The 57,671-nt window shown below is 39.2% G+C and carries 43 protein-coding genes, 1 other RNA gene and 1 pseudogene (1 of these 45 running past the window's edge); 17 read left to right on the top strand and 28 right to left on the bottom strand.

Annotated elements, in window-relative coordinates; all coding sequences use genetic code 11:
* Positions 1-100 precede the first annotated feature (100 nt).
* The gene (locus tag NE848_RS10945; RefSeq protein WP_252113473.1) at positions 101-6,958 is read right to left on the bottom strand and encodes an HYR-like domain-containing protein; all 6,858 of its coding nucleotides are present in this window, start codon (positions 6,956-6,958) and stop codon (positions 101-103) included.
* A 649-nt stretch (positions 6,959-7,607) separates the two neighbouring features.
* Here NE848_RS10945 and pdxH point away from each other — a divergent pair.
* The 4 genes from pdxH to NE848_RS10965 are packed head-to-tail and all read left to right on the top strand — an operon-like array spanning position 7,608 to position 11,753.
* Complete coding sequence (gene pdxH, locus NE848_RS10950; RefSeq protein WP_252113475.1) at positions 7,608-8,252, top strand: pyridoxamine 5'-phosphate oxidase; 645 nt, start codon at positions 7,608-7,610, stop codon at positions 8,250-8,252.
* Positions 8,253-8,256: 4 nt separating this feature from the next.
* The gene (locus tag NE848_RS10955) at positions 8,257-8,742 is read left to right on the top strand and encodes a SixA phosphatase family protein (RefSeq protein ID WP_252113477.1); all 486 of its coding nucleotides are present in this window, start codon (positions 8,257-8,259) and stop codon (positions 8,740-8,742) included.
* 6 nt (positions 8,743-8,748) lie between these two features.
* Entirely contained in the window at positions 8,749-10,851 is a 2,103-nt protein-coding gene (gene ppk1 / locus NE848_RS10960) for a polyphosphate kinase 1 (RefSeq protein ID WP_252113479.1), read from the top strand.
* Complete coding sequence (locus NE848_RS10965) at positions 10,851-11,753, top strand: Ppx/GppA phosphatase family protein (RefSeq protein ID WP_252113481.1); 903 nt, start codon at positions 10,851-10,853, stop codon at positions 11,751-11,753. Before ppk1 ends, NE848_RS10965 begins: the two co-directional genes overlap by 1 nt.
* Here the strand turns inward: NE848_RS10965 and NE848_RS10970 are convergent.
* Together NE848_RS10970 and NE848_RS10975 are read right to left on the bottom strand one after the other, a co-directional pair.
* Complete coding sequence (locus tag NE848_RS10970; protein WP_252113483.1) at positions 11,750-12,331, bottom strand: MiaE family protein; 582 nt, start codon at positions 12,329-12,331, stop codon at positions 11,750-11,752. The genes NE848_RS10965 and NE848_RS10970 overlap by 4 nt on opposite strands.
* Before the next feature lie 2 nt (positions 12,332-12,333).
* The gene (locus tag NE848_RS10975; protein ID WP_252113485.1) at positions 12,334-14,235 is read right to left on the bottom strand and encodes a DNA polymerase III subunit gamma/tau; all 1,902 of its coding nucleotides are present in this window, start codon (positions 14,233-14,235) and stop codon (positions 12,334-12,336) included.
* A gap of 113 nt (positions 14,236-14,348) precedes the next feature.
* Between NE848_RS10975 and rnpB the strand changes: the two genes are divergently transcribed.
* Positions 14,349-14,677, top strand: an RNA gene (rnpB, locus tag NE848_RS10980) — RNase P RNA component class A.
* A gap of 80 nt (positions 14,678-14,757) precedes the next feature.
* Here the strand turns inward: rnpB and NE848_RS10985 are convergent.
* From NE848_RS10985 to NE848_RS11005, 5 genes and pseudogenes are all read right to left on the bottom strand, one after another.
* A pseudogene (locus NE848_RS10985) lies at positions 14,758-15,453 on the bottom strand (glycoside hydrolase family 16 protein); the annotation flags it as partial.
* A gap of 57 nt (positions 15,454-15,510) precedes the next feature.
* A complete protein-coding gene (locus NE848_RS10990) occupies positions 15,511-15,891 on the bottom strand; it encodes a hypothetical protein (protein ID WP_252113487.1) in 381 nt (126 codons plus the stop codon).
* A gap of 12 nt (positions 15,892-15,903) precedes the next feature.
* Positions 15,904-16,437 (bottom strand): RsmD family RNA methyltransferase, encoded by a 534-nt coding sequence (locus tag NE848_RS10995; protein WP_252113489.1) that lies wholly within the window; start codon positions 16,435-16,437, stop codon positions 15,904-15,906.
* Positions 16,437-17,255, bottom strand: a complete 819-nt coding sequence (locus NE848_RS11000) for a DUF3822 family protein (RefSeq protein WP_252113491.1) — start codon at positions 17,253-17,255, stop codon at positions 16,437-16,439. The genes NE848_RS10995 and NE848_RS11000 overlap by 1 nt, the downstream gene beginning before the upstream one ends.
* The gene (locus NE848_RS11005; protein ID WP_252113493.1) at positions 17,239-17,892 is read right to left on the bottom strand and encodes a hypothetical protein; all 654 of its coding nucleotides are present in this window, start codon (positions 17,890-17,892) and stop codon (positions 17,239-17,241) included. Before NE848_RS11005 ends, NE848_RS11000 begins: the two co-directional genes overlap by 17 nt.
* 124 nt (positions 17,893-18,016) lie before the next feature.
* On the opposite strand from NE848_RS11005, the gene NE848_RS11010 reads away from it, so the two are divergent.
* Both NE848_RS11010 and kdsB read left to right on the top strand, forming a co-directional pair.
* Positions 18,017-19,453 carry an ATP-dependent DNA helicase gene (locus tag NE848_RS11010; protein WP_252114461.1) on the top strand — a complete coding sequence of 479 codons (1,437 nt, stop codon included), beginning with the start codon at positions 18,017-18,019 and terminating at the stop codon, positions 19,451-19,453.
* Positions 19,454-19,477: 24 nt separating this feature from the next.
* On the top strand, positions 19,478-20,224 hold the full coding sequence (gene kdsB / locus NE848_RS11015) for a 3-deoxy-manno-octulosonate cytidylyltransferase (protein WP_252113495.1): 747 nt from the start codon (positions 19,478-19,480) through the stop codon (positions 20,222-20,224).
* Here the strand turns inward: kdsB and NE848_RS11020 are convergent.
* Genes NE848_RS11020 through NE848_RS11030 form a run of 3 tightly spaced genes read right to left on the bottom strand, consistent with a single transcriptional unit; the run spans position 20,221 to position 22,743 of the window.
* Positions 20,221-21,528, bottom strand: a complete 1,308-nt coding sequence (locus tag NE848_RS11020; RefSeq protein WP_252113497.1) for a cryptochrome/photolyase family protein — start codon at positions 21,526-21,528, stop codon at positions 20,221-20,223. The two genes, kdsB and NE848_RS11020, sit on opposite strands and share 4 nt — an antisense overlap.
* Position 21,529: 1 nt before the next feature.
* A complete protein-coding gene (locus NE848_RS11025) occupies positions 21,530-22,228 on the bottom strand; it encodes an SDR family NAD(P)-dependent oxidoreductase (RefSeq protein WP_252113499.1) in 699 nt (232 codons plus the stop codon).
* A 5-nt stretch (positions 22,229-22,233) separates the two neighbouring features.
* A complete protein-coding gene (locus tag NE848_RS11030; RefSeq protein WP_252113501.1) occupies positions 22,234-22,743 on the bottom strand; it encodes an SRPBCC family protein in 510 nt (169 codons plus the stop codon).
* A gap of 247 nt (positions 22,744-22,990) precedes the next feature.
* Between NE848_RS11030 and NE848_RS11035 the strand changes: the two genes are divergently transcribed.
* The 5 genes from NE848_RS11035 to NE848_RS11055 are packed head-to-tail and all read left to right on the top strand — an operon-like array spanning position 22,991 to position 30,286.
* Entirely contained in the window at positions 22,991-23,707 is a 717-nt protein-coding gene (locus NE848_RS11035; RefSeq protein ID WP_252113503.1) for a hypothetical protein, read from the top strand.
* Entirely contained in the window at positions 23,707-26,478 is a 2,772-nt protein-coding gene (locus NE848_RS11040; RefSeq protein WP_252113505.1) for a TonB-dependent receptor, read from the top strand. Before NE848_RS11035 ends, NE848_RS11040 begins: the two co-directional genes overlap by 1 nt.
* Positions 26,479-26,496: 18 nt before the next feature.
* A complete protein-coding gene (locus tag NE848_RS11045; RefSeq protein WP_252113507.1) occupies positions 26,497-27,717 on the top strand; it encodes a DUF4249 domain-containing protein in 1,221 nt (406 codons plus the stop codon).
* Positions 27,710-29,407, top strand: coding sequence for a hypothetical protein (locus tag NE848_RS11050; protein WP_252113509.1), 1,698 nt, complete (start codon positions 27,710-27,712; stop codon positions 29,405-29,407). The genes NE848_RS11045 and NE848_RS11050 overlap by 8 nt, the downstream gene beginning before the upstream one ends.
* Positions 29,408-29,440: 33 nt before the next feature.
* Positions 29,441-30,286, top strand: coding sequence for a DUF2911 domain-containing protein (locus tag NE848_RS11055; RefSeq protein ID WP_252113511.1), 846 nt, complete (start codon positions 29,441-29,443; stop codon positions 30,284-30,286).
* Positions 30,287-30,381: 95 nt separating this feature from the next.
* Here NE848_RS11055 and NE848_RS11060 read toward each other — a convergent pair whose 3' ends face one another.
* The 9 genes from NE848_RS11060 to NE848_RS11100 form a co-directional block, all read right to left on the bottom strand.
* Positions 30,382-31,350, bottom strand: coding sequence for a Gfo/Idh/MocA family protein (locus tag NE848_RS11060; protein ID WP_252113513.1), 969 nt, complete (start codon positions 31,348-31,350; stop codon positions 30,382-30,384).
* Positions 31,347-33,050: a sodium:solute symporter family protein gene (locus NE848_RS11065; RefSeq protein WP_252113515.1), complete on the bottom strand. Its 1,704-nt coding sequence runs from the start codon at positions 33,048-33,050 to the stop codon at positions 31,347-31,349. The genes NE848_RS11060 and NE848_RS11065 overlap by 4 nt, the downstream gene beginning before the upstream one ends.
* Positions 33,051-33,158: 108 nt before the next feature.
* Positions 33,159-35,648, bottom strand: coding sequence for a PIG-L family deacetylase (locus NE848_RS11070; protein ID WP_252113518.1), 2,490 nt, complete (start codon positions 35,646-35,648; stop codon positions 33,159-33,161).
* 73 nt (positions 35,649-35,721) lie between these two features.
* Complete coding sequence (locus NE848_RS11075; protein ID WP_252113520.1) at positions 35,722-36,261, bottom strand: mechanosensitive ion channel domain-containing protein; 540 nt, start codon at positions 36,259-36,261, stop codon at positions 35,722-35,724.
* Positions 36,261-37,148, bottom strand: a complete 888-nt coding sequence (locus tag NE848_RS11080; RefSeq protein WP_252113522.1) for a septum formation inhibitor Maf — start codon at positions 37,146-37,148, stop codon at positions 36,261-36,263. The genes NE848_RS11075 and NE848_RS11080 overlap by 1 nt, the downstream gene beginning before the upstream one ends.
* Positions 37,149-37,172: 24 nt before the next feature.
* Positions 37,173-37,763: a Maf-like protein gene (locus NE848_RS11085; protein WP_252113524.1), complete on the bottom strand. Its 591-nt coding sequence runs from the start codon at positions 37,761-37,763 to the stop codon at positions 37,173-37,175.
* 2 nt (positions 37,764-37,765) lie between these two features.
* Positions 37,766-38,680, bottom strand: coding sequence for a geranylgeranylglycerol-phosphate geranylgeranyltransferase (locus tag NE848_RS11090; protein ID WP_252113526.1), 915 nt, complete (start codon positions 38,678-38,680; stop codon positions 37,766-37,768).
* Positions 38,681-38,682: 2 nt separating this feature from the next.
* Positions 38,683-39,195 (bottom strand): KdsC family phosphatase, encoded by a 513-nt coding sequence (locus NE848_RS11095; RefSeq protein WP_252113528.1) that lies wholly within the window; start codon positions 39,193-39,195, stop codon positions 38,683-38,685.
* Positions 39,179-39,940: a Rossmann-like and DUF2520 domain-containing protein gene (locus NE848_RS11100; protein WP_252113530.1), complete on the bottom strand. Its 762-nt coding sequence runs from the start codon at positions 39,938-39,940 to the stop codon at positions 39,179-39,181. The genes NE848_RS11095 and NE848_RS11100 overlap by 17 nt, the downstream gene beginning before the upstream one ends.
* A gap of 129 nt (positions 39,941-40,069) precedes the next feature.
* Here NE848_RS11100 and NE848_RS11105 point away from each other — a divergent pair, with 129 nt between their 5' ends.
* The gene (locus tag NE848_RS11105; protein ID WP_252113532.1) at positions 40,070-43,234 is read left to right on the top strand and encodes a cytochrome c biogenesis protein; all 3,165 of its coding nucleotides are present in this window, start codon (positions 40,070-40,072) and stop codon (positions 43,232-43,234) included.
* Between the two features lie 68 nt (positions 43,235-43,302).
* Here NE848_RS11105 and fumC read toward each other — a convergent pair whose 3' ends face one another.
* Positions 43,303-44,700, bottom strand: coding sequence for a class II fumarate hydratase (fumC, locus tag NE848_RS11110; protein ID WP_252113534.1), 1,398 nt, complete (start codon positions 44,698-44,700; stop codon positions 43,303-43,305).
* A gap of 759 nt (positions 44,701-45,459) precedes the next feature.
* On the opposite strand from fumC, the gene NE848_RS11115 reads away from it, so the two are divergent.
* Positions 45,460-45,636: a hypothetical protein gene (locus tag NE848_RS11115; protein WP_252113536.1), complete on the top strand. Its 177-nt coding sequence runs from the start codon at positions 45,460-45,462 to the stop codon at positions 45,634-45,636.
* A 46-nt stretch (positions 45,637-45,682) separates the two neighbouring features.
* On the opposite strand, the gene NE848_RS11120 is transcribed toward NE848_RS11115, so the two are convergent.
* From NE848_RS11120 to prfB, 4 genes are all read right to left on the bottom strand, one after another.
* The gene (locus NE848_RS11120) at positions 45,683-48,187 is read right to left on the bottom strand and encodes a TonB-dependent receptor (protein WP_252113538.1); all 2,505 of its coding nucleotides are present in this window, start codon (positions 48,185-48,187) and stop codon (positions 45,683-45,685) included.
* A 113-nt stretch (positions 48,188-48,300) separates the two neighbouring features.
* Positions 48,301-48,669, bottom strand: coding sequence for a hypothetical protein (locus tag NE848_RS11125; RefSeq protein WP_252113540.1), 369 nt, complete (start codon positions 48,667-48,669; stop codon positions 48,301-48,303).
* Between the two features lie 14 nt (positions 48,670-48,683).
* Complete coding sequence (gene arsC, locus NE848_RS11130; protein ID WP_252113542.1) at positions 48,684-49,025, bottom strand: arsenate reductase (glutaredoxin); 342 nt, start codon at positions 49,023-49,025, stop codon at positions 48,684-48,686.
* Between the two features lie 68 nt (positions 49,026-49,093).
* A protein-coding gene (gene prfB / locus NE848_RS11135; protein ID WP_252113544.1) for a peptide chain release factor 2 occupies positions 49,094-50,192 on the bottom strand; the annotation gives its coding sequence in 2 pieces (ribosomal slippage) (positions 49,094-50,128 and positions 50,130-50,192; 1,098 coding nt in all).
* Between the two features lie 97 nt (positions 50,193-50,289).
* Here prfB and NE848_RS11140 point away from each other — a divergent pair.
* Positions 50,290-52,683 carry a zinc-dependent metalloprotease gene (locus NE848_RS11140; RefSeq protein ID WP_252113546.1) on the top strand — a complete coding sequence of 798 codons (2,394 nt, stop codon included), beginning with the start codon at positions 50,290-50,292 and terminating at the stop codon, positions 52,681-52,683.
* A 2-nt stretch (positions 52,684-52,685) separates the two neighbouring features.
* Here NE848_RS11140 and NE848_RS11145 read toward each other — a convergent pair whose 3' ends face one another.
* Genes NE848_RS11145 through NE848_RS11155 form a run of 3 tightly spaced genes read right to left on the bottom strand, consistent with a single transcriptional unit; the run spans position 52,686 to position 55,997 of the window.
* Positions 52,686-53,537: a transglutaminase-like domain-containing protein gene (locus NE848_RS11145; RefSeq protein WP_252113548.1), complete on the bottom strand. Its 852-nt coding sequence runs from the start codon at positions 53,535-53,537 to the stop codon at positions 52,686-52,688.
* Between the two features lie 42 nt (positions 53,538-53,579).
* A complete protein-coding gene (locus NE848_RS11150) occupies positions 53,580-54,524 on the bottom strand; it encodes an alpha-E domain-containing protein (protein ID WP_252113550.1) in 945 nt (314 codons plus the stop codon).
* Positions 54,525-54,527: 3 nt separating this feature from the next.
* A complete protein-coding gene (locus NE848_RS11155; protein ID WP_252113552.1) occupies positions 54,528-55,997 on the bottom strand; it encodes a circularly permuted type 2 ATP-grasp protein in 1,470 nt (489 codons plus the stop codon).
* A 200-nt stretch (positions 55,998-56,197) separates the two neighbouring features.
* Here NE848_RS11155 and NE848_RS11160 point away from each other — a divergent pair, with 200 nt between their 5' ends.
* On the top strand, positions 56,198-57,226 hold the full coding sequence (locus tag NE848_RS11160; protein WP_252113554.1) for a threonine aldolase family protein: 1,029 nt from the start codon (positions 56,198-56,200) through the stop codon (positions 57,224-57,226).
* Positions 57,227-57,313: 87 nt separating this feature from the next.
* A protein-coding gene (locus NE848_RS11165) for a redoxin domain-containing protein (protein ID WP_252113556.1) crosses the window boundary here: on the top strand, positions 57,314-57,671 show its 5' portion. 158 nt of this gene lie beyond the right edge of the window; 358 of the gene's 516 nt are visible here — the first part of the coding sequence; its start codon is at positions 57,314-57,316; its stop codon lies beyond the right edge, outside the window.

Here is a 57,671-nt window from a genome sequence, read left to right on the forward strand (position 1 = left end):
ACATATATTGCGTAAACTGAGGGAGCTGTTGCGAAAATCCTGGGGCTGCAACAAATAAAATCAATATGATTAAGTATACTTTTTTCATGGTTTCCCTTTTTTATTTTGTTCCTAGATAGATATAACCCTGTATCGGTTCAAAGTCACTATTTCGAACGGTAAGCACGTAATAGTAGGTTCCAGCAGGTAATTGATTAGAGCTTGTAAAGGAGCTTTGTGAATAACCATCCCAGTTGTTCTGGTAATTCTGAGCTTCGAATATTTTATTACCCCACCTGTTGAAGATCATCAGGTCGTAAGTAAATCCACATTCTGTATCCCGATCTACCTCAAAGAAGTCATTTTGGTTATCGCCATTAGGCGTAACAACTTTTGAGATATTACCTCTAACGTCATCTACGGTACATACTAATACTACACCTTGAAGTATAGTCACGCTTACATCGGTACTAGAAGGACAATTACCTCCCAACTCGTAAGTGAAAGTATATGTCCCGGCTTCCATGATGGATGGATCTATAAATCCATTATCCAGCGCTCCGGTATTATCGGTATCGATCCAGGTACCAGATTCATCTATGTCTCCAATCAAAAGGTCGAAAAGATTGAATGCAGGATCATTTCCATCATTATACAGGTCTGGAGCATCTGCTACCATTATTTCTTCGGCCACAGGTTCTTCAACTGTAATTGTGGCTGCAGTAGATACCTGTCCAAACTCATCCTTTGCAGTTACCTGATAAGTACCAGGAGCAAGATCAGCAAACATTCCGCTTTCCTGATAGTTCTCACCATCAATGCTATAGGTTAATCCTTCCACGGTCTCGACAGTAATAGTTGCAGTTGGTTGATCACATGTAGCAGCGGTGGTTACAGAACCTGATGGCGGTGCCGGCGGATCTGGTAATTCTTCCTCTTCAACAACCACGGTAAAGCTACACTCGGCTGAATTCCCGGCAGCATCGGTCACTCTGTAAGTTACAATAGTCTCACCAAGTGGAAATTCTTCTCCGGAGCCATAACCTTCAATAAGTTCTACTGTAGTACCTTCACAATTATCGGTGGTCACGATAGCATCATAGTTAACCACTACCGAAGTAGTTCCTATTTCCACAATTATGGTATCTACCTGAGGACATTCAATAGTTGGTGATTCAGTATCATTTACAGTCACAGTAAAGCTACTTGTACTTGTATTTCCAGAGAGATCGGTGGCTGTATAAGTTACCGTAGTGGTACCTATATCGAACACTGATCCTGATTCCGGTCCTTCGGTAAGTTCAACCGAGGCCAGTTCACAGTTATCGGTCGCTCCAATCATATTATATTCGACTACGGCTCCGCAAATTCCCGGATCGTTATTTACTACAATCGGTTCAACAGTTTCCATCACAGGTGCCTGGTCATCGATAACTGTAACCAGCTGAGTACATTCAGTAACATTCCCGGCATTATCGGTCACCGTCCAGGTTACCATTGTGTCTCCAAGTTCAAAAGTATCCGGTGCGTCATTGGTAATGGTGAGTTCTGAATTACAATTATCGGTAGCGACTGGCATTCCAAGATCTACATTAGAAGCCGTACATATTCCCATATCAGCTGGTACCGTAAGCGCTTCCGGACATGAAGTGATTTCCGGAGTACTGGTATCCTGAACCATGATCTGTTGAGTGAAGGAAGTCTCATTTCCTGCACAGTCAACTGCAGTCCAGGTTCTCATAATATTATAATTAAAGTCTGAAGCAGAATCTTTATCTGAAACAATTTCCTCAAAGCCAACTTCCACCGAACCTGAACAATTATCCATGGCTGTCAGAGACATAGCTTCGGGAACCGAATCGCATTCAACAGTCAGTTCCGTTTCAGGTAATTCTTCATTGAAGACAGGCGCTACAGTATCTTCCACCTTAATTGTTTGAGTAAAAGAAATTTCATGTCCTGCACAATCCCTTGCCATCCAATTTCTTGTAATAGTATAGTTGTTAACACATTCATCATCCATTCCGGAGAACTCTTCGGTAAATGTCACGTTGATTTCCCCTGAACAATTATCCATGGCTGTAAGAGTCATAGGTGCAGGAACCGAATCGCATTCAACAGTAAGTTCCGGCTCTGGTAATTCTTCATTGAAGACAGGTGCTGTAGTATCTACAATAGTGATTATCTGAGTATGAGAGGTTTCATTATTAGCATCATCTGTAGCTGTCCAGGTTCTTGTAACTGTGTATTCATTTGGACATTCATCATCTCTTCCATTGAACTCTTCGGTAAAGACTACAGCTAGCTCTTCTACACAATTGTCTGAAGCCGTAATTACCGGTGGTTCCGGAATCGCATCACATTCTGCAATAATATCTCCGGGTAGATTTTCATTGAATGAAGGCGCGCCGGTATTCTGAACAGTGATCTTCTGGCTTGCAGAAATCTCGTTTCCTGCACAGTCGGCAGCAGTCCAGGTTCTGGTAACGACATACTCTTTATCTTCCTCGTTCTCCTTATCTGAACTTTCACTATAGACAACTTCCACGTTTGGATCACAGTTATCAGTAGCGGTGATTACAGAAGGATCAGGGAAGTTTTCACATTCCAAAGTCATATCAGAAGGGATAGCCTCATTAAATTCAGGAGCGATACTGTCTATAACATTGACCACCTGTGTAAATGAAACTTCATTCATAGCACAATCAGTAGCTACCCATTTCCTGGTGATAGTGTATTCATTTGGACATTCATCATCCTGTCCCGTGAATACTTCAGTATAAACCACATCTATATCACCTGAACAATTATCAGTAGCCGAAAGGCTTACAGCCTCAGGAATATTATCACATTCCACAGTAAGTTCAGTTTCAGGCAATTCTTCCACAAATTCCGGTGCTACAGAATCTATAACTTCGATTGTTTGAGTAAATGAGTTTTCATTCGAAGCACAATCTGTAGTCGTCCATTTCCTTATTATAGTATAGACATTGGTACATTCATCATCATTACCCGTGATTTCTTCAGAAAAGATCACCTCACTAGTACCGGAACAATTATCTGTAGCGGTAAATTCAGGTGCATCCGGGATATTATCGCATTCCACAGTGATTTCATCCTCAGGCAGATCCTGATCGAATTCAGGCGCTGTGGTATCCTGTACATTTACAACCTGTGTATGAGAAACCGGATTTCCAGAGCAGTCTTCTGCACTCCAGGTCCTGGTTATGGTATATACATTTGCGCACTCATCATCATTTCCGCTGATCTCTTCAGTAAAGTTGACCAGTATATCTTCAGAGCAATTATCGCTGGCAGTAAGAATTGCCGCCGCCGGTACGTTATCACATTCCACCGTGATTTCTGTTTCCGGAAGTGTTTCATTGAACTCGGGAGAGGTCGTGTCGATAAGGCTTATAACAATAGAGTCTGCCGCCTGACTTCCGCAATTATCGGTAACATAGAATGTTCTTGTAATCACAGGTCTGCATCCGCTTTCCATGGAAACATCATCGGTATAGGTTATACTAACAATTTCCTGGTCATCAGAAGCAGTATAACCTGCAGCTTCGAAAATATCCTTAATATCTCCAGATCCATCTTCATCTAATGGAAAACGTGCATTTTCTGAAGTAATGTCTGTGGCATCGCAAACTTCAAGTTCCAGGAATTCGGGAACCGAAATTTGTGGGGAGTCATTATCCCGAACTTCGATCGAAACCATTAATTCCTTTGTACAGCTGGCATCAGTCTCATCATTGGATTCACTAGCTATGACCGTGTAAATTCCTGCTGGAAGTGAGCCATTGTTGGAAGTAACATCAACATTTGAACTGTTATAAATTGTTACGGTTGAATTGGCACTATTTGTTATTGTGATCTCCCCATCCTGCTCTCCGGTACAGGTTACTGTATTCGGCTCTGCTGTGAGAGTTATCTCAGGAAGAATTTCCAGCTCTACTGCAGTCCTGGAAGGACTTTTACAATTGGTAAGGTCGTTTACGGCTTCTGCATAATAAGTCTTACTTCCTACCTGGTCCAGGGTTGGAGAAACCGGACTTCCACCTGTAGCGGTTTCATACCATACTATTGAAAATCCATCCGGAACAGTTGCGGTGGCTGTAAGGGTCTGCGTTGGATCTAACGAGCAAACGGTTTGATCTCCTCCGCTTACGGGTACTGCAGGTAATTCATAATTTTCGATCAGCACCTCATCAAAATCTAAACAATCTCCATTAGTGATGGTCCATCTGAGAGTAGCACTTACACCTGCGGCAACAGTGACACCTGAAGTAGGGGAGCCTGGATCAGCAATATTAGCCGAACCACTTACCACGGTCCATTCCCCGGCACCGACCGAAGGAGTGTTCCCTGATAGCGTGAAACTTGAATTATTACACTGTGACTGGTTTTCACCGGCATCTGCGGTTACATCCTCATAATTGGTAAGGCTTACCTCATCAAAATCGGAACAATCTCCGTTAGTGATAGTCCATCTGAGAGTAGCATTTACACCTGCTGCAACGGTGACACCTGAAGTAGGGGAGCTCGGATTTGCAATAATGGCCGAACCACTTACCACGGTCCATACTCCGGAACCGGCAGAAGGAGTGTTCCCTGCCAGGGTGAAACTTGAATTATTACATTGTGACTGATCCTCACCGGCATCTGCGGTTACATCCTCATAGTTGGTAAGGCCTACCTCATCAAAATCTGAACAGTCACCATTAGTGATGGTCCACCTTAGGGTAGCACTTACCCCTGCTGCAACGGTCACACCTGAAGTAGGTGAGCTTGGATTTGCAATATTGGCCGAACCACTTACCACGGTCCATACTCCGGAACCGGCAGAAGGAGTGTTCCCTGCCAGGGTGAAACTTGAATTATTACACTGTGACTGATCCTCACCGGCATCTGCGTTTACATCCTCATAATTGGTAAGGCTTACCTCATCAAAATCTGAACAATCACCATTGGTGATGGTCCACCTTAGTGTAGCACTTACCCCTGCTGCAAGGGTCACACCCGAAGTAGGTGAGCTCGAATCAGAAATATTGGCCGAACCACTTACCACGGTCCATACTCCGGAACCGGCAGAAGGAGTGTTCCCTGCCAGGGTGAAACTTGAATTATTACACTGTGACTGGTTCTCCCCGGCATATGCGGTTACATCCTCATAATTGGTAAGGCTTACCTCATCAAAATCAGAACAATCACCATTGGTGATGGTCCACCTTAGTGTAGCACTTACCCCTGCTGCAACGGTCACACCCGAAGTAGGTGAGCTAGAATCAGCAATATTGGCCGAACCACTTATCACGGTCCATTCCCCGGAACCTGCCGAAGGAGTGTTCCCTGCTAGGGTGAAACCTGAATTATTACATTGTGATTGATTTTCCCCGGCATCTGCGGTTACATCCTCATAATTGGTAAGGCTTACCTCATCAAAATCGGAACAATCACCATTGGTGATGGTCCACCTTAGGGTAGCACTTACACCCGCTGCAACGGTCACACCTGAAGTAGGGGAGCTCGAATCAGCAATATTGGCCGAACCACTTACCACGGTCCATTCCCCGGCACCTGCCGAAGGAGCGTTCCCTGACAGCGTGAAACCTGAATTATTACATTGTGACTGATTTTCCCCGGCGTCCGCTATTACATCCTCATAATTGATAAGACTAACCTCATCAAAATTAGAACAATCCCCATTAGTGATAGTCCATCTTAGCGTGGCACTTACTCCTGCAGCTAATGTAACTTCAGACGTAGGGGAGCTTGGATTTGCAATATTCGCCGAACCGCTTACTACGGTCCATTCACCTGAACCAGCAGAAGGCGTATTCCCGGCTAGTGTGAAAGCGGACGTGTTACACTGGGATTGGTCTGAGCCTGCACTGGCCGCGCTAGGAGGTAAGACCTTATCGACATTGTAGGTTGCTGATATTACACATCCATACTCGTCAGTAACCGTGATGGAATAACTTCCTTCATTTAGTCCAGATATATCTTCAGTACCTGAAGAAAAATCGGGCCCTGTCCATTCATACGTATAATCTCCCGTACCTCCGGTGACTGTAATGTCGATAGCTCCCGTTCCCGATTCATCACAACCTATATCGGTAATTTCCTCAGAAATGTCTAATTCCGAAGGATTCTCTATAAGCTGGGTGATAGAACTTACTACATTTGGCGTGTCACTATCAGTAACCTTTAGTCTGGTTGTAAAATTTGATGTTGAAGTTGTGGTATACGAAGCAGAGCTACCTCCATCACTCCCTTCCTGAATTATAGATGTAAAATCTATAGTTCCATCATTTGTGAAGTCCCATTGAACAGTATAAGGTTTGATTCCTCCATTGGTAGTAGAAGTATATTCCACGGTGGTTGTTCCACCTTCTCTACAAACTGTGTAATCGAATTGAACCGCTAATGGAGCAGCTACTATGGTACTTACAGGGGTTTCACATTGTGATTTGCCATAATCACTGCAACTATAATTGTTTTCAAGGTCTCCAGTACCCCCTGTTCTCCATACCACAAGTATGTTTTCAAGTCTAAGTTCAGTGCCGCATACCCAGTCAAAGGTGTCCTCGGAGCTATTATCATTCGGGTATATTTGCTGACTTTGTGGTGGACTATTACCTGGAACATCTCCTAAATATTTGTTTATATAAATGATGTCCTGATCAATGACAAGATCGGCAAAAACCCTAGTACTATTTATGGTATTATTGGCATTTGATGTATAATTGAGCATGACCTTTGCCTTAATCACCTCACCGGAGTTACATAACTTAGGATTGATCGTATTTCCTAATTCATCGACCAGGCTTAGATAGACATCATCCAACGCGAAGTTGTTTGAAGGACAATTCCAGTCCTTACAATCCCGTAAGTCGGGAGTATTTTGTGCACTTACCCCAAAAGAGAAAAGGAATAATGCAATTAACAGGGAGTTAGTAATTTTCCAAATCATATCAATAATGTTTAGACTTATCAATAATTTTATTGTCGCTAGTAAGCGCAAAATGTGATTTGGGGGGTATGCCTGTTCAAATCAATATTAGGGATAGGCGAAATGATTTGAGCAATGTGTCCTTAGTATTGCTGAAACAATATGCAGTGATTTGGGGGGGCATTAAAACAGATAGGTGAATAATGCAGGTAATCAATGAATGACTACCATAAGAAGTGGGGGATGACTTTTTATTGCATTATGAAATCTAAATTATCATATTAAAACTTATAAAAGCAGTAATTCTTTTACTATTTGATATAATGCATGTATTTATCGATAAAATACATTCTAAATTAATCTTTAGTTGCTGATAATTAATATGTTATGAGTTGTGATTGTCAGATTTTTGTAAGAAAATAATAATTTCTATACGGGAAAACCCTAAAAAAATTTACTGGATTAGGTTAAATGAAGATCAATGGAGATCAAAAATTCCAATAGTGTATTTGTAGTACTAATTTCCATTAATGAAAGTTAATTCTGTAATCCCTATTACTAATTTAATTCAGGTGAATTCATGTCATGTTATATCAATTATTATTAATTAATAAAAACATTTTAGCCTTGTTCAATAAACTTGTAAATTGCATGAAACTTACCATTCAAAATGCAAAAAGACCTGACCCATTACCGCCGATCATACGAAAAAGGAAGCTTGCTGGAGACGGATATTCCTAAAGAACCTTTAGAACTTTTCCAGGCTTGGTTTAAACTGGCAGATGAATCCTCATCTGTGGAAGAGGCCAATGCGATGAGCATATCAACCACCGGAAAAAACATGATGCCTAAAACCAGAATAGTTCTGCTGAAATCTTATAATAGAGACGGATTTGTATTCTTTACCAATTATGAATCTGATAAAGGAAAGGATATAGCTGAAAACCCCAGATGCTGTTTGTCCTTTTTCTGGCCGGCACTTGAAAAACAAGTGATCATCCAGGGAGAAGTCACAAAAATATCAAAAGATGAGTCTGATGAGTACTTTCATTCAAGGCCCATAGGCAGTCAGCTTGGTGCTCATGCCTCCAACCAGAGTAGAGTAATTCCCTCTAGAGAGTTCCTGGAGGATAAGTTAATGGAAATGGAAAAAGAATATAAGAATAAGGAAATTCCATTGCCATCTTACTGGGGTGGTTACCTGGTTAAGCCTTTAAACTTTGAGTTCTGGCAGGGCCGAAGCAATCGTCTTCATGACAGGATCCTGTATTCGCTTGAAGGAGATAACTGGAAAATTGAACGTTTAGCACCTTAAGATTATGAAAAGACTGATATTAGTTAGACATGGAAAATCCTCCTGGGATAATGATCTTCCAGATCATAAACGACCACTAAAGAAGAGAGCTTATAACGATGCTGAAGTTGTGCTTAACGCATTTGAACATTTTTATGAACCCCCGGCTATGTTCTGGACTAGCCATGCTGTGAGAGCCCATGAAACGGCAAAGATGTTCAAAGAGAGGTTAAAGGTGGCCGAAAAAGATTTTAAGGTAGTAGATGATCTCTACACCTTTAATCAGAATGAACTTTTATCTGTAATAAGATCCTGTTCAGACGATGTTGATAAGCTTTTTGTTTTTGGTCATAACCCTGGTATGACCATTCTGGTGAACTCACTTGGAGATAAAAAAACTGATAACCTGCCTACCACGGGCCTTTGTGTGATAGATTTTGAGGTGGATTCCTGGAAGGATGTCAAAAAAGGAAAAACCATCTTAACTTTATTGCCTAAAAATCTCCGATAATTCTACATGCTGGAAAAACGTTATACAAACAGAGAATTAAGCTGGTTGTCTTTTAATGCCAGGGTTTTACAGGAAGCAGCAGATGAAACTGTACCCCTGATTGAACGCCTTCGATTCCTGGGGATATTTTCAAATAATCTTGATGAATTCTTCAAGGTGCGTTACGCAACTGTGAAGCGGATAGATCTTGCCGGAAAATCTGGAAAGAGCGCGCTTGGTGGAATAAAAGCAAATAAGTTGCTGGAAGAGATCACAAAGATTGTGATAGATCAGCAGGCTGAAAGCTTAAAAATTCTGGAAGATATACATACAAAGCTTCGAAAGCATAATATCAATATCATTAAGGAAGACGAGGTGACTCGTAATCAGCAGGAATTCATTAAGAACTTCTTTTTGAGTAAGGTTAGCCCTGCTCTTGTGACCATCATTCTTAATGATCTGCCCGAAATGCCTTCTTTAAAGGACAGTGCTGCTTATCTCGCTGTTAAGATGGTCATGTCTGAAGAGACAGTTCCAAATACCGGCTTATCCAAGCTAATGAATCCTACTGTCAAGGAGAAAAGGTATGTCCTTATTGAAATTCCAAGAAATATTGAACGATTTGTAGTGCTTCCGGAAGAAAACGGGAAGCAATATATCATTCTTTTAGATGACCTTATAAGATATAACCTCCACACGATCTTCAATATTTTTAAATATGAAAGCCTGTCGGCACATATGATAAAAATCACCAGGGATGCTGAGCTTGATCTGGACAGCGACCTGAGTAAAAGTTTTATTGAGAAGATCTCAGATAGTGTAAAAGACAGGATAAAAGGAGATCCTGTACGTTTTGTGTATGATAAGACCATAGATCAGGATACTCTCACCTATCTGATGGATAAAATGGGAATAGAGTCAACAGACAGTATCATTCCTGGTGGACGATATCATAATCGTCGAGATTATATGGAATTTCCCAGTCTGGGAAGAAATGACCTTCAGTATGAGGTAAGGGAGCCCCTGCCAATTCCAGGACTTATTTTACAGACCAGTGTATTAAGTGGAATAGCGAAAAAGGACTATCTGTTATATGCGCCTTATCAAAGCTTTGCATACGTGGTAAAATTCCTGAGGGAGGCAGCTCTTGATCCAAAGGTGAAGACAATTAAGATCACCATCTACAGGCTGGCAAAGATATCTCACATTGCCAGTTCATTAATCAATGCAGTTAAAAATGGAAAAAAAGTAACTGTCCAAATTGAGTTACGAGCCCGGTTTGACGAGGTTGCCAATATAAGGTATGCCGAACAGATGCAGGAAGAGGGTGTGAACCTGATCTTCGGGGTGCCGGGACTTAAAGTTCATTGCAAAACCTGTGTGATAGAAAGGGAAGAAGAAGGGAAACTCAAGCGATATGGTTTTATAAGCACGGGTAATTTTAATGAAAGTACTTCGAGGGTTTATACAGATTATACGCTTTTTACCGCAGATCCGGGAATACTTAAAGAAGTCAATAAGGTTTTTGATTTCTTTGAGATCAATTATAAAGTGAATAAATACAAACATCTTATTGTTTCTCCGCATTATACCAGAAATGCGATATATAAGCTTATCCAAAATGAGATAGATAATAAGAAGAATGGAAAACCAGCCGGTATAAAACTAAAACTCAACAGCATTTCAGATAATGGAGTCATAGACAAGCTTTACATGGCCAGTAAAGCAGGAGTGAAGGTGAAACTTCTGGTTCGTGGAATTTGTTGTCTTGTTCCCGGGATTGAAGGCTTGAGTGAGAATATTGAAGCCATTAGTATAGTGGATAAGTTTCTTGAGCATCCCCGCGTATTCATTTTTGAGAATGGTGGAGATCCGAAAGTTTATATTTCTTCAGCCGATTTCATGACCCGAAATCTGGATCAAAGAGTGGAAGTTTCCTGTCCTATTTATGATGAAGATATTAAGCAGGAACTCATAGAGACATTCGATATTAGCTGGAGTGATAATGTAAAAGCAAGAAATCACTGCAGAGGAATGGAAAATCCGTATCGCCAGAGTGATGGACCTAAGATCAGGTCTCAATTCGCACTTTACGATTATTATTTAAACAAAATTGAAATAAACGAGTAATGATAAAGCAAAAAACCTACGCAGCAATAGATATCGGTTCTAACGCCGTAAGACTTTTAGTTTCTACCATTACCGAAAAGGAAGGGATGGAGACCGATTTCAGAAAGACCTCCCTTGTAAGGGTTCCTATAAGGCTTGGTTCTGACGTGTTCCTTAAACAAAAAGTATCCGATAAAAATATCCAGAGGATGGTAGATACCATGCAGGCCTTCAATTTGTTGATGAAATCCCACGGGGTGGAGAAATATAAAGCTTGTGCAACTTCCGCCATGCGGGAAGCAAAGAATGGGGAAGAGGTTGGCAAACTTGTTAAAGAAAAAACAGGAGTTGATATAGAGATCATCGATGGAAGCCATGAGGCTGCCATAATCGCTGCTACCGATTTGCATGCGCTCATCCAGAACGATTGCAATTACCTTTATGTTGATGTAGGTGGAGGTAGTACTGAGTATACTTTATACAGTAATGGAAAGACTATTGCTTCCCGGTCGTTTAAAGTTGGTACCGTGAGAATGATGGAAGATCTTGTAGAGCACAGGACCTGGGAAGAAATGATGGAGTGGGTGAAAGAAACCACGAAAGATTATGATAATATAGATCTTATTGGATCTGGCGGGAATATTAATAACATTTTTAAGACCAGTGGTAAAAAGGAGGGAAAACCTCTTAGCCTGAAATATCTGAAGGATTATAATGAAAAGCTTAATTCTTACACTTACGAGGAAAGAATCACGGAACTCGGATTGAAGAACGACAGGGCCGATGTTATCATCCCGGCATCAAAGATCTATGTGAATTCAATGAAATGGGCAAGAGCCCATCGTATCTTCGTTCCTAAGATCGGTCTGGCCGATGGAATCATTAAATCACTGCATAATAAGTCGAAAAGGAAATCCTCTTAACCGTGAATGGTTTCCTTCTTGCCAAGCTCTTTCATCACTTCTGCTTCGTAATCCAGTAGTTCCTGCCATTTCTGATCTACCTCTTCACGATCGCCATATTTTCTGGCAAATTTCAGGAACATGGTATAATGGTTTGCCTCGCTAACCATTAGATCACGGTAGAACTTGGCAAGTTCCTGGTCTTCCAGTTCTTCCGAAAGTAAACGGAAACGCTCGCAGCTCCTGGCTTCAATGAGTCCGGCAATAAGAAGTCTGTGAACCAGTTGTGTACCACGGCTGCCACCTTTAGGAAAGAACTCCCGGAGTTTTATTACATATTCATCTTTCCGGTCCCAACCCATGGTATAGCCTCTTTCCAGGATCTTTTCATGTACCATTTTAAAGTGCCCCATCTCTTCACGTGCAAGAGCCGTCATGGCAGTCACTAATTCCGAATATTCCGGGTAAGTGACTATTAATGAAATAGCGGTAGATGCCGCTTTTTGTTCGCAATAAGCATGATCTACCAGGATATCTTCGATATTTTTCTTTGCTATATCAGCCCAACGGGGATCTGTTGGTAATTTGAGTCCTAACATAACTATACGTCTAAATCAAATGTTGCTCTTAATTTATCAATAAGAGGATTGGCCTCTTTCAGTTTCTCATACTTTTCCTGAGGGGTAAAGGCATATTTTCTTGAAGTTGCCTCGTCTACTTTGACCTTAAGACTAAGATGCGTATTTCTAAGCTTTTTCTTAAGATAGCCCATCAGTTTATTCTCTTCCCGTTCCAGGTCCAGTTTCATGGTCTCGTTAGGAAAAGTAAGATGTATCTCTTTGCCTTTTAAAACCGGGGTTTGGGATTCAAGGATGGAAGCAAGGATCTTTTCCCCTTTCTTTTTGAGCTTTTCAGTGTAGTTCTTCCATTCAGCAACCATTTCTTCTTCATTGAAGCTCTCATCCATTACTTTTTCAGCAGGCATGTTGGCCCTTTGTTTCTCTGCCATTTCCCTTTTCTTGCTGATACTCTTTAAAGAAAGACCCGAGACCTTTTCCCGTTTAATTTCCGGAAAACTATTATTTTCCGTTTTCTGAACAGGTTCTTCAGTCTTTTTTACTTCTGAAGGTTCAGGTTCTGCTGGAATGGATGGAGTTTCTTCTGAAATAGAATTACTTTCATTAGAAGCAGATTCTATCCTATTATCAGTTGTGGCATAATCATCTGTCGGAGCCGGACTTTCTTCAGAATAGTAGGTTTCTTCCTCTTCTTTGGCACAGGTTTCTGTGGCGACAGTATTTTCAGGAAGCTCGACCTCTTCTGAAGGGGAAGAAGTGTCATGTTCATTTTCCCTGACGATCTCTTTCTTTTCAGAAGGAATGCTTACTGCTTCCTTTTCAAAATTTGAAGCGGGGATTATCTTTGGTTCAGGCTTTTTTTTTTCGGAACCGTAGCCTATAGAAGCCAGCTGCATAAGGCATAGCTCTACCAAAAGTCGCTGGTTATGACTCGTTTTGTATTTAAGATCACAGGAGTTCGCGAGATCTATTGCTTCAAGCAAAAACTGATGTGAGGTTTTTTGAGCCTGTTCAAAATATTTCGCCTTGGTCTGCTCCCCAACTTCCAGAAGATTTATGGTTTTCTGATCCTTACAAACCAGAAGGTCTCTGAAGTGTGACGCAAGACCTGCGATAAAATGATGTCCATCAAATCCACTCGAAAGTATATCATTGAATTTTACAAGCAGTTGAGGAATATTATTATCCAGAATAAGATCGGTCACCTGCATATAGGTGTCATAATCCAGAACATTCAGATTTTCGGTAACTGCCTGCCTGGTGAGGTCGTTACCACTGAAACTCACAACGCGATCGTAAATTGAAAGAGCATCCCTCATGGCGCCATCGGCCTTTTGGGCGATTATATGCAGTGCATCATCTTCAGCATTTACTCCTTCCTGTTCTGCGATATAAGACAGATAATTCTTTGCATCGGTTACTGTGATCCTTTTAAAATCAAAGATCTGGCAGCGGGAAAGAATGGTAGGTATGATCTTGTGCTTTTCGGTGGTAGCAAGAATAAAGATCGCATGTTTTGGCGGTTCTTCCAATGTCTTCAGAAAAGCATTGAAGGCCGACTGAGATAACATGTGCACCTCATCAATGATATAAACCTTATAATTTCCCACCTGGGGCGGAATACGAACCTGGTCTATAAGATTACGGATGTCATCTACCGAGTTGTTGGATGCGGCATCCAGTTCAAATATATTGAACGCAAAATCCTCATCAGGATCCTGGGTTTCTTTTTGATTGATCATTTTAGCAAGTATACGGGCACAGGTAGTTTTACCCACTCCACGAGGCCCGGTAAACAATAAGGCCTGGGCAAGATGGTTGTTGTTAATGGCATTTGCCAGGGTATTGGTAATGGCCTGCTGGCCTACCACATCCCTGAAGGTCTGTGGCCTGTATTTTCTTGCTGATACTACAAAATGCTCCATCAAAAAGTATTGAACTACAAATATAAAAATCACAAACCTAAAGTCCAGTCCAGCCAGCCTTATTTATGAACAAATAGCAGAAGAAATCAACATAAATTCCATTACATTTGTGCCAAGCAGGCCGCCTTATCGCTCCGACATTCACCGATAGCTATCGGTATCGGGGAGGAAAGTCCGGACACCATAGGGTAGCATAGTGGGTAACGCCCACCGGTCGTGAGATCAGGACCAGTGCAACAGAAAGAATGTACAGGTTATGCTGTAGTGAAATCAGGTAAACTCTATGCGGTGCAATGCCATGTATACCGGCATTTAAGGGTTACCCGTCCGTTGCCGGAGGGTAGGCAGCTAAAGATTAATGGTAACGTTGATCTCAGATAAATGATAAGGACCCCGATCAGTTATCGGGATACAGAATCCGGCTTACAGGCCTGCTTTTTTTTCTTCCTGTTCGATTTTTTTATAAACCCTAATGTAGTCTATTAGGAACTTTTGGGGAAAGATTTGTGGATCAACTTCTCCTGCCCAGCTTCCCCCTAATGCAAGATTCAAAATGAGATAGAATGGTTTTCTAAATGGATTGTTTTCTCTTCCGGCTTCATCTATACTGAAACTGTGATAAACAGAATTATCAATAAGGAATTCGATCTTTTCAGGTGTCCAGTTTAGCGAATAAACATGATAGTTCTCTGAAGGTTCTTCCAGACTTTTATTTTTAGTTACGGACCTAATACCATTTTCATTATCCCATGGAAAATGTATCGTAGAATGTACTTTGTCTGGTTCCTTTCCCACATGTTCCATGATATCTATCTCACCCGCTTTGGGATATTCGATATCATCAAAATTAGCTCCAAGCATCCATATAGCCGGCCATAGACCTCTTCCGGAAGGGAGCTTTGCACGTACTTCTACACGGCCATACCTAAATTCAAATTTGTCTTTGGTGTTGATACTTCCGGAGGTATATTCAGCAAAAGGAGTATTAATTCTGTAATTCTGAATAGACGGATCAAAGCGCTTGTTTTTATAAACTTCTTTTCGTGCAATGATTTCCAGATTCCCATTCCTTATACGGACGTTCTTTTTCCTGGGGGTATATATTTGTTCTTCGAGGTTTCTTATAAATCCGCTTTCATAATTCCATTTTTCAGGATCTGGTTTACCGGAAACATCAAAATTATCAGCCCAAACAAGTTTATAATACTGGGAATTCATGGGGGTATTTATGAAAAGTATTGCAATTAAGGAAGTGAAAAAGTACCTATGCAAGACCTATTTTTTTGTTAAACTGTTTGCCCAGGCTTTGGCTTCATCCATTCCCTGGAAGAGTTCTACAGGGACCTGAGAAAAATGTCTTTCAAAATTAGCTGTCTTAAGGGCATCAGGATTGGAACTGGTCACGGCAATCCCTTCCAGGTTTTCTATCTTGAAAAGGTTTAAATAGATCAATGGGTTTACGTTATAGCTGAATTTCCTGTTAGAAATATATACAAAAGCCTCGTCGCCATAATGTTCTTTGCAAGTGTCGATCAACTCATCAACCTGTTCCTCCTCTAAAATGGTTCCTTCTTTCACAGTAGAGATCACATAGTTCTGGTAAAATTCCAAATATGTAAAATCCAGATTTAAAGTTCTGGTAGCATTCCTCGTCATAGCTATACTTTTTTATTCGAAAAAACTAAAAACACTGCTGCCATATTTACGGCATTCCCTGAATCTTTCCAGGTCAGAAAGGTCAGTGTGTTTAGAGTGCTCAATAATGAGCATGCCTTCTTCTTCCAATATAGAATTTTGAAAGACAAGTTGGGCAATTTTGGCAAAATCTTCTTTTTCCAGGTTGTAAGGAGGATCGGCGAATACAATATCTGCTTTTACCGGGGCCTTTTCGAGGTATTTGTAAACATCACTTTTAATGGTGATGATGGGAAATTCAAGCTCAGCCGAAGTCTTTTTTATGAACTTGACGCAATCGTAATTAGCATCTACAGCTGTAATATGTTCAGATCCACGTGCTGCAAACTCATAAGATATATTTCCAGTCCCCGCAAAAAGGTCTAATACCTTCAGATCGGCTATATGGTAATAGTTATTAAGAATATTGAATAATGCTTCCTTCGCCACATCGGTGGTTGGTCTTACGGGTAGTTTGGCCGGGGCGATCAATCTTCGTCCTTTATGTTTTCCGGAAATTATTCGCATTACAATGATTTTAGCAGAAGGTATTCTGAAAGCTCGTATTCTGGTATGTGGTCAGTCTCAAAGCTAAAAGAATGGAAAGGTCCAAGAAACGAAATATTCCTGATATAGTCCCACGCCATTTTATATTCTTCAGAATCTTTAGTGATATCTCCCAGTAATATCAGTTCAAAACTGTCAGGATCCAGCTTTAATTGTTCAGCAGTGAAAAGAAGATAATATAGAAAATCTTCTTTGGTTTCAAATTCAAAGCTGTTGGCAAATAGTAGCTTTCCATTTTCAATGATAACGAGTTCATATGAAGAAAGATGGGAGTGGAGATAGACCCTGGTTCCTTCACTATTATCCTGCAGTTCCAGCAGAGCTTCTATTAAAACGCTCAGGCTATGACGGTACTCGAACTCCCCATACTTGTCAAAGAAGTAATTTGTGATGTTTGTATAGGGGATATATACATTTACGATACTATCCTTAATATTATCAAATGCTATAAAATCGGTCTTTAGGATCTTGGTATTGAATTTCAGATAATTTGAGGCATTATCTTCATCAAATAACTTTTCGGGCACCAGGCTGAAAAGTGAATTGGTGTACAGAAGAAAAACTTCATCTACCGGCTGGTTAAGGGCTTCTTCCTTTTCGTAGGTGAGTTCTATTTTAGAAAGTACTTTTATTGGATCGAGCTGTTTTTCAAAGTCGATCTTCTTGAAATAGGTAATCCTGTTATCCTTTTGATCCAGGATGCAAAAAGAAAGTCCATTCAAGCTTACCTGAATGGACAGTTTCTTATTAAATTGTTTTTCTTTAGTCGTTGTCACCATAAACTTTTGGCCAGTTACCGCTGGTATTGACCTCGGTCATAGATCCTACGCTGATATATCTACCGTTTACGTCGTCAACCGACTGGATCTCATTTTCCTGTAGTACGAGAGTTCTGTCCTGATCATGAAGAACTTTAGCTTTAGCTATCTTAGCTTCAAATACAGGGATGTCAGATTCTCCTTTTTTGATGGTGCCGGCTTCCAGGTCGAATTGAGTATCCACACCTTCAATCGGTACGTTCATCATATTTTGATATCTCTCAGCATTTCCTTTGAAAAGAGAGTCTTTTACTGAAACAAATCCTAAAGTATCTACTACAACACTTTCTATGTACTGGTCTACACCATAAGTCTTTTTGTATTCTTCATCAAGATATGTAGTGTCACGACGTTGTGTAATAGCAAATTCAGCAGTATCAAGGAATTTAACCAGGCTATCCCAGTCACCTTGAAATCTACCGATCACTTCTTTATGAGCTAATTCGGCTGCTCTGATATCCTTAAGGTTCTCTATAACTTTAGCGTATCTCTTCTCTTTAATCTTATTGAACTGAATTGGTTCGTAAACCGCATTGAAGGTAAGATAAGCCAGGAAGATAATTACCGCCCAAAGAAGTATCTGTATTACAAATCTCATGTTTTTAAGTTTATGTTTTAATTTGAAGGTTATAGGTTACCCGACAAATCTACAACTTTTTTTTATTCGGAAAAGTTTCTGTCCTAAAAATCCATTCTTATCTTTGAGATTTTATGCGCTTTCTATGGAAAAACCCACCCCGGATTCTTTCTTCAAATTACTTGAAAAGGACTTAGGATTCACCCCCACAAGTAAACAGGATCTGGCGCTTCAAATGCTTTCCGAATTTGTAGTGAACGGTGGTGAAAACAGGCTTTTCCTTTTAAAAGGCTTTGCTGGTACCGGTAAAACTACCATTATTAGTACTCTTGTCAAGAATCTCTGGAAGATCAGAAAATCGGGAGTATTGCTGGCTCCTACTGGTCGTGCCGCTAAAGTGATCTCTAATTATTCGGGGAAAGAGGCTTTCACAATACATAAGAAGATCTACTTTCCAAAGAAATCCGGAGCAGGAGGGGTGCAATTTACTCTTCAGCCAAATAAACATAAGAACAGTGTTTTTATTGTGGATGAAGCGTCCATGATTTCTGACGATGGTGGAAATTCCAAATTGTTCGAGAACGGTTCCCTGCTCGATGACCTTATAGAATTTGTTTATTCAGGACATCGCTGCCAGCTTATCCTTATTGGAGATACGGCACAGCTGCCACCGGTAAAGATGGATCTGAGCCCGGCACTGGAAGAAAAAAAACTGGGTATAAACTATAATAAGGAAGTGTCTTTTATAGAGCTGGACGAGGTGGTTAGGCAAAGTGAAGAAAGTGATATTTTACACAATGCAACCTTAATACGGGAGTGCCTTCAGGAGGGATTCTATGAAAGTTTCCAGTTTGAGCTTTCTCAGAATGCCGATGTGGTTCGCCTTGTTGATGGTTACGAGATCATGGACGCGATCCAGGATTCCTATACTTCGCTTGGGCACGAGGATACCAGTATCATTGTGCGTTCTAATAAACGAGCGAATATGTATAACCAGCAGATACGCTCCCGGATTCTTTTTCAGGAAGAAGAAATTTCTGCAGGTGATTATCTAATGGTTGTGAAGAATAATTATTTCTGGATTAAACCGAGTAGTGAGGCCGGCTTTATCGCTAATGGTGATATCATTAAAGTCCTTGAGATCTTCGCATTTAAGGAACTTTATGGTTTTCGGTTTGCTGAAGTTAAGGTGCAAATGGTGGATTATCCTAAAATGAGACCTTTTGAAACAGTGATTATGCTGGATACTATTACCAGTAATGCGCCTTCCCTTACCTATGAAGAATCGAACAGGTTATATGAGGAGGTCAAGAAGGATTATGCCAGTGAAAGATCAAAATATAAACAGTTTTTGAAGATCAAGAATAACCAGTATTTCAATGCACTCCAGGTAAAATTCTCATATGCGATTACATGTCATAAATCACAGGGTGGTCAGTGGAGTACGGTTTTTATAGAGCAGCCCTATCTGCCTAATGGCGTAGGCAAGGAATATTTGAGATGGCTATATACCGCTGTGACCCGGGCAAAGGATAAACTTTACCTTATTGGTTTTCAGGATGATTTTTTCGCAACCAGTTAATTCTTATTTTTACTCAAAAAATTCATGAAAGCTCCAGCCAGAAATAGAATAATTGCAATGATTCCTGCTCGTTATGAAGCTTCAAGGTTTCCTGGTAAATTAATGAAAGACCTTAATGGTAAACCGGTTATTTTACGCACCTACGATGCTGCGGTGAACACAGGTCTTTTTGATGAAGTATATGTGGTGACCGATAGCGATAAGATATTCGATACAGTTCAAAATGATGGCGGACAGGTAATTAAAAGCCATAAAGAACATGAATGCGGAAGCGATCGTATTGCTGAGGCTGTGGAAAATATGGATGTGGATATTGTTCTGAATGTTCAGGGTGATGAGCCTTTTATTGATAAAAACAGCCTGGCGAAGTTGCTGGATGTCTTTGAACAGGATGGGGCAGAGGAGATAGACCTGGCGAGTCTTAAAACGCCATTAATGGAGAGTGAGGATATTACTAATCCTAATAATGTAAAGGTGATCACCGATCATAATGACTTTGCTCTCTATTTTTCAAGATTTCCGATTCCTTACCCCAGGGACACAACGGCCAGAGTTACTTATTATAAACATATTGGGATTTATGCCTTCAGAAAATCTGCTTTAATGGATTTCTATAAACTTCCCATGCTCCCGTTAGAAGCTGCGGAAAAGATTGAATGCATCCGGTACCTGGAATACGGGAAAAAGATCAAAATGGTAGAGACAAGTGTGAAAAGCATCGGTATTGACACGCCAGAAGATCTTGAAAAAGCACGTAAGCTTTTCAATTAATTACTAACAGCTTCTTTATAGGTTTCCAGGGCTCTTTCCCGGGCCTCCTTATGATCTACCATTTTTTCAGGATAATCATCCGTACCATATTCGGGGATCCATTTTTTGATGTATTCTTTATTTTGATCAAATTTTTCAATTTGAGTGGTTGGATTGAATATTCTGAAATAAGGAGCGGCATCAACACCGCTTCCCGCAACCCATTGCCAGTTACCAACGTTGGATGACATTTCGTAATCAAGCAATTTTTCAGCGAAATAAGCTTCTCCCCAGCGCCAGTCTATAAGGAGGTGTTTGCATAGGAATGAGCCTACTAACATTCTTACCCGGTTATGCATAAACCCTGATTCATTCAACTCTCTCATACCGGCATCAACTAAAGGATAACCCGTTTTCCCTTTTTTCCATTTTTCAAATTCATTTTCATTGTTCCGCCACTTTATCCGATCATATTTTTTCTTAAACGCTTCGGTAACGGTATGCGGATAATGATAAAGGATTTGCATGAAGAACTCTCTCCAAATAAGTTCTTCCAAAAAGGTCTTGTTTCTTTGTTTATCGGCTTCCCTTACCATTTGCCTTACACTTACCGTTCCAAATCGAAGGTGGGGACCCAGTCGGGAAGTACCTTCCTTCGCCGGAAAATTCCTGGTTTTCTCGTAATCTTTTATAAGACCGGGGGTAATTTTATAATCAGGTACTTCAATTGAAGACCTTTTGAAACCAATGTCGCTAAGGCTTAGATTAGGTAATCGGATGTTCTTTATCAAATTATCCCTGTATCGGGAAGTATAATGAAACTCAAGCTCGATATTTATGAACTTTTCTTTCCAGGTGTTCTTGTATGGTGTGTATACTATATAAGGATCACCATCCTGCTTGGTGATCTCATCTTTCTCAAAGATTACCTGATCCTTAAAATCAAGAAATTCGATCTCTTTTTCTTCAAGAAGCTTTATTACCTTTTCATCTCTTTCTTTGGCGTAAGGCTCATAATCCCTGTTCGTGAAAACCTTTTGAATATTGTAATTACTCAAAAGATCTTGAAATACTTCTTCAGGTTTACCATGAAATATTGCAATAGAACTGTCATTCTCATCCTGCAAACTTTTTCGCATGTCTTGAAGGGTGTCGTAAATGAAAGTTACCCGCGCATCATCTTCGGGAAGTTTATCGAGGATCTCCTCGTCAAAAATAAAAATTGGTAAAACAGGAAGATCATCCAGGAGAGCGGCCTTAAAACCTGCATTATCATCCAGGCGTAAATCTCTCCTGAACCAGAAGATGTTCACATCTTTAGCCATTCTAATTAATATTTAAGGTTGAAAGCCCTCCATCCATACCCAAAATTTGTCCGGTCATCCAGCTGCTTTCTTCACTTATTAAATAAGTTGCGAGCCCAGCAATATCTTTTGGTGTTCCGGTTCTTTTCAGGGGGTGCCGTGCATCCATTTTCTTTTTCTTCTCTTCATTGGCCAGAAGTTTCTCAGCCAGCGGTGTATCGGTAAGAGAAGGAGCGATCACATTTACCCGAAATGATGGAGCATATTCGGCTGCCAGTGATTTTGCAAATCCTTCGATAGCTCCTTTGGCGGCAGCTACACTGGTATGAAAAGGCATGCCTGTCTTTACAGCCACGGTGCTGAAGAATATCAAACTGGCCTGATCAGCATTCTTAAGTTTATCCATAACTCCATGTAAACTTCTTACTAGCCCAAAGAAATTCAGGTCCATTTCTTTTTCAAAATGTTCGGGTTTCAGCATTTTGAATGGCTTAAGATCAATACTTCCAGGACAATAAATGAAAGAATGTAAAGTATCGGGCAATTCCAATTTGGTGATATCATCTTCAAGAACATCGAATTTTAAATGCTGTATGTTCTCTTTATTGGTTTGGATCCCATTGCGGGATGCAATAATTATATTGTTATCACTGGCCATTCTTTCAGCGATCTCTTTGCCTATTCCTGTAGAGCCACCAATAAGTAAAATATTCTTTTTCATAATTCTCAATTTAGAATATCCTGTTTAAGGGTGTTTTTATTGGTTTTCAATTCTTTATATTCCCCAAACAGTTCAATAAGCTTTTTTCGTCGATACTGAAAAATTTCCTCCAGTTTTGGTTTTACGAGAAATGGATGAACAAGCTGGCCTATCCAGCCCAAAGGTAATTTGTAATCTATAATATCTTCCATTTCAACACCACCGGGAATTGGTTTAATAAAATGTTTATGGTGCCACAGGCTGTAAGGACCAAAGCGCTGCTCATCCACAAAATATTCACCTTCACGAACATGTGTTATCTCGGTTATCCATTTGGTCCTTATGCCGCCTACCGGGGTAACTATATACTGGATTATCTGGCCGGGGAACATGGGTCTGTCACCTCCTGACAGGATCTCAAACCCCATATAATCTGGAGTGATGGTTTTAAGGTTTTTAGGGTCAGACAAGAATTTCCAGGCTCTTTCCGGTGAAATAGGTAATTTTTGAAGACTGTTTAAGCTATATATTTTCATCAGCGGTAAAAGTACATTTCATTTTGTTTAAAATAAAGATAATATAGTTAAACAAAATATAAAAATGAGAAACTTTTAAATTATTTGTTTCCAGATTATTAGTCTTTTTAAGAGTTCAATTGAAAAAGAAATTGTGAAGATTTTTTTAAAATAGATAAAATAGATATAGATTCGCTACTGTTACATTGAATTGATCTTCATAAATATTCAAATTTTATAAATACTTCAATTAATCACCAATAATTTAATGTTTCGTAAGCAAGCTATTTTGCTGTGCTGTTCTCTTTTTATCTTTAGTATAGGAAATAGCCAGACCGCCGAAAAGGTTTATGAGGTTTTTGACAGTAGAGTAGGATTGGAAAATACCGTTTTATTTAACGGTTTTCAATATCAGGACCCTGTTAAAACAATAAATGACAATAATAAATTTTTGTTTCCTGGAAATGAATACTCTAATGGTGAAGTATCATATTCTGGCCATTATTTTTTTGATGTAAAACTGAAGTTTAATCTTGTGGACGACCGGTTGTTTATCAAAATCGCCTACGACAGCACCAGTGCTTTTTTTCAGTTAATAACAGAAAAGATCGACAGTTTCATCATTAGAGATATCCAATTTATAAGACTTGATTATTCTGAAGAAGTAAAGGGGTTTTATCAAAAACTATTTAGTTCTAAGGACTATTCTCTTTACAAGAAATACCGAAAAGACTCTAATGAGAAACATGACAAGAGTTTTTTCTATTACGAGTATAAATTCACTGATCCGCAGTATGTATTGATTTATAATGAAAAACCTTTCCAGGCAAACTCCAGAAGAGATGTAATTGATATTTTCCCTGATAAAAAGAGTGAAATCAAACAGTTTTATAAGGAACAAAAATCTTTATCTAAAAGGGATATGGATGCCTTTATGGAAAATCTTTTAAAAGGAATCATCAATCAAAATATTAAAAGTCGGTAATGCGGAAATCAATCTCCCTTGTAATCTTTTATTTCTGCGTGCAATGGCTATTCGCTCAGAAATCTGAAAATACAGTATCCATTTCCTTTAATAATAGTTCTCTGATTTCTGCTTTACAATCTGTTGAAAAGAAATCAGGATTAAAATTATTTTATGCTGAAGAATGGATTCCAGACAAACAAATTTCAAAAACCTATACAGATAAACCTGTTCAAGATATCCTTGCAGACCTGCTTTCAGACACCGTTATAAACTTTTACATTCTTGATGAGGAGCAGGTTATTCTTACAAGAAATAGTATGATTTACGATCGTTTGCCTGAAGGCTATTTTGGGAAACAGGCAGAACGAACAGTTCAGTCAGACTTTGAAGAGGGAGAATCAAATGATGCTCCTGTATTTTATAATACTGATAATAACCCTAACCGTGAAATTGAAACTGTACGCATAGGAAAGGAGAAAGTTAACAATTCCAGAAAAGTCTTTCAGCTTTCCGGTTATGCTCTTGATAAGAAAACAGCTGAACCAATTTCTAATCTGGCCATAATTTCTGAAAATAGTGGTAATGGTGTTTCAACAAATCTTGACGGTTATTACGAAATAAAACTTCGTGCAGGAGAGAATTTGATTAGTACCCGGTCTATAACAAATGAGAATATCACTAAAAGAGTTATAATATACAGTGATGGGTCTTTAAACTTTAACCTGGCAGAGAGTCTTGAAAGTTTAGGTGAGGTTCAGATTTCTTCCAATGCTACAAAAAATATTGATAATGCTAATACCGGAGAAGAAGAAATAGATATAGAAAATATTAAAAATATTCCATTAGTTCTGGGGGAGAGAGATATCATGAAAGTAGCAACGACGCTTCCCGGAATTAGTACTACAGGAGAAGGTTCAGCAGGTTTCAACGTTAGAGGGGGAAAGGCAGATCAAAATCTTATTCTTTTAGATGAAGCCGTTATGTATAATCCCGCGCATTTCTTTGGGTTGTTTTCAGCTATAAATCCATTTACTACAGGTTCAGCCACCATTTATAAAGGGAATATTCCTGCCAGATATGGAGGCAGGTTGTCCTCAGTATTTGATATCGCAACTAAAGACAGTGATACTCGGGAATTTCAAGGGGAAGCATCAATTGGTCCGGTTACCAGTAGCCTGGCAATACAGCTTCCAGTTGTAAAGGAAAAATCGGGATTGATGCTTGGAGGAAGAAGTACCTATTCCGATTGGATACTAAAAAGTCTAGATGAGCCACAACTTAAAAATAGTACTGCTTCATTTTATGACGGAATCTTAAAATATAATCACGAATTTGATAAAAATAATAAGCTATCTACTACAGCTTATGTAAGCGATGACAGGTTTAGTATAACTTCAGATTCTATATATAATTATCAGAATCGTTTGCTCACACTTCATTATACTCATCGTTTTAATGATAGAAATAGAGGCGTTTTAATTCTTACAAATAGCGATTATAAGTTTAATATCGATTACGATAATAATCTACAGGATAGTTTTGAATCTGGTTATCATATCAATGAAACAGAAGTAAAATTCGATATGAAGCATATTCTAAGCAGTAAGCACCAGTTTGATTATGGAGTATCTGGAAAACTTTATAATGTAGACCCCGGATTTATCAAACCATTAAATTCGGAATCATCCATCAGTGATATCTCTCTGAGTCGCGAACAAGGTCTCGAGGCGGCAGCATGGTTCGCTGATAATTTTAAAGTAAATGATGAGCTTTTGCTAAGTGCCGGCATACGATTTTCATCGTTTACCTCTTTGGGAGAAGACCAGGTGAGGTTATATGATTCTAACTCTCCAAAGAACGACAATTCGGTTACAGGATATGAAGAATATGAACCTAACGAACCGATAGTTACCTATGGTGGTCCCGAATTTAGATTATCGGCTAGATATTATATTCTATCAGATCTTTCTTTAAAGGCAAGTTACAATAATACTTACCAGTATATTCACACTCTCTCTAATAACGTTACGGTCTCCCCAACCGATACCTATAGGTTATCGGGTTATCATATAAAACCACAGAAAGCGAACCAGTATAGCCTGGGCTTATTTAAAAACTGGAGTACAAATGAGATTGAAACCAGTATAGAAGGCTATTATAAAACTTCCGATAATTTGCTGGATTTTAAAACGGGTGCAAATTTATTTCTGAATGAATTTGTAGAGACCGAGGTTATCCAGGGAGAAGGGAAATCCTATGGTGTAGAATTATTACTGAAGAAGAAAACCGGAGATTTCAATGGTTGGTTCAGTTATTCTTATTCCAGATCATTTCTAAAGCTAGCCGGGGAATTTGCCGAAGAAATAGTAAATAACGGAGAATTTTTTGCTTCTAATTTTGATAAACCTCATGATCTGAGTCTGGTCACAAATTATAAGCTTACTCAGCGTTTTAGCTTTTCAGCAAATTTTGTGTATCAAACCGGGAGACCCATAACTTATCCTACTGGTAAATATAATTATGGAGGTTCTGAATATGTTCTTTATAGCCAAAGAAATCAGTTTAGAATACCTGACTATTACAGGCTGGATTTAAGCTTTAATCTGGAAGGAAACCATAAACTTGAAAAATTGGGACATACTTTCTGGAATTTTTCAGTTTACAATGTTTTAGGCAGGAATAATCCTTATTCGGTGTTCTTTGTTACCAAAGATGGAGAGGTAGAAGCGAAACAGGCGTCAATTTTCTCCATTCCGGTACCTACGATCAGTTTTAATTTTCAGTTTTAATTGTGTAAAATGGGAATTTTGAAAAAAATAAACTTTAGGAGATTTTTCGGACTTGCGATTTTAACACTACTACTTGGCTGTGTAGAGCCTTATGAATTAAAAAACGAAGGTACCGAATTTGTTATAGTGATTGAAGGCTTTATAAGTGATGAGTTTAAGAATCATGAGGTTAAGGTTTCTAGTGCCAGTGACCTGGAATCATCAGGAATAAATAATATTAATAATGCTGATGTGAGTATAATGGCCGGGAATGGTGATCGATATGATTTTTTTCATACTGGAGAAGGTGTTTATAGGTCTTTTAACCCGTTCAGAGCCGAAGAGGGGCAAACCTATCAACTGGAGGTTATTCATGATGGAGTTACATACCTCTCTGATAATGAGCAGATCTATGGTATGGCAGAAATTGGGGATATAGAAACCTCGCGACTTACGAATGATGAGGGGGCTGCAGGAATAGCCATATCAGTAACTAGTAATTCAGAGAATGACGTCCAGTTTTACAGATATGAATATTCTGAAACTTATAAAATCGTTGCGCCATATACTTCCGGATATAAATTGATAGTAGATGAGGATGTTCAGAACGTAACGATTGTTGATGCTCCTGAAGAGAGAAAAGTATGTTATAATACAATTGAATCTGTTGCGGCGATTTTACAATCCTCAAGATTTAGAGATAACCAGGGTGAGCTTGAAAATGTAATCAGGTTTCTGCCAGTATCTGATATGAGAATAAGGCATCGTTATAGTCTGCTAATTAAGCAGTATTTAATTTCTCCTGATGCTTATAATTTTTATGAAACGCTGGAGGAACTATCAGGCTCTCAAAATGTATTTAGCCAGAATCAACCCGGGTTTCTTAAAGGAAATATCGAAGCGGTAAATGGTGATAATCTGGCTTTAGGTTATTTTGAAGTAGCGAGCAGCGATGAAAAAAGGATATTTGTAGATCCTATGGAATATTTCAATGTTACAGATTTTCCTGAACCAAATGAATACTGCTCTTTAGTTTGGCCGGGTGTTCCCATGCGTGCAGATAGCCCGGACCCATTGGTGGGTTATATTCAATCGGGAGAATACCAGTTTGTGGGTGATAGAAACTCCGAATATGCTGATATGATTGATATAGGACCAGATACACCATTAGGTCCTTATATACTGGCCAACATATCCTGCGTAGATTGTCGAACTATTGGTACTACAGTTCAACCAGAATTTTGGATCGAAGATGAATAATTATATAAAAACATTATTTGCCAGCTTATTAACTGTATTGGTTTTATCTGGCCCGTCTGCCCAAAGTAAATCTTCTATAGGAACTATTGAAAAGCTTCCTGAAGAAAGAATTTATGTACATCTAAATAATACTTTAGCTTTTTCAGGCCAGTATTTGTACTTCAAAATATATTTACTGAATCACAGCACAAAAAGGCTTTCAGATATTAGCAAAATAGCCTATCTCAATATTCTTAATGATCAGAATGAAGTCGTTTTTCAGGAAACTCTTGATATTAAAAACGGTGAGGGTTATGGAGACTATTTTATTCCGGTAGATTTTGCTTCCGGGAACTATAAAATAGTTGCCTATACAGACTGGATGAAAAATAATCATCGTAACAAATATTTTGAGCAGGATCTTTTTATTATTAATCCTTATACTTCCGATCAGGCTAAAATTAGAAAAGATTCTATTTCTTATATGCCGGTTTCAGCTTTTAGAAATAACGTTTCTCAAAACCTGAAACTTAAAAAGCTTTATAAAAACAGGGAATCTGTTTCCATTGATTTTGGATCTGTGCCGAAGGGAAATTATTCTGTCTCCGTAAGAAAAATAGATTCTTTGCCTCACCCAAAGCATAAAACTGTTCAGGATATTGATTTTGGTAATTCTGCGAATATTTCTTCTGAAGAAAATTTTAAGTTACCTGAAGCTAGGGGGAAACTCATAACGGGTAAAATTTCAACTCGGCTTGATTTATCATTGAATACCTTAAAACTAGCTTTAAGTATTCCAGGTAAAGATTACTTCCTTCGTATAATTCATCCTGACGTAGATGGAAATTTTTACTTCAGTGTTGATGAAAATTTTGAGGCTAAAAAAGCGACTCTTCAGGTTCTTGATTATGACAATGAATCATTTGAAATTGAAATTGAAGAGCAGCAATTGCCAGATACGACAGGATTAACTTTTCAGGATTATGGTATAGATAAAACAGCCGAAAAAATCATACTGGATCATAGTATTTATAATCAGATCGAAAACGCCTATTTCAGCCTTAAGCCCGATACTGTTATGGTTAAGAATCATAGCAATATTTTTGAAGGAGTAGATAGACTCGAATACGATCTTGATGATTACAGGCGTTTTAAAACCATACAAGAAACTTTTATTGAGGTTGTAGCTGAGGTGCAAATTCGGAAGAGAGATGACAGTTATGAATTTAGAGTTTTAAAGCTTCCTCCTGCAACAACTTATAAATCTGATCCCCTTATACTTGTAGATGGCATTATTCTTAAAGACAAAAAGAATTTTGTTGAATATTATGATTCAAGACGAATTGATAAGATTAGTATTATAAGAAATAGCTATTATTTAGGTTCAGCTTTCTTCAGTTCAGTTATTTTAATTGAAACTTTTGATGCTCATTTTGCTAAAAATCATCACGATAGTTCTTTAAAGGAAATTGAGATCACTTCTGGAAATGTTCGAAAAAATTATTATAAACAACGATATCCTGATAAGTCGAGGGTAAATCTTCCTGATTTTAGAACTCAACTGTTATGGAAACCAGATTTCAATATTTCTGAAGGCCAGACATTAGAATTCTTCACTTCAGATGTCGATGGATTTTTTGAATTTTTCATTCAGGGATTCTCCGAAACCGGTCAAGCCATTAGCATTCAGCAAATATTCCAGGTTAATTAATTTTGTATCTTTAGTCGGACAAAAACCTTAAAAATGAAAAAACTACTATTTTTATTCTTAATCGGAGCCATTACAGTTTCGCAAGCACAAATTCAGGCTCCAGCACCAAGTCCTTTTGGAAAGATCGAACAGAAGGTAGGTTTAACTGATGTTACGATTGAATACTCCAGGCCCGGTGTAAAAGGCCGTGAGATATTCGGTGATCTAGTTCCTTTCGGAAAGATATGGAGAACCGGGGCCAATATGAACACCAAGATCACATTTAGTGATGATGTGACTATTAATGGAAAAGAGCTTAAAAAAGGCTCGTATGCTATTTATACTATTCCAAATGAAGATTCCTGGGAAGTGATGTTTTATTCCTCGACCGATAATCCGGGATTGCCACAGGAATGGGATGATAGCAAAGTTGCTTTGAAGGCTTCGGCCGAAGTGGAAGAACTGCCTTTTGAAGTGGAAACCTTTACAATCTTTATTAATGATATTACTAATGACTCGGCGGTAATAGAATTTATCTGGGATGACACCGTAGCGAATCTACCATTTAGTGTTCCTACAGATTCTAAGGCAATGGCCAGTATCGAGAGAGTAATGAACGGTCCTACGGCGAACGACTATTATGCTGCCGCTTCCTATTATCATGCTGAAGGAAAGGACCTAGAACAAGCTTACAAATGGATCACTACTGCGGTTGAAAAGGCCGGAGACCAGGCATTCTGGATTTTAAGAGAGAAATCCCTGATCGAAGCAGATATGGGGAAAAAGCAGGAAGCCATTGCGACTGCAAAAAGATCGCTTGCTTCAGCCCAGAAAGCTAACAATGCCGACTACGTAAAAATGAACAAAGAGTCGATTGCCGAGTGGGAAGGAAATAACTAAAATTCTTTTTTTAAATAATTAAAAGGTTTTCTGGGCTTCGAGTCATCCTAAACTTTCAAATGAAGTTTGACTGATGATAGGGTTCGGAAAACCTTTTAATATTTAAGGCCAATCTCCCTTCTTACATTGTCAAGCAGCTCCATAAGATCAAGGGTCTCGTCATGGCTCCATTTACTGCTTTCTGATTTTCCTTCCAAAAGCATTTGAGTAACGTGAGCGGCCTCAAAATTATACCCATTGGTTTCCACATTGAAATCTTTGGTTGTTTCATTTCCTTCAGAAATAATACTTATTGATGTAGGCTCGTGAAATCTCGAATGAAGTTTTATAACCGCTTTTTCCAGCGTAATTTCAGCTATAGTTGGAGTTTTTTCTTTAAAGGAAGAGTGTAAGCTAGCCTGTGCATCGTCATACATGAATTTCATCTCGCATTCCATATCCACTCCGGTTTCAGCAAATTTGGCAATAGCCTCAATTTTTTCGGGTTTTCCCAGTAGGCTGTAAGCGAGAAATATGGGATAAATGCCTATATCCAGCAAGCTGCCACCTCCCAGGGATTTATTGAACAGGCGTTTGTCGCGATCGAATTCCGCTTCGAATCCAAAATCTGCTTTTAAGGACCTTATCTTTCCATAGGCTCCAGATTTTATTGTATCCAGTAAAAACTGGTAATGGGGAAGAAACATGGTCCAGAGAGCTTCCATGAGAAAGATATCTTTTGATCTTGCCAGTGCAATCATTTCTTCAGCTTCCTTGCGGTTCATAGCAAAAGGTTTTTCGCATAGAACCGCCTTTCCATGTTTTATACATTCCAGACTAAGCTTATGATGAAAAGAATGTGGGGTTGCAATATATATCACATCTACATTCTCATCTTTCATCAATTGTTCATATACACCATAAGCTACTTTAGCATTATGTTCTTCAGAAATGTCCACTGCTTTATCTCTGTTTCTGCTGGCAACAGCATATAACCGGGCATTTTCAACATGTGTAAGGGCCGTAGCGAATTTGTTCGCGATCTTCCCTAATCCTATTATTCCCCAGTTTATTTCCTTTTTCATGAAGTTTCTATTTCAGAGGTTTTGCCATTCATCATCTGAATTATAAAAGCGATTAAAATTACCAGCGCACAACCCAGCACATTAAGCCATAAGTAAGGCATTATTTGCAGTTCAAAAACTATCAGCACGATAGCCTGGGTAATGATAGCGGCAATAAATACGGCATTGCTTTTAACAATTTTAAAGAAGAATGCAAGCAGGAAAATGCCCAGTACATTCCCGTAGAAAAGGCTTCCGATAATATTTACCAGTTGAATAAGATTATCAAAAAGATCGGCAAGGCTGGCAAAAGCAATAGCGATCACACCCCACATGAGGGTAAACCATTTTGAAGCAGCCAGATAATGTTCTTCTGACTTATCTTCCTTGTGATGTCTTTTATACAGATCTATAACGGTGGTAGAGGCGAGGGCATTGAGTTCTGACGCAGTTGAAGACATGGCCGCTGAAAGTATAACAGCAAGTAAAAGCCCAATAAAGCCTCGCGGTAGATTATTTAAAATAAAATGAATAAAAACGTAGTCCTTATCATTGCTTTCAGCCTCTGCATCGGCTGCATCAATAAAGAGTCGCGCTTCTTCACGTAATTCCTTTTGTTCTTTATCTAACTGCGAGTAGTTTTGCTCAAATTTGGCTATCTCATCAGCGTTCATTTTGTCTTTATTCTGAGCGTATTGAAGGCTTATGTTCTGCTTTTTCTCCTGAATTTGTTCATTTTCAAGCATGAGATCTTCATACTGCTTTCCGTAGTTTGAGTTAAGGACGGTTTCTGTCGCTGCCGGATTGAAATTTAACGGTGCCGTATTGAACTGATAGAAAACAAATACCATTACACCAACAAGCAGAATAAAGAATTGAAGCGGTACTTTAAGTAATCCGTTAAAGATCATCCCCATCTGGCTTTCTCTTACCGATCCGCCGGAAAGATAACGTTGTACCTGGCTCTGATCAGTCCCGAAGTAGGAGAGGGCAAGAAAACTTCCCCCTATAAGTCCGCTCCATAGGGTATATCTGTTCTCAAGATCGAAGCTGTAATCCAGGATATTCATCTTACCTCCCGTGCCTGCTATATCCAGGGCCTTAGTAAAATTTACAGATTCTGGCAGATAGCTTAGAATAATAAAGAAAGCAACCACCATACCTGTAAAAATTACAGCCATTTGTTGCTTATGCGTTACGCTTACTGCTTTGGTACCTCCAGATACGGTATAAATAATTACGAGTACTCCAATTATAACCGTGAGAGTGGTTAGATTCCATCCCAGCACGGCAGAAAGTACTATAGCCGGGGCAAAAATGGTTATCCCGGCTGCCAGTCCTCGCTGAATAAGAAATAGAATGGCAGTAAGAGTCCTGGTTTTTCTATCAAATCGGGATTCCAGGTACTCATAGGCGGTATAAACATTCAACCGGTGATAAATGGGGATGAAAACCATACAGATGATGACCATTGCAATAGGAAGACCAAAATAAAACTGTACAAATCCCATCCCATCATGGAAGGCCTGGCCTGGTGTCGAAAGAAATGTAATGGCACTTGCCTGTGTGGCCATTACCGAGAGTCCAATAGTCCACCATTTGGCATTTCTTCCACCGCCTATATAATCTTCAACATTCTTGCTTCCCCTGGATTTATAAACTCCATACCAGACTATGAAAATGATTGTTCCCGTAAGTACTATCCAGTCTATAAGTTGCATATCAGGCGAAATAATTCATTATTAAATAAAACGCCAGGATATAAACTGCGTTTGCGATAAGGACCAGGGTATAACTTTTCTTCCAGTGGTAGTTTTCGGAGTTTTCCATTATTTACCTATAGAGATTAAATTAGCAAATAGCCGGAATGCACCGGGAACAGCTTCGGGAAACTGTCTAAAGAAGCTTATTCCGGTATATATATAATATCCTTTTCCATATTTAGCAACGAGCAGACTTCCTGATTTTGGAGTCTCATTAGCATCATGCATACTCAGGAGAGGGGTAAAATTTTCATCCCAGCTTCCAGGAAAATACAAACCTCTTTCCTGTACCCAGCCATCAAAATCGGCTTTTGTTAATTTATTAGGACTGTTAAGTACGGGATGTTCGGGAGTTAGAAAGGTGACCTCTGCATTTTCATCGGTCACTCTGTCCCGGGACAGTCTAAGCTTATATGGGGAAAGATTGTCAATCAGCAATCCTCTGCTGGTATTATATTGTACGATCATCGTACCACCTTGTTTCACGTAATCAAATAGAGCCTTTTGCTTATACTTAAGTTCTTCAACTGTATTATAGGCTCTTATACCAAGTACAACCGCATCGAATTTTTTCAAATATGACTCTGAAATTGAAGAAGGAGATATTTTAACCACATCATATCCAATCTGCTCAAGGCTCTCCGGAACCACATCGCCAGCGCCCTCGATGTATGCGATATTCTGTCCTTTTTTACTGATATTCAGTTTTACAAGTTTCAAACTTGCAGGTAGCACAAGATTCTGGTCGGGGAAATGCTCGTAATCAATTTCAATCAGCTCCTTGTTATAGGTCTTTCCATCAATGGTCGCAGTAGGCAGAAGTTTAGTCTCATTCTGTCCTTCTGGTGGAGTTATTTTGAAGAGAAGGTTTTGAGTACCTCCAGACTGTGTGATAGAGAAATCGGTTTCCAGAGGTTCAATTTTCCAGCCTTTTCCTGCTTCCAGGTTTAGTTTCCCTTGAATGTTTGGTCGATTGGTTGTGACCTGAATCGTAATTTCTTTAGGTTCAGTGTTGTTGAATATCAGTACTTCATCCTGAAATTTGATATCCACCGGAGGGATAATCTCAAAATTTTTATAGGTTTCTCCGTAGACTTCATCATTGAACTTATACACAATGGGTCTTTGAAAAGAAAGTTTAGTTCCATTGATTAAAACATTGAAAGTCGCCATTGTACTCAGTGGTGTTTCTGGTATCCCCCTAAGCTTCTGATCTTTTACAGTATACATTCCCATACTTCCTTTTTCTTCCAGCCAGTAAGGAGTGGTGTAACTTGCATCAGCAGGAATCTTAAAGTTCATATTGCCATCCCAGCCTTCGTTATTCTTAAGGTCGACCTGAGGACTTATCTTGGAGTTATTCGGAGTCAGTTCAACAGATGAAAGTGAAATCTCAGCATCACTGCGATTTATAGCCTCCAGATGCACCTGTAATTCTTCTGATGGAGTAGTAGAGGGCTTTGCTGCGATCCCTTCCAGGTACATACCTGAGGCGGCATAGATGATTTCTTTTATTTCATCGGTTTTTATCTCTTTCCAGTGCTCATCTTCCAGTTTCTGGATAAGCTCATAAGCTTTTAAAAGACCTGGCAGGCTCTTAGAAGGATCTTCAAAGTCAAAGTTTTCTTCTACTTTATAAAGAATTTCCCCTATTTCTTCCCCGTCTTCAATACGACTCCAGGTAGTATCTATTCCATCAAAAATATCCAAACTGTCTGCAGTTGGTTCTCCTTTCAGGAATTCCAGGTATTCCATTTGCTTACCTCGGCTCCCCGTACTACCAAATCCCTGTGAACGGTGTTGACTTCGGCTTAACGAAGCGATCTCGGGGTTTGAGAGTCCTTTTAGAGGAAAATACACTCCTGTATCAAAGCTTACGAAGTTCGATTTATCTGCTTCTCTAAAGGCTTCCTCCCCACCATAGAACCAGGGAGACGTATTGAAAAATAAACGTTCAGGCTGATATGGGTCAACATATTCCAATTGATCCTGATAGGCATTTTTATCTCCTGCAAGGTCAAAAGCTTCCACACTCAAAATAGCTGAGGAAGTATGATGCCCATGTGTACTGCCCGGAGTGCGATGATCAAAACGGTTTATCACAACATCTGGTCTGAATTTTCTTAATATCCAAACCACATCGCCTAAAACCTCTTCTTTATTCCATATTTCCAGTGTTTCAGAAGGGTTTTTGGAATAACCAAAATCGTTTGCTCTGGTAAAGAACTGCTGCCCACCATCAATACGTCTTGCCGCCAGTAGTTCCTGTGTTCTGATAACACCCAGTTGTTCCCTGAGTTCGGGACCGATAAGGTTTTGACCACCATCACCACGAGTTAAAGAAAGATAGGCGGTTCTCGCATTCTTTTCATTAGAAAAGTAAGAGATAAGCCTGGTATTTTCGTCATCCGGATGGGCGGCTATATAAAGGACCGATCCTAAAAAATTCAGTTTTTTAATATGGTGATAAATTTCAGAAGAACTCCATTTTTCGGGAGCCTGGGCATTATTTATCGAAAAACTAAGGAGAAATAAAGCAAAAATTAATTTTCGCATGAACTAAGGTATTTTACCAAATATAAAAACTTTCTATTCGCAGGTCCTAAAAATTTATTGCTTCTTTTAATTATTAAAGTGCTTCCTTGCCTTCTTCATGCCTGCGGTCATGTTCTATCAAAGAAACCGCTTTCTGTAAAATGAGATTGTTCGGATAGGTGATCAGCTCACCGTCCTGAGTCCTTAAATGCAAATGAAAAGCCTTGATGTCTTCTATCATTGCTTCAACAGGCAGATCTTTGTCATGGATCTTTATAGTGTCACCAATCTTATAAGGAAAAGAAAAGAACATTATGATCCCCGAGGTGATATTGCTAAGAATAGACCAGATCGCGAATAAAGCAACTCCTATTACCGCGAATACCGATGAAAACACCAGTGAAAGCTCCGTGAAGCCAACACCCCATGCTAGTGAAAGCAAGAAGGCTGCAATAAGGAGAATGAGAATATTGATGTACTTGAACATTAACCTTGTTCGGGTAATATTGATCTCACTTTTCTTACCCACTTTGTTCGCTGCCTTTTTAAGCAGGAACTGAATGATCATCAATAAAATTAATACACCAAGTGTATATGCCAGTTCGTATCGATATGTGAATAGGATCTCGTACATTAATTTAATTCCAGTTTTTCCCGTAAAGGTAGATTATTATTCGAATTTTTATTCCAGTAATCGGTCTTTAAGCGTTGTTTTTTTACCGCTTTTGTAGTTAGAATCCTGGCATTTTCGCCAAAACCGGAGGGATATGATTCTTCCCATTTTTCGATAGTGTAGGGAAAACTCCGACTGAAATAGATCTTCAGGACTCTATTCAGTTCGGGATATTCCACGCTATAAATGTTCAGTTCTTCATCTGTAAAATATTCTCCGAAAGCCGAATATGCCTTAATGGGTTTATGGCTAAGGCGCAGATATTCAAAAGAGGGTATCATCTCAAATTCTCCTACCGGCAGGTTCTCGGTATCCACTCTTAACCGGGTCCAGATCTCATTTTCAAGATTGACTTGCTTCAGATCCAGATTCTGATCGGCTTCGCCCTGAAAATAGGAGTGGCTGGATATTTCAAATTTTCTTCTATTGTTTAGTTGCATATAAACCTGGCCGCACCATTCCTGTACCGAAGCGCTTAATTTAAGTGCATGTTGCTCACCATTCAAAGGATAGAAACAGCTTTGCATGATATTGTAAGGATAAATTCCGGTGATGAATTTTTTCGTTGAGTTAAGTTTCAGCACAGAAATATTTCGATCATTCTGGGAATTGGCTTTTACCTGTTCTTCTGGCAGGAAATCTTCGGTAACATAGATAAGAACAGCTTCCCCTTTTCTAATTTCGCCATATCGGGCCTGCTCGAGTTCATAAGATGTTATCTCTGCTTCGCCGGTATACCAGTAGTTCTTGAACTCTTCTGAAAGTTCAAAGTTTGGAACTCTGGATTTCTGTTCTCCACAGGAGAAAAGAAATAAAAGAAGAAGCAAATATCCTGAATACCGCCACATATTTTTATTATAAAGTTACAAATTTCAGGTTTGCAGCATTTCTTTAAGGGTAGCATATACCTCATAGGTGGGAAGGCCAACAACATTAAAATAACTTCCCTCGATCTTTCTTATCCCAATAAGGCCTATCCATTCCTGTATGGCATAACCTCCGGCCTTATCAAAAGGCTTATAATTGCTAACGTAGTATTCGATCTCTTCCGGGGTCAGTTCGGCAAAAAACACATGAGTCTTATGATTCAGTATTTTCTGGGAACTTTTACCTGTAAAGCAAACCGAAGTGATCACCTCATGTTCCTTCCCGGAAAGGGATCTGATCATTTCAACCGCTTCATCATGATCTGCCGGTTTACCCAAGGCATTCCCATCATTATAGACAATAGTATCACTGGTGATAAGAATCTGATTTTCCTTTAAATCATCCTTAAAAGCTTTTGCCTTAAGTGCCGCGAGATAATCGGTGATTTCTTCTTCCTTTAGATTTTCTGGATATACTTCTTCTACCGGTCTTACATCTATGGTAACGGGAATTTCCAGCTCTTCAAAGAATTTCTGTCTCCTTGGAGAGCCTGAGGCAAGGATTATCTCATAGTCTTTAAGCAGATCTTTCATCATAATCATAATAATATAAATTGAAGTAAGCCAATGGATATTAAACCGAAGAACAGAACGGCCTTAAGAACCAGGCTCAATCTTGAGTATTCTTTTTTCTTTTCTGCCGTCCAGATATTGATCAGAAAAAACAGGAGGGGGGCCACTAATAGCAGCAATGTGTAAATTACAGCCTGTATATTTTCAAAAAGGTATTTATAGATATAGAATACGAGGAAGCCCAGGGGGATAAGTGCTATAGCGAACAATATCTTATTTGTCCTTTTTTTACCTAGTACAATGGGTAGTGTTTTATAACCCGCATTATAATCCCCGTCTATATCTTCCTGGTCTTTTACTATTTCCCTCAAAAAGTTTATTAGAAAAGCGAAGATTGAATAATCTATCAGTATCGAAAAGATCACCGATTGTGTTTGCTGATTCTGGTCTGTAATAGCCGGTAAAAGGTCGTAAAGTCCAACACCAATAGGAACCAGCCCAACAATAATACTAACCAGGATATTTCCCACCAGAATGGTCTGCTGAAACTGGGAATTATAAAGATAAAGTATGGCAGAACCGAAGATGAAAAATGCTGAAAAGCCCGGTCTTCCAATCGTATTGGAAAGGTAGAATCCAAGCCCGACTCCAATGATATTCAGAATAAAGAAAAGGCGGTAAGCGACCTTTTCTGATATTTTGTTGTTAATAAGAGTTCGGTTGGGTTTGTTCTTCAGGTCGGCCTTTAAATCAAAGATATCATTGATAATGTAGCCTGAAGCGGCTACACAGATCACGGCAAGAACAAGGAGTGAAAACCCTAGCAAATTAAGAGTAATTGCGACACCAAATGGTTCAAAAAGAGCATATTTTATAAGGTACATGGTAAGCGCGATAAAAATCAGGTTACCCGCTCTTATAAGTTTAAGGAAGCTCAGCATATTTAAGGTTTTTCAATCCATTTTCCCTGCACCTTCATCACCTGTTCAATTACATCCCGAACGCAGCCTTCACCTCCTTTTTTATGAGAAACGTATAATGATATTTCCTTTACTTCTGGCGCAGCATCCTGCGGGCAGCAGGGAAGACCAACAAGCTTCATAGGGTAATAATCGGGGATATCGTCTCCCATATAAAGAACTTCATTCGGTTTTATCTGGTAGATATCAAAGAATTCGTCCATTTGTTCCACCTTGTCGTCTATTCCCAGGTAGATATCGGTAATTCCCAGATCACGAAGGCGTTTTCTAACTCCTTCATTCTTTCCACCGCTGATGATACAAACAGTGTACCCTGCCTTTTGAGCCATCTTCATGGCATAACCATCTTTGGTATTCATGGTTCTGAGAAGTTCCCCATGGGTGGAGATCTGTATGGTTCCGTCGGTAAGTACTCCGTCTACGTCAAAAACAAAAGTCTTTATCTGATTGAGATGTTCTTTATAGCTTTTTTCCATGCAATTTCTGTATAGAGTCGGTTAAAATAGTATATATTTTTTTCTGATCATCATCCAGCATTTCCAGATGAGCCGATATGGTTTTTTGATCATTACGAAGCGCCGGTCCTGTTTGTGAGGAGAAGGGCGGTAAGGTTTCGATCTTATTGGCTGTTTCTTTAATTAGAGGTTGCAAAATCTTAAAAGGTAGCTCATTCTTTTCGCAATAATCGGCTGCCAGAGCGTACAAATGATTCGTGAAATTGTTGACGAAAACCGCGGCAAGATGTAAGGCCTTTCGCTGCTTTGAACTTACCTCAAAGATGTTATCGCTTATCGCTGAGGCTATCTTTTTCAGGAATTCAAGATTCTTAGCAGAATTTGCCTCAAGACATACCGGAACCTCTTTAAAATTTACAGGTTTGTTCTTAGAAAAGGTCTGTAAGGGATAAAAAACGCCGTGATTTTCAAATAATGAAAGCTCAGTTAGAGGTATGCTGCCGGAACAATGAGCAAAAACAGCCTTATTGTCCGGTATTTTTTCAGCGATCTTCCGGATGGCTTCATCCTTTACGGCGAGCAGGTACAGGTCAGCTTTTTTAAGCTGCTCAAGATTTGAAGTTCTTTTCTCTGGTTCATTTACAAAATTAAGATGTTCGTGATTACGGTTATATACCTGGACCACATCCACTTCCTTTGCTTTGGAAAACGTCTGGTAGAGGTGGCTTGAAACGTTTCCGGCACCAATGATAATCACTTTAATCATGTGGCTAAAATACCAAAATTTTCATGCAGCTGAAATTAACATTCGTAGAGTGTAGATTGAATTGCCAATAAGCGGGGAAACTCATAATAAATCGTTAAATTTGCAGCCGTTAAAATTGACAGTTCTTCCATGCAGAAAAAAATAGCCTCTATCCTTTTTTCTACCCGAATAATGGCCGTCTTATTTATCGTTTTTGCAGTCGCAATGGCCATGGGTACATTCATAGAAAGTTGGTACAGTATAGAAACCGCCCGTATATTAATCTATAACACCTGGTGGTTTGAAGGAATCATGCTTTTCCTTTTAATTAATTTCCTGGGAAACATTAACCGTTATCAGCTTTATAAAAAAGGAAAATGGAGCGCACTCGTGCTTCACCTTTCATTTATACTTATCCTGATTGGTGCTTTTGTCACTCGGTATATTAGTTATGAAGGTATTATGCCCATCAGGGAAGGAGAAACAACCAATAAGATTCTAACCCATGAAACCTATTTCACTTTTTTCATAGACGGAGAGATCGATGGGCAGCCCAGACGAAGGGTTCTTCAGGAAAAAGTGCTTTTCGGGCCTGAAGTAGAAAATGATTATGTTCTGAATACTGACTATAACGGTCAACCGGTAAGTTTTGAAGTCACCAATTTCATTCATGGTGCAGAAGAAACACTGGTGCCTACAGAAGATGGAGAGACTTATCTGAAGATAGTTGAAGCCGGAGACGGACAAAGGCATGACCATTATTTAAAAGAAGGAGAGGTAAGTAACATCCATAATGTTCTTTTCACTTTGAACAGTCCGCAGGAAGGTGCTATAAATATTCAACTCACGGAAGATGGAAAATACTTTATAGATTCTCCATTTGAGGGAACATATATGAGAATGGCCGATCAGGAGCAGGGAGAGTTGTTAAAAGATTCTATTCAAACCCTAAACCTGAGATCGCTCTATAATATCGGGAATATGCAGTTCGTGATCCCTGAGCCTGCGATCAAAGGTGAATATGATGTGGTTCCTACCAACCCTAAGACAAAAGAAGATCTCGATGCAGTAACCTTAAAGATATCTTCTGAAGGTGAATCAGAAACTCTTACCCTTCTTGGTGGTCAGGGAACAGTTGCCGATCCAACTCAGATAAATCTGGCAGGGTTGGAGATCTTTTTGAATTATGGATCCATTCAACGAGAATTACCTTTCGCATTAAAACTAAATGATTTTATTGCTGAAAAATACCCTGGGACAGCCGACAGGGAGACCCCAGGTTATGCTTCATTCAAAAGTAAAGTTGAGATTATTGAAGAAGGCCAACCTGATAAGCCTTATGATATTTATATGAACCACGTACTGGATCATAAAGGTTTTCGGTTCTTTCAGTCAAGCTTTCATCCTGATGAAAAAGGAACTATACTTTCTGTCAATCATGATTTTTGGGGAACCTGGATCACTTATATAGGTTACTTCCTTCTTTATTTTGGACTTATGTGGATACTATTCGATAAGAATTCAAGATTTGGTCATTTAGAGCAGATGCTTGACAAGATCAAGAAAAAGAAAAAATCCCTGGCCAGCCTTTTAATTCTTATTAGTTGTTCGTTCGGAATGAATGCGCAACAGGACGGGCATGATCATGTTAAGACCAGCAACAATCAAATAGACAGTATTATAAAAGCAAATGCTGTTAAGCCTGAACACGCTGAAAAATTCGGACGGCTTATTATCCAGGATGCGGGCGGAAGAATGAAACCTGCGAACACTTATTCTTCAGAGTTGTTAAGAAAACTTAGTAAGAGTGATGAATATGAAGGTTTAAACTCAGATCAGGTCCTGGTTTCCATGACCGAAAATCCTGTTTTCTGGTACCAGGCACCGCTTATATATGTACAGAAGAAAAATGATAGTTTACATCATATTCTGGATGTTGAGGAGGGCAAGAAATATTTATCGCTTACCGATTTCTTTGATCAAAAAGGCGCCTATAAACTGTCTCCTTATCTTGAAGATGCCTATCGTGCTGCGGTTCCTAATAAATTCCAGAAGGATTTTATTGAGACCGATAAGAAAGTAAATCTTCTATACCAGGCTTTACAGGGAAAGGTCCTGAAGATATTTCCTGTGCCTGGGGACGAGAATAACGAGTGGATATCTTATCCCGAAGTTGATGAGGCAAATCTGAAAGGAATGGATTCGGTTTATACAAAACAGATCCTTCCGCTTTACATGAATGCCTTGCGAACTGCTCGTAAGACAGGTGATTATGAAAAGGCCGATCAGTATCTGGAAAGTATACACAGCTATCAGAAGAAATTTGGAGCTGAGGTGATGCCCTCTAAAGAGAAGATTAAGGCAGAACTGATCTATAATGAATATGATATTTTCAGAAGTCTTTTCTGGTTGTATATGCTGGCAGGCTCGGTAATGCTGCTATTTGTGATCGTTCAGATCTTTAAAGATAATAAGTTCGTAAGAGGACTAATATATACGGGTGCCGGAGCAATAATAATTCTTTTTGTACTTCATACTGCTGGACTTGCAGCAAGATGGTATATTTCTGGTCATGCGCCCTGGAGTGATGCATACGAATCCATGATCTATGTAGCCTGGGCTACGATGTTCTTTGGTCTTGCCTTTGGTAGAAAATCCAACCTTACGATCGCTTCAACAGCCTTTGTAGCTTCGATGATCCTGATGATCGCCCACTGGAACTGGATGGATCCTGCAATTGCCAATCTGCAGCCAGTACTTAATTCTTACTGGCTAATGATACATGTGTCGGTAATCGTGGGAAGTTACGGTCCGTTTACTTTGGGAATGATTTTGGGAGTTGTAGCACTGATCTTAATGATCCTCACTACCGAAAAGAACAAGGAAAAAATGGAGATCAATATCCATGAGATCACTGTGATCACGGAGATGGCCCTTACCGTTGGTCTTGTTATGCTTACTATTGGCAACTTCCTTGGAGGGCAGTGGGCCAATGAAAGTTGGGGAAGATACTGGGGCTGGGATCCAAAAGAAACCTGGGCTCTTATAAGCATCATGGTCTATGCTTTTGTGATACATATGAGGCTGGTTCCAGGCCTTAGAAGTAGATGGTTCTTTAATCTTATGGCAATTGTGGCCTTTGCAAGTATTATGATGACCTATTTCGGGGTGAACTTTTACCTGGCAGGACTTCACTCGTATGCCAGCGGGGATAAGGTGATCACTCCAAGTTTCGTTTATTATTCAGTTGCAGTAGTGGCAGTGCTGGGAGCGGTTTCCTACTGGAAGTTCAAAAAGCACTTTTCGAAGAAATAATTTGATTTAATTGATAAAAAAAAGCCCCGAGTAAATCGGGGCTTTTTTTGTTGTGGTTATTTAAAGAACTATTTTAAATTCCCAACCATATCTTTGGGATCTACCCATTCGTCAAACTGTTCCTCAGTAACATAACCAAGGTTTACCGCTTCTTCTCTGAGGGTTGTACCATTTTTATGTGCTGTATTGGCGATCTCTGCAGCTTTGTAATAACCAATCTTCGTGTTTAGAGCAGTTACAAGCATTAAAGAGTTATTCAAATGCTCCTTAATTCTTGGAGTATTTGCTTCGATCCCATTGGCACAGTGCTCTTCAAATGAAACACATGCATCACCAAGGAGCTGAGCACTTTGTAATAGTGCATTGGCCATTACAGGTTTAAAAACATTGAGTTCAAATTGTCCCTGCATTCCACCAATGCTCATAGTGGTATCATTTCCTATTACCTGCGCGCAAACCATGGTTAATGCTTCACACTGGGTAGGATTTACTTTACCTGGCATAATGGACGAGCCTGGCTCGTTCGCGGGGATATTGATCTCTCCGATCCCACTTCTTGGCCCTGAAGCAAGCATTCTAATATCGTTTCCAATTTTATTAAGGGAAACAGCCAGTTGTTTCAATGCTCCATGAGTCTCAACAAAAGCATCGTGCGCTGCAAGAGCCTCAAATTTGTTTCCGGCAGAAACAAAAGGCATTTCGGTAAATTTTGCGATAAATTCAGCTACTCTTTTCGAGTAACCTTTTGGAGTATTTAATCCTGTACCAACGGCGGTTCCGCCAAGCGCGAGTTCTGCAAGGTGTGGAAGCGTATTTTCAAGAGCTCTGATCCCATAATCAAGCTGTGCCACATATCCGCTGAATTCCTGACCCAGGGTTAGGGGAGTGGCATCCATAAAGTGGGTACGACCTATTTTTACGGTATTCTTGAACTCCTCCGATTTTTTCTTAAGAGTATTCCTCAATTTTCTAAGCCCGGGAAGGGTGACTTTAGTTACCTTTTTATAGGCAGCGATATGCATGCCGGTTGGGAAAGTATCATTTGAGGATTGTGATTTATTAACATCATCATTTGGCTGAAGCGTTTTCTCACCCTCGCCAATTTTTTTACCTGCGAGCTGATGCGCACGATTAGCAATCACTTCATTCATATTCATATTGCTCTGGGTACCGCTACCGGTTTGCCAGATCACCAAAGGAAACTGATCATCGTGTTTACCTTCAAGTATCTCATCACAAACCTTTGCTATTAGGTCTCTCTTGTCAACCGGAAGAACTCCTAGTTCACAGTTTGTATAAGCAGCTGCCTTTTTGAGATAGGCGAAGCCATATATAATATCCAAAGGCATCGAAGCAGCAGGGCCGATCTTAAAATTATTCCTGGAGCGCTCGGTTTGGGCACCCCATAGTTTATCTGAAGGAACCTTTACTTCCCCCATGGTATCTTTCTCTATTCTGTAATCCATAATGCTAAAATTGGTTGCAGAGCAAAGTTAAGATTTAGCGGGTTTCTTGCCGAAAAAAAGACTTAAAATTAGAACTTAATTTTAATGAAAACCTGATTTCATTCAATTTCAAATCGTTCAAAATGATTGTTTAATACTTACAGGAATGTGAATTCAGGAAATATGACCTAATAATCATTTTTTCAATAGTTATCTGATTATTAACAAGTGTTTAGGTTTCTAGAGAAGGTGTCCCAAAGTAAAAAAAGAATTTAATTTTTGAATTATTAGACAGGGAATTCCATAAAAAAGGGATTATAATCATGATTATAATCCCTTTTTATCCATTCAGCCCTTTTAATTTGGCTGATATTTGTAATATCCTGAAATTTAATTAGTCAGATGTCTTGGGGGAGACCTTTGACTGATAAAATTCAAGGTCGGCTAAAATTAATTAACTTATATGCTTAAACAAAATGAAAACAAATATTTAACATTAATTAAAATTTTAGCTTAAGAATAATGGTCTTATTCCATATTTTTAATTAACGAAGCAGCGAAAAAATACCAACTTTAAGCTTAAATATGATTAAGCGCTTTTTTTATTAAACACAAGTCTACTGTCTTATTAAATAAGTGGGAGCTTTAATTTTAAAACGGCTTAAAAGAGTTAGCCGATATTCTAAACCATAATCAGAGGTATTAAAAAATTAAGTATTTCTTGTGATAAGCCGGTTAGACTTTATATCTTTGACCAGATTCTAATCAAACCTGACTGTTATGTTCGAATTCGATCAATATCTTGGTTTCTTAGCGTTTTTGGTGATTCTTACCATGGGTTTCTGGTTAATGATCTTTCTAATGGCTTTTCTTCCTTACTGGATAGGAGGTTCAGTTGGAGAGTTGATCAAAGAAAAACGTGAAGCACGCAAAAAAGCTAAAGCGGAAAAAGCATAAAAAAAGGGACTTGAAAAGTCCCTTTTTTATTTCAATATTATTTCTTCTAGAATTCTCCTTCATCAAAATCTTCATTTCCGCCATTTCTTCTTTCCTGGCGTTTCTTTTGCTGATTGAATCTGTAGATCAGAGAAACTGTAAAATTTTGTCCTTGTCTCCATTGAAATTCAGTGTCTCTTTCATACGTGTCGGTAATCGTATAAGATTGTCTTTTTCTTGAATTCAACAGATCTCTTACATTTAAAGACAGTGTTGCTTTATCCTTAAAAAGGTCTTTACTCAATGCAAGATCCAGGGAGAGGTAACCATCCCGGTTTCCCTGAACTTCTTCAGAAGCACCCCTGTAAAATGCGTTGGTTTGCCAATCGATTTTTGCTGGTAAGCTAACTTTTGAGCTAAATCTTGCGAACCACGAGGTGTTTTCGGCACTATAATCCCTTCCGTTGAAACTTCCTTCAGTTTTAAATCTGAAAAAATTGAAACTTCCGTTCAATCTTAGCCATTTTGCTGGATTATACAGAATACCAAGTTCACCACCGGTACGATCATTACTTGATAGGTTTACAGGTATTCTTCGCACTACATTTGATCCTGCCACATTATCTTCTATTCTTTCGAAAGCATCAGTTTCGTGCTGATAATATACAGAAGTTGTTAAGGTGATGTTTTCCCATCTTTTTAAATAACCAAGATCAAAGGCATTTGAGTATGCCGGCCTTAGATTTGGGTTCCCCTGAAAAATGTTATTGGTACTGCTTCTCGAAGGAAAGGGATTGATAAACCAGCCCCTGGGCCTATTGATTCTTCGATTATATCCCAGGGTTATATTTTCTTCTTCAGCCAGTTCATAAATCAAATTAACGGTGGGGAAGAGGCCAAGATAATTATTATCAAAATCTGTGTCTATAGGTATTCCGAACACCTCTTCAAGTTGCTGGTCGGTGAGTTCACTATCTATCTTTCCCTTAAGATTGGTGTTTTCAAGACGTAGTCCTAACAAGAAAGAAAGATTACCTATTTTAGTGCCGTACTGGGTATATAGCGCCTGAACATTTTCGGTATAATCGAATTTATTTGAAAAGGTTTCATTGAACTCCAATTCTCCAGTATTCTCGTTTTCACTGAAAAGAGTATAATCGGTAATCTCATTTTCGAAATTTCCCCTGTAACCAGCTTCAAACTGTGAGTCCTCATTAAATGGAAGTACATAGTCTGCCTGTAGAAGATATTCCTTCTGATCTTCGGTAGTGTTAATCCTTTCAGCCAGCAGAGGGAAATCAATATCAGTAGGGTTGGAATCGATTCTCTCTCCAATATTTGTTAACTGGGTTTCACTATCATTCTCATACTGAAAATCGGCGGTAAGTTTATGTCCTTTATCATTAAAGTTATTAATGTAATTCAAAGAAACCTGCCAGCTGTTATCTTCTTCCTCCTGGTTTTCACTTCGGGTAGTCTCAAGTACCAGTCCTTCATTCCTTTTATAATAATCTGAAGAGTTCGTGGTGACGTCTTCATCTTCACCATATCGATAAAAAACAGATCCTGTTATTGAAGAGCGGTCATTAATGAAATATTCCATACCAAGATTAGTATTGTAATTCCTGTTCAGCCTTTCAATATCCCGATCCTCATAGATCCTGGAATATTCGGTTTCACTATTTTCAAAATACCTGGTATCAAAAAAACCTCCACCGGGTGCATCAAAATATCTGAAACCGGAAGTAGTAAAAAGATTAAAATTTTCTGTTCTATAATTCAAATTTGCTGTTATCCCAGCATTGGCAGGAGTGCCGGCATTAAGGTTTAAAGAACCATTGAATCCCAGTGTCTTTTTCTGGCGTAAAATGATATTCAGAATTCCGGCCGTACCTTCGGCATCATAGCGTGCTGAGGGAGAGGTGATAACTTCTACACGCTCTATGGCATCGGCGGGAAGATTATTCAATATATTGGTGTCGCCAAAGCCGGCCATGGCTGATGGTTTCCCATTAATCAAAATTCTTACATTTTCATTTCCCCTAAGGCTTATTCCTCCATCTATATCCACTGTAACCGAAGGAACATTATTAAGGGCATCGCTAACAGTCCCGCCAGCTGTAGTAAGATCTTTTCCGATATTGTATATTTTTTTGTCCAGACGAACATCCACCTGTGTGGTTTCTGCCCGTACAACGACCTCGTCAAGATTTTCCGAACCCAATCCAAGTTTAATGGTTCCCAGATCAAGATCTTTATCGATAGTTCTGTTCTTGAAAGTTTTGCTTTCGTATGAAATAAACTCAACGATTATGTTATAAGTTCCTTTTTTTACATCTATGGAGAACTCCCCCTGTGCATCAGTAACTCCTCCGGTAAGATCTTTGGGGTCTTCTACGTTCACTATGGAAATTGTTGCATACTCAAGGGGCACTTCAAGTTCGTTATCTATAACTGTACCCGAAATGGTAAACTGTCTGAGATCTGAAGGCCCCTGGGCAAAACTAGAAAATAGGAATACATTGAGAAGGCTAAAAATAAAGCCCAGAAGGAAAATCCTTTTGTTGGTCATTGTCAATTTTTTCTTTTATGACCACTCAAAATCGCTTTGGTTTAATCTATAGCGGTTAATATTTTGTTAAACCAAAATTGTAAAAGGTGGAACAGAACCTAATATTTTACTAATCAGGATTTTCTGGTAAGCTCTTTATTTATAAAAATATAATGATCATACTGATCTTCATCCAGGAATTTCTTGAGATTCTTATGCTCATTTCTCTGAATAGCCTTCAGTTTGTTGACCTGCTGGGTAATATTTAGACTCGAATTAATAATCTCGTTCTTCTTGATAGTATATTCTATAATAGAATCCTCAAGAAGAGAAGTCTGTTCCTCATCAAGATTTAATTGATCTTTCCAGGTTAAAGCCAACTCTGCAGCAATTTCCTTGATTTCCCTTCGATTTCTCTCGTGTATATAGATTTGAGAATAAACGAAACCGGCCACTGCCGCAGCTGCTACACCAATTAATGCTATCCTGTGTTGAAGTTTCATTTTTTAATTTCTTTTTAAAGCATTTTTTCTATTTCAGAAGGAGGCCTTCCTACAACAGCTTTTTTGTCATCCTCTACAATAGGTCTTTCAATCAGCTTAGGATTCTTGACCATGACAGTAATAAGCTCCCTGTCGCTAAGATCTTTATCTTTATAATCTTCTTTCCAGATCTTTTCATTTTTTCTAACCAGCTGAATGGGAGCAATATCAAGCTTATTGATCAGGGCTTCAAGCTCTTCTTCGCTTAAAGGCTCCTTAAGATATTCCTTTATTTCAAATTCTTTATCAGAATTTTTAAGAATTTCCAGACCTTCTCTGGATTTTCTACATCTTGCGTTATGATAGATCTTTAGCATGTTTTTGAAATTTTCCTTTTTAAAATAATCAATTAATTCAAATTTTAAAAGTCGGTTCAATAATGATATCAATCTTCTTCTTTCTGGCCCATCATCATAAGGAATGATTTTAGAAACCTATCTATTTCTCCATTCATCACATCCTCCACATTTCCTGTCTCTTCACCAGTTCTTACATCCTTTACTAGTTTATAAGGGTGCATCACATAATTCCTTATTTGAGAACCCCATTCTATCTTCATCTTAGAATCCTCGATCTCCCTTCGTTGAGCCTGCCTCTTTTGAAGCTCTATTTCAAAAAGCTGACTTTTTAAAAGCTGCATAGCCTTGTTCTTGTTCTCCAGCTGTGAACGAGTTTCAGAGTTCTCAATAACTATGCCGGTAGGTGTATGTCGCAATCTGACTGCCGTCTCCACCTTATTCACATTCTGGCCTCCGGCACCCGATGCTCTCATGGTCTCCCAGCTTATATCCGCAGGATTGATGTCTATTTCAATACTTTCATCCACCAGAGGATATACATATACCGAGGCAAACGAAGTGTGACGTTTCGCATTTGAGTCAAATGGTGAAATTCGCACCAGTCTGTGTACGCCGTTCTCACCTTTTAACCAGCCAAATGCATACTCGCCTTCAATTTCCAGGGTTACCGTTTTAATCCCGGCTACATCGCCAGCCTGGTAGTTGAGCTCACGGATCTTATATTTTCGCTTTTCAGCCCACATAAGATACATTCGCATCAGCATCTCTGCCCAGTCACAGCTTTCCGTTCCTCCGGCACCGGCGGTAATCTGAAGCACGGCGCTCATATTGTCACCTTCTTCTGAAAGCATGTTCTTGAACTCCAGATCTTCTATAAGATCAACAGCTTTTTCATGCCGTTCCTGAACATCTTCGGCAGATGCTTCTTCCTCTTTATAAAATTCATAGATAACATCCAGGTCATCTACAAGGGTTTCAGCCTTTTCGTAGTCTTCCACCCAACTTTTTTCAGAATTGACCTCCTTCATGATCCGCTCTGCTTTTTTGGGATCATCCCAAAAATCAGGAGCGAAGGTCTTTTCTTCCATATTGGTTATTTCGATCTTTTTGGCATCAATGTCAAAGATACCTCCTTAACGCAACCAGGCGCTCCTTAAGATCCTTAATATTTTCGGTCGTTATCATTCATGTTCGATTTGTGGTAAAAATAGAATTTAGGGAAGTTTCGGAAAAGTATTTAACGATAATTTTATAGTTTTAGACAGCTTTAAAAAACTAACAGATGAGTAGAATTACCTGTATTATTCTGGCCTTCAGTATTTCATTCGCAATGAAGGCTCAGTTCCTTGATAAAAAAGAAGACCTCAAAAAATATGAAGGCTATTTCGATTTTCATTATAACGAAAAGGAAGATGAGATATATCTTGAAGTGGATAGCCTGGATACCGAGTTTCTCTATACTCATTTTCTCACATCGGGCGTAGGTTCAAATGATATTGGTTTGGATCGCGGTCAGTTAGGGGGAGAGCAGGTAGTGAAATTTCAGAAAGCGGGGAATAAACTGTTGCTTGTTCAGCCTAATCAGAATTATAGGGCGATTACCGATAATGAAGCCGAAAAGCAAAGCGTTGCTGAAGCCTTTGCTAAATCTGTCATTTTTGGATTTGAGATCAAAGAAGAAAAGGATGGGAAATATATTATAGATTTTACTCCTTTTTTAATGCAGGATTCTCATGGGGTGACCGATAAACTTAAAAAAGGCAATTATGGCACCTATAAACTGGACAAATCAAAAAGTGCTCTGTCCCTGGAAAGGACAAAGGCATTCCCTGAAAATGTGGAGTTCGAGGCCTTACTTACTTTTGAAGGTGAACCTAAAAACCGAACTGTGAATTCTGTGGTTCCAGATCCAAAGAATATTAGTGTGATTCAACATCATTCTTTTGTGAAGCTTCCGGATGACAACTATAAAAAACGAGTTTTTGATCCGCGAAGTGGAGCCATTTTTATTTCATATATGGATTATGCGTCTCCGGTTTATGAACCTATCAGGAAGCGTTATGCAATTAGACATAGACTGGAAAAGAAGGATCCGGAAGCCGAAATTAGCGAAGCGGTAGAACCGATCATCTATTATCTCGATCCCGGAACTCCTGAACCTGTACGTTCAGCTTTACTGGAAGGAGCCAGCTGGTGGAACCAGGCATTTGAGGAAATAGGTTATAAAGATGCCTTCCAGGTTAAAATGCTGCCCGAAGATGCAGACCCTCTCGATGTAAGATATAATGTGATCCAGTGGGTACACCGATCTACCAGGGGATGGAGCTATGGAGCCAGTGTAGTAGATCCCAGAACCGGTGAGATCATCAAAGGTCATGTTAGTTTAGGGAGTTTAAGAATAAGACAGGATTTTATGATTGCCCAGGCAATGATGAATAAACCATTCGCCGAAAATGATGAAAATCATGACCACATGATGGAGCTTGCTCTTGCAAGGATAAGGCAGCTTTCGGCTCACGAGGTTGGTCATACCATTGGTTTTACCCATAATTTTGCCGCCAGCACAAGTGACAGGGCTTCGGTGATGGATTATCCTCATCCGCAGTTCGAACTTAATAATGGTGAAATTGAATTTGCCAATGCCTACGATACTGGAATAGGAGAGTGGGATAAAGTAACGGTAAAATACAGTTATAGTGATGTGCCTGAAGGAATGAAGGAAAGAGACTATCTTAACTCTGTTCTTGAAGACGCAAGGCTTGAAGGTCTTAAATTTATCACAGATTCTGATGCCCGCGCAACGGGTGGGGCTCATGCCTTTGCACATCTTTGGGATAATGGAACCGATGCCGCCGAAGAGCTTGAAAGAGTTCTTGTTATAAGAGAAAAAGCCATCCAGAATTTTTCTAAAGATAATATCAGAACCGATGAGCCTTATAGCGTTCTGGAAGATGTTTTCGTGCCGTTGTATTTCTTCCATAGGTATCAGACCGAAGCCGCGGTAAAGATGATCGGCGGACTTGAATACAGCTATGCCGTTAAAGGAGGAGGGGAGAATATAGTTGAGCATCTTGATGAGAAACTTCAGAAAAAGGCCCTTGAAAGTATTCTTAAAACTTTATCGGCTCAAGAGCTGGCTATTCCTGAAGGTAAACTGGAATTATTTCCACCAAGAGCCTTTGGTTATTCACGGGATCGTGAATCTTTCAAGAGCAATACAGATGTGGCCTTTGATGCGCTGGGAGGGCCGGCAACGGCTAGTGATATGACTCTTGGATTATTATTTCATCCTGCGAGAGCGGAAAGACTGGTGCAGCAACATGCTTTGGACAGGAAACTTCCTGGCCTGGAATATGTGCTTGAAGAAACGATTTCAAAGACTATCAAAAATGACAAAAAGGATGAATACCTGAAAAGCGTTCAGAATACTATCAATTTTGTGGTGTTCAAACATTTATTGAACCTGGCCGTAAATGAAAAATCCACACCGTTGGTTAGGTCTATTGCAAATCAGCAGATCGATGAACTTGCAAACTGGTTAAGAACAAGAAAGGATGCTGTTTCAGTTGAAATGTACCGAAATATTAAAAGATTCAGAGAGGAGCCTGAAGATTTCAAAATGGAGATAAATGTTCCAAAGATTCCCGACGGTTCTCCGATAGGAAGTTATAAATAATCCTATTGCTGCTGTTGATGGGCTAGAACCTGTACGGTATATTCAGTTTCATTTTTTCCGGAAGAATAAACAACTCCCTTGAGAGGCGGGCAGTCTGAATAATCCTTACCGTGGGCAACCTTGATATGATTTTCAACCGCCAGAAGATTGTTTGTGGGGTCGAAACCTATCCAGCCAGCACCGGGAATGTTGCACTCCACCCAGGCATGCATCTGGGAATCTCCAAAATAGCCGTTGCCCTGGTGCAAATAACCTGAAACATAACGCGAAGGAATTCCAAAGTTCTTAGCGATAGCTATAAACAGATGTGCAAAATCCTGGCAGACTCCCTGTTTGATCTCAAGGATATGATTTAAATCGGTGTCTATATCGGTTACATCGGTTTTAAATGTAAATTCCTCATAAATCCACGCATTGAGTTTCTGCAGATTTTCAAATATTGAGATCGATTCATCAAACTTAAATTCTACCTCTTGTGGCAGAGTAGTCAATAAAGTATTCCTGAGGAAAATATCATTTTCAGCCCTGAAACCTATGGATCTTAAATGATTATATTCCTCGCCTGTAGCATTGGCAACCTTTTCAAAGATATTTTCTGCCTTTTTGATCAGATGGAAATCGGCATTGAATTCAACAGCTTCGAAACTTTCGGTAGGCCGAATACGATAGGTCTTAAAATTATATCCGTTAATGGATTTTTCAGTTTTTATTTTTAGTGAATTCGTAAAACTATCTGAGATCAATTCCTGGGAATCATTGCTTTCAGGAATAATTAAAAATTGCCATAAAGCACCTGCAGCCTGGTTTTCGTAGGTGTTTGTAGCCGAATACCTTATATGATAATCAAGGTCCATAATTCAAAATTAAGAATGGCAAATAAAGGTGATTTTGGTGAATTAATAATTAAAATATTCATTTTCTAATTTCAGGGCTATACTATTAAGGTCATCTAGAATATTTTGAATAAAGGTCTGCAGGTCGCTCTCAATTTCTTCAATGATTTTAAACTGATATTTGGCTCTTACTTTCCCTATTAGAAACTCTGAAGATGTTTTTGATGGATACTTCTCATGGCTTAAAACTTTGATGTGTTCACAAACCTGATTAAGACTGTTTATTACCGACCTCGGGCAGTCTGGATTAAGGATAAGAAATTCCAGGGTGGTAAAGCTGGTTGGAGTTTTTCTGTAAAACCTTCGCATCATATCGTAGGATTCTGCACATTTTAGCAGAGTAGTCCATTCATAGCTGTTTTTTAGGGTGTCTCCATAACTTCCCTGCGCGAGTACGGCGTCTTTGTATTTAGAATTTATGATTCGAATGATCTGTGTAGCTCTTTCTATATTCACCCCAAGCATGATGATCGCATAAACCTTATCATGAAGAAGTGTACCTCTTATCTTTCCTCTAAGTATAGAAACATTTTCGGTCACCTGAACAGTGAAGTCATACAAACCTCTTTGAGTGAAATTCTCTACCGAATAATTCAGAACAAAATGGTAGAATTTATTAATGGATTCATATAGTTCAGTTGAGATTAGGTCTCGAGCACTATTGGCGTTTTCACGGGCAAGTTTCACATAATTGATTATGGAATAAGCTCTATCGGGATTCAGAGCAATATCGTAAAGCACCTCTTGTTCATTGAGTTCATTTTCTGTCCTGCTGAAATCATCGGCCATAAATAACATCGACTGTAATACGAACTGACGGGACTGAGAAAGTTCGTTAGGCGCATCGAGGGATGAAAAATAATTAACATTCAGGTACCGGGCTACATGTTCAGCTCGTTCAATATATCTTCCCATCCAGAAAAGATTGTTGGCTACTCTTGCTAACATAAATTATTGATTGTTTTTTAATACCCAGGTGTCTTTGGAACCGCCTCCCTGGGATGAATTCACGATAAGATTTCCTTTTCTAAGTGCTACCCTGGTGAGTCCGCCTTTAAGAACAAACTCTTTTTGGTCACCCAGTAGCGTAAAAGTTCTGAGGTCTACATGTCTAGGTTCAAATGATTCATTTTCTTCAATATAGGTTGGATGAACCGAAAGTGACATGATCGGCTGTGCAATGTATTTACGCGGACTCGCTTTCACAGTTTCTTTTACCTCTTCAATTTCTTCCTTAGTAAGTCGGTTTCCAATTGAAATTCCATAACCGCCGGCTTCATCAACGGGTTTGATCACCAGTTCACTGATATTTTCCAGAACGTACTTCAGTTCATCCGGGCGACTACAGTGATAAGTAGGAACATTATTGAGAATAGGTTCTTCATCGAGGTAATACTTGATGATCTCAGGCATATAGGTGTAAATGGCCTTATCATCTGCCACACCGGTTCCGGGAGCATTTACAAGACAAACATTACCCTGCTTATAGGCAGCCATGAGTCCGGGAACACCAAGTGCTGAATCTGGTTTGAATTCCAATGGATCCAAAAACTGGTCATCTATTCTTCTGTAGATCACATCAACCTTTTCAGGTCCGGTAATGGTCTTCATGTAAACAAAGTCGTTCTCCACAAAAAGATCCCGGCCTTCAACCAGCTCAACACCCATTGCTTTAGCAAGGTAGGAATGTTCGTAATAAGCAGAATTATATATACCTGGAGTGATCACCACACAATTAGGAATATCAACTCCTTTAGGCTTTACAGTTTCCAGTATCTCCAGAAGGTTTTCAGCATAGTTCGTTACGGTGTGAGTTTTATAATGATTGAAAACACCAAAAAGGGCCCTTTTCAAGGCTGTACGATTACAAATCACGTAACTTACCCCTGAAGGACATCGAATATTATCTTCCAGCACATAATATTGGCCATCTGAATGTTTGATAAGATCGGTTCCCGAAATATGATTGTAGATTCCGCCGGGCGGATCAAATCCATTCATCTGGTCAAGATAGTTGGCTGAAGAACTGATAAGCTCCAATGGGACGATCCCCTCCTTAATAATATTCTTCTCATGATAAACATCCCAAAGAAAATGATTAAGAGCCTTACTTCTTTGTAAAACACCATTTTCAATTACTTGCCATTCCTGTGGGTCTATGATCCTGGGAAAGAGATCGAACGGAAAGATCTTTTCCTTTACCTCGTGATCTCCATACACCTGAAAGGTGATACCCTGATTAAAGAATGAGGCCTTAGCCTTGTCATTTAATCTGGCAAAATCCTTTGCAGAATGTTCACTGTAGAGATCAAATAGAGTGGCATAGATATTCCTGACATTATCGTTCTCATCAAAGATCTCATCATAAAGTTTTGGATCCCGGTTGTAGGATTCAAAAGTGGGTTTGGAATGTTCTTTCATTAGACTTTTTTCTTAAAATACAAATATTTAAATCAAATTCTTATAAAAATTCCTCAATACTTGTTATTAATATTGAATTTGGATAAAATCATTGAAAAAAAATCAACAAATTGAATTTTCACGTTCTTACACTGAATATTTTATTATTGGAAATAGCCTATTGAAATCCTACTTTAGCTTCAGACTTTGAAAATTCAACTATGAAAGAAATAGATCTAAGGAGTGACACGGTCACCCGGCCCACTAAGGAAATGCTTCAGGCCATAATGACTGCCAAAGTTGGTGATGATGTATATAAAGAAGATCCAACTGTTAATGAATTAGAGAAGAAGCTTGCCGAGATGTTCGGGAAAGATGAAGCTTTGTTTTTCCCAACCGGAAGCATGACCAACCAGGCGGCGATAAAGCTGCATACGCAACCCGGGGAACAGCTTATCTGTGACAAATGGGCTCACGTTTATAATTATGAAGGAGGCGGAGTTTCATTTAACAGTGGGGTTTCCTGCAAACTTGTTGATGGTGATCGCGGAATGATCACTGCAGAACAGGTGGAAGAGAGTATTAATCCCCCCGATTTCTATCATAGTCCGCTTACAACATTAGTCTGTCTTGAGAATACAACAAATAAAGGTGGTGGGGCCTGTTACGATTTAGAAGAAATAAAAAAAATCAGGCAGGTTTGTAATAAGCATGAGCTGGGATTACATCTTGATGGAGCAAGGCTTTTTAACGCCCTCGTAAAGAAAGGAGAAAGTGCAAAAGATTACGGGAAGTTATTCGATACAATTTCGGTTTGTCTTTCCAAAGGCCTTGGTACACCTATGGGTTCTGTTCTAATTGGTGATAGCAGACTTATGAAAAATGCTATCCGTATAAGAAAAGTTCTGGGTGGAGGAATGCGGCAGATAGGATTTATGGCTGCGGCAGGAGTTTATGCGTTGGAGAATCATGTGGAAAGGCTTGCAAAAGATCATCAAAGAGCAACCGAGATCGCGGAAGTACTGGAAGAACAGAAATATGTTGGAAAGGTAGAGCCGGTGGAGACCAATATCGTGATCTTCTATTTGGAAAATGTATCTATGGAAGAAAGTTTCATGAAGCAACTGGCAGATAATGATATCAGGATAAGTAATATGGGGCAGGGCAAATTAAGGATTGTGACTCATCTGGATTACACCCAGGAAATGCATGAACGATTCCTTGAAACCCTCCATAATATTGAATTATAATAGGCTTTAAAAAAGCTTAACGAAATATTGGCAGGAGTTTAATAAATCTGAAATTAAGATTCAGTTAATTTTCGGGAAAATAAAACCATGAAAAATCTTAAACCCGGGCAAGAGGTTCCAAGACTCATAGTAAACACTACAAAAGGCTTAAAATGGGAGCTAAAGAACAGTGATCCTGAAAACTTTACAATGATCATATTCTACCGTGGGATACATTGCCCTGTATGTAAAAAATACCTGGAAGAGCTCAATACAAAGGTGGAAGACTTTAAAACCAGGGGAGTGAATGTAATCTTTATCAGTTCAAATTCACAAGCCCTGGCTGAAAAAACAGTGGATGAGTGGAATATTGAAAATTTGCATATTGGTTATGGAATTAGTATTGAAGAGGGTAGAAAATGGGGATTGTTTGTATCAGAGGCTATTAAAGAATCGGAACCCGAGG

Source organism: Gramella jeungdoensis, from assembly GCF_023805255.1.
Taxonomy (GTDB): domain Bacteria; phylum Bacteroidota; class Bacteroidia; order Flavobacteriales; family Flavobacteriaceae; genus Christiangramia; species Christiangramia jeungdoensis.

What these genes read in the sequence shown, in the direction of transcription:
- NE848_RS11090 (WP_252113526.1), bottom strand. Translation starts at nt 38,680, where the DNA reads ATGCTGAGCTTCCTTAAACTTATAAGAGCGGGTAACCTGATTTTTATC.
- ppk1 (WP_252113479.1), top strand. Translation starts at nt 8,749, where the DNA reads ATGCTGGAAAAACGTTATACAAACAGAGAATTAAGCTGGTTGTCTTTT.
- NE848_RS11025 (WP_252113499.1), bottom strand. Translation starts at nt 22,228, where the DNA reads ATGAAAAAGAATATTTTACTTATTGGTGGCTCTACAGGAATAGGCAAA.
- NE848_RS11125 (WP_252113540.1), bottom strand. Translation starts at nt 48,669, where the DNA reads ATGAAACTTCAACACAGGATAGCATTAATTGGTGTAGCAGCTGCGGCA.
- pdxH (WP_252113475.1), top strand. Translation starts at nt 7,608, where the DNA reads ATGCAAAAAGACCTGACCCATTACCGCCGATCATACGAAAAAGGAAGC.
- NE848_RS11000 (WP_252113491.1), bottom strand. Translation starts at nt 17,255, where the DNA reads ATGGTGACAACGACTAAAGAAAAACAATTTAATAAGAAACTGTCCATT.
- NE848_RS11140 (WP_252113546.1), top strand. Translation starts at nt 50,290, where the DNA reads ATGAGTAGAATTACCTGTATTATTCTGGCCTTCAGTATTTCATTCGCA.
- NE848_RS11020 (WP_252113497.1), bottom strand. Translation starts at nt 21,528, where the DNA reads ATGGCTAAAGATGTGAACATCTTCTGGTTCAGGAGAGATTTACGCCTG.
- NE848_RS11100 (WP_252113530.1), bottom strand. Translation starts at nt 39,940, where the DNA reads ATGATTAAAGTGATTATCATTGGTGCCGGAAACGTTTCAAGCCACCTC.
- NE848_RS11060 (WP_252113513.1), bottom strand. Translation starts at nt 31,350, where the DNA reads ATGAAAAAGGAAATAAACTGGGGAATAATAGGATTAGGGAAGATCGCG.
- fumC (WP_252113534.1), bottom strand. Translation starts at nt 44,700, where the DNA reads ATGGATTACAGAATAGAGAAAGATACCATGGGGGAAGTAAAGGTTCCT.
- NE848_RS11095 (WP_252113528.1), bottom strand. Translation starts at nt 39,195, where the DNA reads ATGGAAAAAAGCTATAAAGAACATCTCAATCAGATAAAGACTTTTGTT.
- NE848_RS10945 (WP_252113473.1), bottom strand. Translation starts at nt 6,958, where the DNA reads ATGATTTGGAAAATTACTAACTCCCTGTTAATTGCATTATTCCTTTTC.
- NE848_RS11065 (WP_252113515.1), bottom strand. Translation starts at nt 33,050, where the DNA reads ATGCAACTTATAGACTGGATAGTACTTACGGGAACAATCATTTTCATA.
- NE848_RS11105 (WP_252113532.1), top strand. Translation starts at nt 40,070, where the DNA reads ATGCAGAAAAAAATAGCCTCTATCCTTTTTTCTACCCGAATAATGGCC.
- NE848_RS10995 (WP_252113489.1), bottom strand. Translation starts at nt 16,437, where the DNA reads ATGCGAATAATTTCCGGAAAACATAAAGGACGAAGATTGATCGCCCCG.
- NE848_RS10970 (WP_252113483.1), bottom strand. Translation starts at nt 12,331, where the DNA reads ATGTTAGGACTCAAATTACCAACAGATCCCCGTTGGGCTGATATAGCA.
- NE848_RS11070 (WP_252113518.1), bottom strand. Translation starts at nt 35,648, where the DNA reads ATGCGAAAATTAATTTTTGCTTTATTTCTCCTTAGTTTTTCGATAAAT.
- NE848_RS11155 (WP_252113552.1), bottom strand. Translation starts at nt 55,997, where the DNA reads ATGAAAGAACATTCCAAACCCACTTTTGAATCCTACAACCGGGATCCA.
- NE848_RS11040 (WP_252113505.1), top strand. Translation starts at nt 23,707, where the DNA reads ATGCGGAAATCAATCTCCCTTGTAATCTTTTATTTCTGCGTGCAATGG.
- NE848_RS11120 (WP_252113538.1), bottom strand. Translation starts at nt 48,187, where the DNA reads ATGACCAACAAAAGGATTTTCCTTCTGGGCTTTATTTTTAGCCTTCTC.
- NE848_RS11010 (WP_252114461.1), top strand. Translation starts at nt 18,017, where the DNA reads ATGGAAAAACCCACCCCGGATTCTTTCTTCAAATTACTTGAAAAGGAC.
- NE848_RS11075 (WP_252113520.1), bottom strand. Translation starts at nt 36,261, where the DNA reads ATGTACGAGATCCTATTCACATATCGATACGAACTGGCATATACACTT.
- NE848_RS10955 (WP_252113477.1), top strand. Translation starts at nt 8,257, where the DNA reads ATGAAAAGACTGATATTAGTTAGACATGGAAAATCCTCCTGGGATAAT.
- NE848_RS11080 (WP_252113522.1), bottom strand. Translation starts at nt 37,148, where the DNA reads ATGTGGCGGTATTCAGGATATTTGCTTCTTCTTTTATTTCTTTTCTCC.
- NE848_RS11005 (WP_252113493.1), bottom strand. Translation starts at nt 17,892, where the DNA reads ATGAGATTTGTAATACAGATACTTCTTTGGGCGGTAATTATCTTCCTG.
- NE848_RS10965 (WP_252113481.1), top strand. Translation starts at nt 10,851, where the DNA reads ATGATAAAGCAAAAAACCTACGCAGCAATAGATATCGGTTCTAACGCC.
- NE848_RS11160 (WP_252113554.1), top strand. Translation starts at nt 56,198, where the DNA reads ATGAAAGAAATAGATCTAAGGAGTGACACGGTCACCCGGCCCACTAAG.
- NE848_RS11035 (WP_252113503.1), top strand. Translation starts at nt 22,991, where the DNA reads ATGTTTCGTAAGCAAGCTATTTTGCTGTGCTGTTCTCTTTTTATCTTT.
- NE848_RS11030 (WP_252113501.1), bottom strand. Translation starts at nt 22,743, where the DNA reads ATGAAAATATATAGCTTAAACAGTCTTCAAAAATTACCTATTTCACCG.
- NE848_RS11055 (WP_252113511.1), top strand. Translation starts at nt 29,441, where the DNA reads ATGAAAAAACTACTATTTTTATTCTTAATCGGAGCCATTACAGTTTCG.
- kdsB (WP_252113495.1), top strand. Translation starts at nt 19,478, where the DNA reads ATGAAAGCTCCAGCCAGAAATAGAATAATTGCAATGATTCCTGCTCGT.
- NE848_RS10990 (WP_252113487.1), bottom strand. Translation starts at nt 15,891, where the DNA reads ATGACGAGGAATGCTACCAGAACTTTAAATCTGGATTTTACATATTTG.
- NE848_RS11115 (WP_252113536.1), top strand. Translation starts at nt 45,460, where the DNA reads ATGTTCGAATTCGATCAATATCTTGGTTTCTTAGCGTTTTTGGTGATT.
- NE848_RS11150 (WP_252113550.1), bottom strand. Translation starts at nt 54,524, where the DNA reads ATGTTAGCAAGAGTAGCCAACAATCTTTTCTGGATGGGAAGATATATT.
- NE848_RS11050 (WP_252113509.1), top strand. Translation starts at nt 27,710, where the DNA reads ATGAATAATTATATAAAAACATTATTTGCCAGCTTATTAACTGTATTG.
- arsC (WP_252113542.1), bottom strand. Translation starts at nt 49,025, where the DNA reads ATGCTAAAGATCTATCATAACGCAAGATGTAGAAAATCCAGAGAAGGT.
- NE848_RS10975 (WP_252113485.1), bottom strand. Translation starts at nt 14,235, where the DNA reads ATGGAGCATTTTGTAGTATCAGCAAGAAAATACAGGCCACAGACCTTC.
- NE848_RS11085 (WP_252113524.1), bottom strand. Translation starts at nt 37,763, where the DNA reads ATGATGAAAGATCTGCTTAAAGACTATGAGATAATCCTTGCCTCAGGC.
- NE848_RS11145 (WP_252113548.1), bottom strand. Translation starts at nt 53,537, where the DNA reads ATGGACCTTGATTATCATATAAGGTATTCGGCTACAAACACCTACGAA.